The 57,671-nt window shown below is 68.0% G+C and carries 43 protein-coding genes and 1 tRNA gene (1 of these 44 running past the window's edge); 33 read left to right on the top strand and 11 right to left on the bottom strand.

Features of this window, described 5'->3' with window-relative positions:
• Positions 1 to 504, bottom strand: the 5' end (the start) of a protein-coding gene (locus QRN07_RS10825; RefSeq protein ID WP_285241017.1) for a 5-(carboxyamino)imidazole ribonucleotide synthase. 693 nt of this gene lie to the left of the window's left edge; the window shows 504 of its 1,197 coding nt (coding positions 1-504); it begins with the start codon at positions 502 to 504; the stop codon falls past the left edge of the window.
• 174 nt (positions 505 to 678) lie between these two features.
• Between QRN07_RS10825 and QRN07_RS10820 the strand changes: the two genes are divergently transcribed.
• Entirely contained in the window at positions 679 to 1,239 is a 561-nt protein-coding gene (locus QRN07_RS10820) for a GtrA family protein (RefSeq protein WP_050687898.1), read from the top strand.
• Between the two features lie 36 nt (positions 1,240 to 1,275).
• Here QRN07_RS10820 and QRN07_RS10815 read toward each other — a convergent pair whose 3' ends face one another.
• Positions 1,276 to 1,974 (bottom strand): TIGR03089 family protein, encoded by a 699-nt coding sequence (locus QRN07_RS10815; protein WP_050687897.1) that lies wholly within the window; start codon positions 1,972 to 1,974, stop codon positions 1,276 to 1,278.
• 378 nt (positions 1,975 to 2,352) lie between these two features.
• Here QRN07_RS10815 and QRN07_RS10810 point away from each other — a divergent pair, with 378 nt between their 5' ends.
• From QRN07_RS10810 to QRN07_RS10800, 3 genes are read left to right on the top strand one after another with little or no spacing between them, the layout of a single operon-like run.
• Positions 2,353 to 2,883: a WhiB family transcriptional regulator gene (locus QRN07_RS10810; RefSeq protein ID WP_082178404.1), complete on the top strand. Its 531-nt coding sequence runs from the start codon at positions 2,353 to 2,355 to the stop codon at positions 2,881 to 2,883.
• Between the two features lie 29 nt (positions 2,884 to 2,912).
• Positions 2,913 to 6,251, top strand: coding sequence for a glycosyltransferase family 2 protein (locus QRN07_RS10805; RefSeq protein WP_285241016.1), 3,339 nt, complete (start codon positions 2,913 to 2,915; stop codon positions 6,249 to 6,251).
• Positions 6,244 to 7,926: a DUF5719 family protein gene (locus QRN07_RS10800; RefSeq protein ID WP_285241015.1), complete on the top strand. Its 1,683-nt coding sequence runs from the start codon at positions 6,244 to 6,246 to the stop codon at positions 7,924 to 7,926. The genes QRN07_RS10805 and QRN07_RS10800 overlap by 8 nt, the downstream gene beginning before the upstream one ends.
• 26 nt (positions 7,927 to 7,952) lie before the next feature.
• On the opposite strand, the gene QRN07_RS10795 is transcribed toward QRN07_RS10800, so the two are convergent.
• Positions 7,953 to 8,465 carry a metallopeptidase family protein gene (locus QRN07_RS10795; RefSeq protein WP_056597960.1) on the bottom strand — a complete coding sequence of 171 codons (513 nt, stop codon included), beginning with the start codon at positions 8,463 to 8,465 and terminating at the stop codon, positions 7,953 to 7,955.
• 117 nt (positions 8,466 to 8,582) lie between these two features.
• Between QRN07_RS10795 and QRN07_RS10790 the strand changes: the two genes are divergently transcribed.
• The 4 genes from QRN07_RS10790 to QRN07_RS10775 all read left to right on the top strand — a co-directional run bounded on the left by QRN07_RS10790 (position 8,583) and on the right by QRN07_RS10775 (position 12,146).
• Positions 8,583 to 8,972 carry a DUF3499 domain-containing protein gene (locus QRN07_RS10790; RefSeq protein ID WP_050686218.1) on the top strand — a complete coding sequence of 130 codons (390 nt, stop codon included), beginning with the start codon at positions 8,583 to 8,585 and terminating at the stop codon, positions 8,970 to 8,972.
• A gap of 78 nt (positions 8,973 to 9,050) precedes the next feature.
• Positions 9,051 to 9,281, top strand: coding sequence for a Trm112 family protein (locus QRN07_RS10785; protein WP_050686220.1), 231 nt, complete (start codon positions 9,051 to 9,053; stop codon positions 9,279 to 9,281).
• 39 nt (positions 9,282 to 9,320) lie between these two features.
• Positions 9,321 to 10,799 (top strand): adenosylhomocysteinase, encoded by a 1,479-nt coding sequence (gene ahcY, locus QRN07_RS10780; protein WP_050686222.1) that lies wholly within the window; start codon positions 9,321 to 9,323, stop codon positions 10,797 to 10,799.
• Positions 10,800 to 10,907: 108 nt separating this feature from the next.
• A complete protein-coding gene (locus QRN07_RS10775) occupies positions 10,908 to 12,146 on the top strand; it encodes a L,D-transpeptidase (RefSeq protein WP_285241014.1) in 1,239 nt (412 codons plus the stop codon).
• 2 nt (positions 12,147 to 12,148) lie between these two features.
• Here QRN07_RS10775 and QRN07_RS10770 read toward each other — a convergent pair whose 3' ends face one another.
• Positions 12,149 to 12,949, bottom strand: a complete 801-nt coding sequence (locus tag QRN07_RS10770) for an RDD family protein (RefSeq protein ID WP_050686226.1) — start codon at positions 12,947 to 12,949, stop codon at positions 12,149 to 12,151.
• Positions 12,950 to 13,046: 97 nt separating this feature from the next.
• On the opposite strand from QRN07_RS10770, the gene QRN07_RS10765 reads away from it, so the two are divergent.
• Complete coding sequence (locus QRN07_RS10765) at positions 13,047 to 14,039, top strand: stage II sporulation protein M (RefSeq protein WP_200933633.1); 993 nt, start codon at positions 13,047 to 13,049, stop codon at positions 14,037 to 14,039.
• 123 nt (positions 14,040 to 14,162) lie between these two features.
• Positions 14,163 to 15,326, top strand: a complete 1,164-nt coding sequence (locus QRN07_RS10760) for a TIGR01906 family membrane protein (protein WP_285241013.1) — start codon at positions 14,163 to 14,165, stop codon at positions 15,324 to 15,326.
• Here QRN07_RS10760 and QRN07_RS10755 read toward each other — a convergent pair.
• Positions 15,317 to 17,146: an AMP-dependent synthetase/ligase gene (locus tag QRN07_RS10755; RefSeq protein ID WP_285241012.1), complete on the bottom strand. Its 1,830-nt coding sequence runs from the start codon at positions 17,144 to 17,146 to the stop codon at positions 15,317 to 15,319. The genes QRN07_RS10760 and QRN07_RS10755 overlap by 10 nt on opposite strands.
• Before the next feature lie 67 nt (positions 17,147 to 17,213).
• Complete coding sequence (locus QRN07_RS10750; RefSeq protein ID WP_285241011.1) at positions 17,214 to 18,911, bottom strand: dolichyl-phosphate-mannose--protein mannosyltransferase; 1,698 nt, start codon at positions 18,909 to 18,911, stop codon at positions 17,214 to 17,216.
• 46 nt (positions 18,912 to 18,957) lie between these two features.
• Between QRN07_RS10750 and rsmI the strand changes: the two genes are divergently transcribed.
• Both rsmI and QRN07_RS10740 read left to right on the top strand, forming a co-directional pair.
• The gene (gene rsmI / locus QRN07_RS10745; protein WP_050686239.1) at positions 18,958 to 19,833 is read left to right on the top strand and encodes a 16S rRNA (cytidine(1402)-2'-O)-methyltransferase; all 876 of its coding nucleotides are present in this window, start codon (positions 18,958 to 18,960) and stop codon (positions 19,831 to 19,833) included.
• Between the two features lie 194 nt (positions 19,834 to 20,027).
• Positions 20,028 to 21,527 (top strand): NAD-dependent succinate-semialdehyde dehydrogenase, encoded by a 1,500-nt coding sequence (locus QRN07_RS10740; RefSeq protein WP_050686242.1) that lies wholly within the window; start codon positions 20,028 to 20,030, stop codon positions 21,525 to 21,527.
• Positions 21,528 to 21,556: 29 nt separating this feature from the next.
• Here QRN07_RS10740 and QRN07_RS10735 read toward each other — a convergent pair whose 3' ends face one another.
• Genes QRN07_RS10735 through QRN07_RS10725 form a run of 3 tightly spaced genes read right to left on the bottom strand, consistent with a single transcriptional unit; the run spans position 21,557 to position 26,655 of the window.
• Positions 21,557 to 24,085, bottom strand: coding sequence for a transglutaminase TgpA family protein (locus tag QRN07_RS10735; protein WP_285241010.1), 2,529 nt, complete (start codon positions 24,083 to 24,085; stop codon positions 21,557 to 21,559).
• Positions 24,082 to 25,530 carry a DUF58 domain-containing protein gene (locus tag QRN07_RS10730; RefSeq protein WP_285241009.1) on the bottom strand — a complete coding sequence of 483 codons (1,449 nt, stop codon included), beginning with the start codon at positions 25,528 to 25,530 and terminating at the stop codon, positions 24,082 to 24,084. Before QRN07_RS10730 ends, QRN07_RS10735 begins: the two co-directional genes overlap by 4 nt.
• Before the next feature lie 12 nt (positions 25,531 to 25,542).
• The gene (locus QRN07_RS10725; RefSeq protein ID WP_050686247.1) at positions 25,543 to 26,655 is read right to left on the bottom strand and encodes an AAA family ATPase; all 1,113 of its coding nucleotides are present in this window, start codon (positions 26,653 to 26,655) and stop codon (positions 25,543 to 25,545) included.
• A 165-nt stretch (positions 26,656 to 26,820) separates the two neighbouring features.
• Here QRN07_RS10725 and QRN07_RS10720 point away from each other — a divergent pair, with 165 nt between their 5' ends.
• From QRN07_RS10720 to QRN07_RS10700, 5 genes are all read left to right on the top strand, one after another.
• Entirely contained in the window at positions 26,821 to 27,726 is a 906-nt protein-coding gene (locus tag QRN07_RS10720; RefSeq protein ID WP_056597983.1) for a TatD family hydrolase, read from the top strand.
• Positions 27,727 to 27,983: 257 nt separating this feature from the next.
• On the top strand, positions 27,984 to 29,186 hold the full coding sequence (locus QRN07_RS10715) for a resuscitation-promoting factor (RefSeq protein WP_197273580.1): 1,203 nt from the start codon (positions 27,984 to 27,986) through the stop codon (positions 29,184 to 29,186).
• Between the two features lie 110 nt (positions 29,187 to 29,296).
• Entirely contained in the window at positions 29,297 to 30,169 is an 873-nt protein-coding gene (gene rsmA / locus QRN07_RS10710; protein WP_285241008.1) for a 16S rRNA (adenine(1518)-N(6)/adenine(1519)-N(6))-dimethyltransferase RsmA, read from the top strand.
• Entirely contained in the window at positions 30,166 to 31,128 is a 963-nt protein-coding gene (locus tag QRN07_RS10705; protein ID WP_285241007.1) for a 4-(cytidine 5'-diphospho)-2-C-methyl-D-erythritol kinase, read from the top strand. The genes rsmA and QRN07_RS10705 overlap by 4 nt, the downstream gene beginning before the upstream one ends.
• 32 nt (positions 31,129 to 31,160) lie before the next feature.
• Positions 31,161 to 32,984 carry an ABC-F family ATP-binding cassette domain-containing protein gene (locus tag QRN07_RS10700; RefSeq protein ID WP_056597987.1) on the top strand — a complete coding sequence of 608 codons (1,824 nt, stop codon included), beginning with the start codon at positions 31,161 to 31,163 and terminating at the stop codon, positions 32,982 to 32,984.
• A 9-nt stretch (positions 32,985 to 32,993) separates the two neighbouring features.
• Here the strand turns inward: QRN07_RS10700 and QRN07_RS10695 are convergent, their stop codons facing one another.
• The gene (locus QRN07_RS10695) at positions 32,994 to 33,620 is read right to left on the bottom strand and encodes a TetR/AcrR family transcriptional regulator (RefSeq protein ID WP_050686254.1); all 627 of its coding nucleotides are present in this window, start codon (positions 33,618 to 33,620) and stop codon (positions 32,994 to 32,996) included.
• A 135-nt stretch (positions 33,621 to 33,755) separates the two neighbouring features.
• Between QRN07_RS10695 and QRN07_RS10690 the strand changes: the two genes are divergently transcribed.
• From QRN07_RS10690 to QRN07_RS10615, 16 genes are all read left to right on the top strand, one after another.
• A tRNA-Gln gene (locus QRN07_RS10690) sits at positions 33,756 to 33,827 on the top strand.
• 95 nt (positions 33,828 to 33,922) lie between these two features.
• Entirely contained in the window at positions 33,923 to 35,401 is a 1,479-nt protein-coding gene (glmU, locus tag QRN07_RS10685) for a bifunctional UDP-N-acetylglucosamine diphosphorylase/glucosamine-1-phosphate N-acetyltransferase GlmU (protein ID WP_050686255.1), read from the top strand.
• A 2-nt stretch (positions 35,402 to 35,403) separates the two neighbouring features.
• Entirely contained in the window at positions 35,404 to 36,384 is a 981-nt protein-coding gene (locus QRN07_RS10680) for a ribose-phosphate diphosphokinase (protein ID WP_050686256.1), read from the top strand.
• A 255-nt stretch (positions 36,385 to 36,639) separates the two neighbouring features.
• On the top strand, positions 36,640 to 37,230 hold the full coding sequence (locus QRN07_RS10675; protein WP_050686257.1) for a 50S ribosomal protein L25/general stress protein Ctc: 591 nt from the start codon (positions 36,640 to 36,642) through the stop codon (positions 37,228 to 37,230).
• Between the two features lie 85 nt (positions 37,231 to 37,315).
• The gene (pth, locus tag QRN07_RS10670; protein ID WP_050686258.1) at positions 37,316 to 37,906 is read left to right on the top strand and encodes an aminoacyl-tRNA hydrolase; all 591 of its coding nucleotides are present in this window, start codon (positions 37,316 to 37,318) and stop codon (positions 37,904 to 37,906) included.
• A 121-nt stretch (positions 37,907 to 38,027) separates the two neighbouring features.
• Entirely contained in the window at positions 38,028 to 40,763 is a 2,736-nt protein-coding gene (locus tag QRN07_RS10665) for a helix-turn-helix transcriptional regulator (protein WP_285241006.1), read from the top strand.
• A gap of 106 nt (positions 40,764 to 40,869) precedes the next feature.
• On the top strand, positions 40,870 to 43,404 hold the full coding sequence (locus tag QRN07_RS10660; protein ID WP_502934791.1) for a LuxR C-terminal-related transcriptional regulator: 2,535 nt from the start codon (positions 40,870 to 40,872) through the stop codon (positions 43,402 to 43,404).
• Positions 43,405 to 43,854: 450 nt separating this feature from the next.
• Positions 43,855 to 45,180: a SufS family cysteine desulfurase gene (locus QRN07_RS10655; RefSeq protein ID WP_050686260.1), complete on the top strand. Its 1,326-nt coding sequence runs from the start codon at positions 43,855 to 43,857 to the stop codon at positions 45,178 to 45,180.
• A 22-nt stretch (positions 45,181 to 45,202) separates the two neighbouring features.
• Positions 45,203 to 45,652 (top strand): Fe-S cluster assembly sulfur transfer protein SufU, encoded by a 450-nt coding sequence (gene sufU / locus QRN07_RS10650; RefSeq protein ID WP_050686261.1) that lies wholly within the window; start codon positions 45,203 to 45,205, stop codon positions 45,650 to 45,652.
• A 418-nt stretch (positions 45,653 to 46,070) separates the two neighbouring features.
• On the top strand, positions 46,071 to 46,526 hold the full coding sequence (locus tag QRN07_RS10645; RefSeq protein ID WP_050686262.1) for an FAD synthase family protein: 456 nt from the start codon (positions 46,071 to 46,073) through the stop codon (positions 46,524 to 46,526).
• Positions 46,527 to 46,546: 20 nt separating this feature from the next.
• Positions 46,547 to 47,698, top strand: coding sequence for a DUF1972 domain-containing protein (locus QRN07_RS10640; RefSeq protein WP_285241004.1), 1,152 nt, complete (start codon positions 46,547 to 46,549; stop codon positions 47,696 to 47,698).
• Positions 47,698 to 48,534, top strand: coding sequence for a CDP-alcohol phosphatidyltransferase family protein (locus tag QRN07_RS10635; protein ID WP_082178326.1), 837 nt, complete (start codon positions 47,698 to 47,700; stop codon positions 48,532 to 48,534). Before QRN07_RS10640 ends, QRN07_RS10635 begins: the two co-directional genes overlap by 1 nt.
• A gap of 3 nt (positions 48,535 to 48,537) precedes the next feature.
• A complete protein-coding gene (locus QRN07_RS10630) occupies positions 48,538 to 49,305 on the top strand; it encodes a hypothetical protein (protein WP_285241003.1) in 768 nt (255 codons plus the stop codon).
• Positions 49,302 to 50,237: a hypothetical protein gene (locus QRN07_RS10625; protein WP_056598000.1), complete on the top strand. Its 936-nt coding sequence runs from the start codon at positions 49,302 to 49,304 to the stop codon at positions 50,235 to 50,237. The genes QRN07_RS10630 and QRN07_RS10625 overlap by 4 nt, the downstream gene beginning before the upstream one ends.
• On the top strand, positions 50,227 to 53,802 hold the full coding sequence (locus QRN07_RS10620) for a PKD domain-containing protein (protein ID WP_285241002.1): 3,576 nt from the start codon (positions 50,227 to 50,229) through the stop codon (positions 53,800 to 53,802). The genes QRN07_RS10625 and QRN07_RS10620 overlap by 11 nt, the downstream gene beginning before the upstream one ends.
• Positions 53,803 to 54,039: 237 nt before the next feature.
• The gene (locus tag QRN07_RS10615) at positions 54,040 to 56,553 is read left to right on the top strand and encodes a PKD domain-containing protein (RefSeq protein WP_231686079.1); all 2,514 of its coding nucleotides are present in this window, start codon (positions 54,040 to 54,042) and stop codon (positions 56,551 to 56,553) included.
• Between the two features lie 96 nt (positions 56,554 to 56,649).
• Here the strand turns inward: QRN07_RS10615 and QRN07_RS10610 are convergent.
• Positions 56,650 to 57,671: right-handed parallel beta-helix repeat-containing protein (locus tag QRN07_RS10610; RefSeq protein WP_285241001.1), on the bottom strand; the 1,022-nt coding region annotated here is incomplete at its 5' end.

Genomic DNA, 57,671 nt, shown 5'->3' with positions numbered 1-57,671 from the left:
CTCAGCGGTTTCTGCGGCTTCCTCCGCGGACGCGACAATCCGAACACCCTTGCCGTCATACCCGCCGCGGGGCATCTTCAGCACCACGGGCCAGCCGCTGTCCTCCCCGAAGGCCACCAGGTCGGCGATGCCGTCCACTGAGGCCCACGCGGGGTTGGGCAGTTCCAGCCTCTCGATGGCACCACGCATCACCAGTTTGTCCTGGGCATGGACCAGGGCGTCCGGTCCGGGCTGGACGTTGACCCCGGCGTCCTGGAGGGCGCGCAGGTGCGCCGTGGGGACGTGCTCGTGGTCGAAGGTCAGCACGTCCACGCCTTCGGCAAAGCCGAGCAGGGCCTGGAGGTCCTTGTAGTCACCCACCGGTGAGGTCCGGACCGCCGGGACTGCCGAAACGTCCCCGCTTTCTGCCAGGACACGGAGTTCAAAGCCGAGTGCGGTTGCGGCTGGGGCCATCATTCGGGCCAGTTGGCCGCCGCCAACCACGCCTATTACTGGAAAAGTCACATGGGCAAGCCTACCGAAGACAGCCCGTGATCCCGGCTTCCCGGGCGCTCTACGCCGAAGATTTCCACCAATCTGCGCCGGGGAAGGCGGCGGCGGAGGGGCCGGAGGGGGTGTTTGGGGGCTAAAATAGTCGTTTGGCCGTGTGGCCCATAGTTCAGACGGCCATGGAGGGTCATGTTTAGCGCACTTGCAGATCGAATCCGGGGGCTCGCCTCACTCTTTTGGCGTGAAGTTGCCAAATTCGGGGCCGTGGGCGGTGTGGCGTTTGTCATTGACTCCGCCATTTTCATCTGGCTTTTCACGGGGCCCATGCACGGCAGCGAAGTCTGGGCCAAGGCCGTCGCCACGATCGTGGCCAGCATCTTCTCGTGGGTGGCCAACCGGTTCTGGACGTTCCGCCATCGTAAGCAGGCCAACGTGGTGCGCGAGGCCGTCCTGTTCGCCGTGATGAACTTCGTGGGCCTGCTGATCGCCTCCGGCTGCGTGTGGTTCGCCAAGTACGTCCTGGAACTGAACGACAAGCCCTCGCTCTTTATCGCGGGCAGCGTTGTGGGCCTTGTCCTGGGCACCATCTTCCGGTTCTTCGCCTACCGGTTCTGGGTCTTCAATGAGGAACTGGACCAGGAACCCGAGTTCTCGCACGACCATGACCTGATCGAACTCCACCACCAGCACCGCGGGCAGGCTCCGGCCGCCGATCAGGGCAGCACCCCGGGCGGACCGTCCCGGCCCTGATCCAGCCCGAATGCGCGCGGGCAGGGCCGCTGTGGCCTAGTTGCCGTGGATGCGTTCGGTAGCCAGCAGGTGGTCCGTCAGTTCAACCTCAGGTGCGGTCAGCACCACCGACCCGTCGTGCTGCCAGGCGCCCAGTGCGCCGGCAAGGGCGCCTTCCAGGCCATCCCCGGCGGCGAGGTGGATCCTTGCGCCGTCCTCGTGGGGGAGTGCGAAGCCCTCCAGCAGCCCAGCCTGGCTGTGGACCCCGCCCCCGCCGGCACGGATGGCGCAGGCCGCCGGGTCCGGCTCGGCATGGGCCATAAAGACGTCACCATGGGAGCGCACTTCGGCGGCGTAATCCACCCAGCCTGCCGGCAGCGTGCCCGGCCAGCGCATGGCCAGGGCAGGCAGGGCAACGGCGATTACGGCGTCATACCGGCCCTCGACCGGGTCGGTGGCCGCCGTGACCAGGAAATCGGCGTCCGCCCCGTCCAGGACCGTTTCCAGACCCACCTGCCAGGCTGCCAGGGCCCACACCATTGACTTCCAGTGCGCGGGCAGGTCAAGTTTCAGCCGCATCCCGGGAGCCGCGTCCAGTTCGTCCTGGAGCAGGTTGCTGGTCTTGGCCACCCAGTTGTCCAGGACCCTGCCGGAAAGTTCCACGCGTTCGCTGTCCGGGCCGTACCAGGTAAGCCGCGGCGCTGTGGCATTGCCGGAACGGAGGCTGGTCATCAGGTGGGACGCCGGAGTAGTCATGACTCCATCCTGCCACCGGGCAGCCCTCCGTGCGCCAGCAGGCCGGGACCATTCCGGTGCAGCAGGCCTGTGACTTGCCTCTCACCGGAGTGACGTCCATACCGGCGGGGCGTTGCCCGAAGGTGCCCGATTGCCGGGAAATCAGGGCCGCAGCTGCCGGGAACCGCGCTGACCTGCACGAGGGCCGTGCGACACGCCACGAAATGATCGGCGTGGCGTGCGCGCGTTGGGGGTTCGGAGTGATTATTATCCCGGCTCCGGCTTGACTCACCCAAGTTACACACGTGTAATTAGATATCTAAGGCAACTGCGTAAATACCGGCACACAACCGAGTGTCCACGTATCCAGGCAGTAGCCGCAACAGCAGGAGGGTCGCCGTGGGGCAAGCAGAGCGAATCCAGGAAGATGGCATTGTCGCCGGTCAGGCGACAGCCAAATACCGTGCACGGGGCGTGCCCGGCGATTGGTATGTGGATCCTGCAGATCCTGACGCCGCCGAACGCTACAACCGGAATTCCGGCGGCAGCCTTGACCAGCAGGCCACCGCGTTCCTGGCAGCCCATGAAGCCCTCTCCAGCGGCGCGGATCCCGAGGACGAACTCGACCCGCCCATGGAACTGGCCATTTCCGCCGCGACGCAGCCGGAATGGCTGGGCCTGCCGTTCCAGCAGGACTTCGACGACGAAGGGGAGCTGGGGTGGCAGACTGACGCCTTGTGCGCCCAGACGGATCCCGAGGCGTTTTTTCCGGAAAAAGGCGGCTCAACCCGGGACGCCAAAAAGGTTTGCGGTGCGTGCAACGTAAGGTCGCAGTGCCTTGAGTATGCGCTGGCCAACGATGAACGGTTTGGCATTTGGGGTGGCCTGTCCGAGCGCGAGCGCCGGCGGCTTAGGAAGCGGGCAGTCTAATTCTTCAGGACGTTTATGTCACTGCCGTTGTGGTCGCCCACAACGGCAGTGCCTATCTCCCCAGGACCCTCTCCGCCCTGGCGGAACAGACCCGGCCGGTTGACCGCGCCATCGGTGTGGATGCCGGCTCCCGCGACGAATCGCAGCAGCTCCTTGCCGGGGCCCTCGGCGCCGCGCACGTTGTGGCCCATGACCGGGTCAAGGGCGGTATGGGCGCTGCCGTGCAGGCCGGCCTTGCCGGGCTGTCGCCATGGCATGCCGCCGCCGAAAACGCACGCCCGGAGTGGATCTGGCTGCTCCATGACGACGCCGCGCCGGCGCCGGAGGCGCTGGCCGAGCTGCTCATGGCAGTGGAGCGGGCGCCGTCCGTGACCGTGGCCGGCTGTAAGCAGCTGGACTGGGACGCGGAACGCCACCTCATTGACGTGGGCCTTTCAACGAGCCGCTGGGCTGAACGGCTGACCCTGATTGACGCCGAGGAACTGGACCAGGGCCAGTACGACGGGCGAAGTGATACTTTCGCGGTGAATTCCGCCGGGATGCTGGTGCGCCGCGACGTCTGGGAGCAGCTGGGCGGCTTCGACCCGGCGCTTCCCGGCAGCGGCGACGACGTCGATTTCTGCTGGCGCAACCGCCTGGCCGGGCACCGCGTGGTGGTGGTGCCTTCGGCCAGGATGTTCCATGTGGCCCACCGGCCGCATGCCCTGGGCAACGCTGCCGCTGCCAGGAAAGCCCAGGTCCACCTGCGGCTCAAGCACGCACCGGCCTGGCTGGTCCCGGTCCACGCTGTTGGCGCCCTGCTGGGCAGCCTCTTCAAGTTCGTTCTCAGCATCCTGGTCAAAGATCCCGGGTACGGCCTGTCCCAGCTGGCCGCGACCTGCGCTGCCCTGGCCCGGCCCCGGGCCGTTGCCCGCGCCAGGGGGGCTGCGCGGAAAACCCGGAGGATCCGGCGTTCCGTGATCCGGAAGCTGCAGACCCCCCGCCGGGAGGTGTGGAGCCACCGGCGGTCCCTCATGGAGGCGCTGGGATCCGACAACACTCCGGCGGACGAGCTGGAACACGATCCGCTGGCCAACCAGCCCACCGGAGACGCCGCTGATGATTTTGCCGCCCTGGCCACCACCAAGCGAGGTTGGGTGGGCAACGGCGCCCTTGCTGCCGTTATTGTCGCCGCGGTCGCCGCCCTGCTTGGCCTCGCCGGCCTGTTCCGCGCCGACGCCGTATCCGGTGGTGCGCTGATCCCCGTCTCCGCCGGCCTGGGCGACATCTGGCACCATGCCTCCAGCTGGTGGGTGGGCCTCGGCGCCGGGCTGCCGGGCCGTGGCGACCCCTTCGGATACGTCCTGTGGGTCCTTGGCGTCATCGGCGGCGGCGACGCCAACGCCGCCCTGGCGTGGCTGTTGCTGCTCAGCACCCCGCTTTCCGGACTCACTGCCTGGTTCGCGGCCGGCGGCCTTACCGTCCGCCGCAGGCTCCGGCTGGCCGCCGCTTTGGCCTGGGCCGCTGCCCCGGCCCTGCAGGTGGCACTTAACCAGGGCCGCGCCGGTGCGTTGATCGCGCACCTGATGATTCCCCTGTTTGCCCTCGCGCTGCTCCGGGCCACAGGATCAGCGGTAGGCCACGGACGATTCACCATGCCCGCCCCCGGCGACCGCAGGACAGGAAACAAGCCACCCATCCGGCCCGGCATCAACGGCACCCCGTCCTGGACAGCTGCGGCCGCCGCCGGCCTGGCATTGGCCGTCATCGCGGCTTCGGCGCCGGCACTGCTGGTGCCTGCCGTGGCCGTGGTGGTGCTGTGCGGACTGTTGCTGGGCCGCCGCGGCCGGACCGTGTGGTGGGCCCTACTGCCCGCCGCTGCCCTGTTTATTCCGTTTGGCCTGTCCGTGCTGGACCGGCCCCGCGCCCTCCTCGCCGATCCAGGCCTGCCCCTGGCCTTCGAAGCCGCACCCCTGTGGCAGCAGCTCCTGGGCCAGCCCCTGCGGTTCGGCCTTGAAGGCGGCCTGGCCGGGCTTTCCGTCTTCGATGGCGGCACTGTTCCCTGGGCCCCGGTGCTCGCCGGCCTGGTTGCCGTCCCCATCCTGCTCCTCGCTGTTGTGGGGCTGTTCATCACAGGCCGCCGCGCCAAAACGGTCCGGTCACTGTGGTCAGCAGCCGCGATAGCCCTTGCCGGCGGCTGGCTCGCCGGCCAGGTGGCCACCGCGGCCGGCGCGGACACCCTGGTGGTGCCGTTTACCGGGCCCGCCGTCTCGGCAGCGGCCTTTGCCCTGCTGGGCGCCGGCCTGCTCGGCGCCGAGCAGCTCCTCTCGCTGGCCGACCGTGCCGCCGCCCACAATCCCCGTAAGCGGGCAGGGGTTCGGGTGGCCGTGGCCGCCGGCCTGGTCCTGGTCCTGGCCGGCCCCCTCGCCGGCATGGCCGCCTGGTCCGCCCAGAACCTGCTGGGCACGGATCCCGCCGCAGCGGCAGCGCCTGCGGCAGACGCCGAGGGCCAGCCGCTGGGCACCCCGCGGCTGGTGGTTCCCGCCACCCCGCGGACCTTGCCGGCCACTGCAATCGACCGGGGGACAGGTCCGGAACAAACCCGGACCCTCCTGATCAGCACCCGCGACGACGGCACCATCGATGCTGCGCTCCAGCGCGGCGCCGGCACCACGCTGGACAGCCTGTCAGCGATCGCTTCAGCACGGAACATCATCGGCGCGCCGGGCGCCGAAACCGTCCGCGACGACGACGGCGTGACCGCTTCGATCCGCCGGGTTGTGGCAACGCTCGTGGCGGGCCAGGGCGTGGACCCGCGCGCGGACCTGGAACAGCTGGGAGCCGGGTTTGTGGTGCTCCGCGCCGCCGATTCCGCCGCGCAGTTGACCGCGAGCCGCATGGACGCCGTGCCCGGACTCGTCGCGGTGGGCCAGACGGACATGGGCTGGCTGTGGCGCATCACGCCCCTCAACCAGCCCGCCAACCAGGCTGCCGAGGTTGCCCACAGGGTGAGGATTGTCGACGGCGGCGGGGCAGCGATTGCCATGGTGCCGTCCGCAGCCACCGACGTCGACGCCGCAATCCCTGCCGGGCCGGACGGCCGGCTGCTTGTCCTTGCTGAACGGGCCGATCCGCACTGGAGCGCGTGGCTGGACGGCCAAAAGCTGCCCACCGCCACCTCCGGCTGGTCGCAGGCCTTTGCCCTTCCCACCGCCGCCGGCCAACTGACTGTCCGTTACGAAAACCCCTGGGGGCCCTGGGCCGGAATAGCCCAGCTGACGGTGATCGGCCTGACCATCCTGCTGGCCATCCCACTGCCGGCGCCGCGGCCACGGACCGGCCTTTCACGTGGCGAGGGCTCTTTGCGTAAGGAACAACAGAATGCGTGAGAACACCACCCCCGCAGCGGGCCAGGCCACAGCACCGGCCAAGCCCTCAGCTCCGCAACCCCCCGCCCCGGCGGCCGGGACCCCGGCGGAGGCCCCCGTGCGTCCCGCCGGAAAACGGCGCAAAGCCGCGGCGGCAGGATTTGCCGCGTCCGCGCTGGTGCTGGCAGCCGCAGGGGCCGTGGTGGCCGCAGGGTCCCTGCTGGGCCCCGCGTCCAACCGCGACCTGGCGGCTGTGGCGGCCACCGTTCCCGCCGGCACCAGCATTGGCGTCTGCCCCGGGCCCGCCCGTCTGCTCGAGGGCACCCAAGCCGGCACCGACCCCCAGTTCAGCCCCGAATCCGCCACCGCGGCCACCACCGTCACGGGAGTGGTCCTGGGGTCAGCCGGCGTGCTTCCTGCCAGCCGGCTGTCCCGCCTCGACGGGGCCACCGCCGTCGAAATTGCCAAGGAGCCAGGCGCACCCGCCAAGGACAGCGCCCCCCAGGAAACCCTTGCGGGCATCGTCGCCGGCCGTGCCACGGACCAGGCCTCCGTGCTCCAGGCCGACCCCGTCGCAAACCAGAAGGCATCGGCGGCTGCTGCCCTGAAGTTCTCCGCCACTGACGGTGACCTTCGCGGCATGGCCGCCACCAACTGCCAGCAGCCAGCCAATGACCAGTGGCTGGCCGGAGCGCGGACCACCGTAGGGCGGACATCCGTCCTGGTGCTCTCCAACGCGTCCACCACGCCGGCCACTGTCAGCCTTGAACTCTTTGGTGCCTCGGGCCAGATCCAGGCCCCGGGCAGCCGCGGCCTCCTGGTGGCGCCGGGAACCACGCGTTCGGTCATCCTTGCCGGCCTGGCCCCATCCGAAGAACAGCTCAGCGTCCACGTCCGCAGCGCGGGCGGACCTGTGGCCGCCGTCATCCAGCAAAGTGTCCTCCGGGGACTTACCCCCGGCGGCGTCGATTTCATCGCACCCGGAACCGCACCGTCCACACGCCAGGTCATGACCGGCGTCGACATCCAGGCCCCCGCAGCAGTCACAGCGATGACCGGAAAATCCGGCTACGACGACGCCGGCCCCGCCCTTCAGCTCACAGTGCCCGGCCCTTCAGATGCCGTGGTGGAGATCAGCCTGTACGGGCGGGACGGCCAGAAGGCACTGCCCGACGGCGGCGTAGTCACCGCCAAGGCCGGCGCCGTCACCGAGGTGCCGCTGGCCGGCGTCCCGGCCGGCCAATACACGGTTGCTGCATCCTCGGATGTCTCCTTTGTGGCCGCGGCGCGGATGAGCCGGGGCGTCGACGCAGAGAAGGAATCAGACGTGGCCTGGGCGCCGTCAGGTGTCCGGCTCGGCAGCCAGCACGTCGTGCCCGTGCCGCTGGGCGGGGTCCGGCAACTGGTATTCGGGGCCCTCGACGCGCGCGCCAGCATCACCTACGCCGCTGTCACGTCGGACGGCAAGGTCCGGGCCCCGGCAACGGCGGACATTGCCGGCGGCACCACCGCGGCCATCACCATTCCGGAGAAGACCGACGGCGCCGACGTTGTGGGCTACGTTGTCTCCGCTTCCGGGGATGCCGCGTACGGGGCGTTGCTGCTGCAGCAGGATGGCCGGAACGACATTTCGTCGCTGGCCTTTATGCCGGCGGCAGCCGGCCAGGAAAGCGTTCCGGTGGCACTGGGCTACTGACCCAGGCTGCCGGGGGCCGGCGCGGCTCAGTAGCGGCGCCGGTACACCGGGTCCAGGGTTTCCGGTGCCACGCCCAGCATCTCCGCGGTGTACTCCACCACCACATCATGGACCAGGTCCTGGAGTTCATCGGAGCTCGCGGTGCCCTGCTCCACCACCCGCCGGTACACGGTGATCATGGGGCCGTCGTCGGCCGTGGCCGGCGCGGACGCGCCCATGGGCACGGGGGAAGCTGCGGCCGCCAACTGCTCAAGGTTGGGCGGAATCTCATCCACCCCGAAACGGACACCGTCCAGGGTTTTCCCCCAGATGTCGTGCAAACGCTGCGCAGATTCCATCACCATGTCATCAAAGCGGTCCGAGCGGGTGCGGTAGCCGGGGTGGGCGGGAAGCATCACCTCGCCGCGCAGGCCACGCCCGTGGCGGTTACGGCGGCGGGCAGTGAAGCCGCGGCCTGCTGATCCGGTGCCCGGATCCCTGTGGGCTTCCGGGTCAGCCAACCGGACCGTAAATGCTGATTCCTGGTTCGATGACTGCATACATTGACTGTAAACCCGGCACCTGGATTACGCGACAGGATCGCCGGAGCAGCCCGATGCGCGCGGCCGCGCGCCAATGCGCGGGTTCCGGCTGCCGGCCCGGTAGTCTGGGCTGTCGTGGGAGCTATCCGTCAGTGTTCAAGATCCGCCTGCCGCCAGTCAGCGGTGGCGACGCTGACCTACGTCTACGCGGATTCCACCGCGGTCCTCGGGCCCCTGGCCACCTACGCCGAACCCCACTGCTATGACCTGTGCAGCCAGCACGCCGACTCCCTGACCGTTCCCCGGGGCTGGGAAGTACTCCGTCTGGCCATGCCCACCACACCGCAGCAGCCAGGCCCCGACGACCTGCTCGCCCTGGCCGACGCCGTCCGCGAGGCGGCAGCCCAGCCTTCCCCGCAGCAGCGGCCTTCCGCCCAGCGTGGCCCCCACACGGCACTGGAAGCTCCGGCAGGAACCGAGGGAACCCGCAGGGGCCACCTGCGCGTCCTCCGGGAACCGTCCTGAGGCGCGGCGGGCGGTAGGCTGGACGCTGTACGTCAGTCCGCTACCGGCGCGAGCGCGCCCGCCAGGGAGCATGAACAAATGCCAAAGATCAGTCCCGAGCTGTTGTCAGTCCTGCGTTGCCCCGTGACCGGCTCACCCCTGGTCCAGGAGGGTGAGGAACTGGTGGCCACCAACGCCGGGGAAGCCGGCGCTGCGCCGCGCTACGCCATCCAGGACGGCATCCCGCTGCTCCTGCCGCCGGAACTGCTCGCAGCAGCCACCAGGGCCGGCTCGGACCAGCACGATCCCGCCGGCACCGCCGCGCCGTAGCGCGGAACCAGCACATCAGATCCAGAATTAAGGACCACTATGACTTTTGATTACAAGGTTGCCGACATTTCCCTGGCAGAGGCCGGACGGCACCAGATCCGCCTCGCAGAACACGAAATGCCGGGCCTGATGTCCCTGCGCGAGGAATTCGGTCCCACCCAGCCGCTCAAGGGCGCCCGGATCGCCGGTTCCCTCCACATGACCGTGCAGACGGCTGTGCTGATCGAGACCCTGACCGCCCTCGGCGCCGAAGTCCGCTGGGCCTCCTGCAACATCTTCTCCACCCAGGACGAGGCCGCCGCCGCCGTCGTTGTGGGCACGGGCACCGTGGACCAGCCCGCCGGCGTCCCGGTCTTCGCCTGGAAGGGTGAGTCGCTGGAGGAGTACTGGTGGACGGCAGAGCAGATCCTCACCTGGCCCGGTGCGGACACAAACCCGGACCTCGGACCCAACATGATCCTCGATGACGGCGGCGACGCCACCATGCTGGTGCACAAGGGCGTTGAGTTCGAAGCCGCAGGCGCTGTCCCCGCCGCGGACGCCAATGACTCCGACGAGCACGTCATCTTCCTGGACGTCATCCGCCGTTCCCTCGCCGCCGACCCGCAGAAGTGGGGCCGCATCGCCGGCACGATCAAGGGCGTCAGCGAGGAAACCACCACGGGCGTGCTGCGCCTCTACCAGCTCGCTGCGCAGGGCAAGCTCCTCTTCCCGGCCATCAACGTCAACGACTCGGTCACCAAGAGCAAGTTCGACAACAAATACGGCATCCGGCACTCCCTCCCGGACGGCATCAACCGCGCCACGGACGTGCTGATGGGCGGCAAGGTCGCCGTCGTCTGCGGCTACGGCGACGTGGGCAAGGGCGCGGCAGAGGCCCTCCGCGGCCAGGGTTCACGCGTGATCGTCACCGAGATTGACCCCATCTGTGCACTGCAGGCGGCAATGGACGGGTACCAGGTGGCAAAACTGGAGTCCGTCCTGGCCCTCGGTGACATCTTCATCACCACCACCGGCAACAAGGACGTCATCATGGCCGACCATATGGCGGGCATGAAAAACAAAGCCATCGTGGGCAACATCGGCCACTTCGACAATGAAATCGACATGGCCGGCCTGGCCCGGATCCCCGGCGTCAAAAAGGTCGAAATCAAGCCGCAGGTCCACGAATGGGTCCTTTCGGAAGGCACGGACTCCGAGCGGTCCATCATTGTCCTGTCCGAGGGCCGCCTGCTTAACCTCGGCAACGCCACGGGCCACCCGTCGTTCGTTATGAGCAACTCCTTCGCGAACCAGACCATCGCCCAGATCGAGCTGTGGACCAAGAAGGACCAGCCGGCCGACGAGCGCGAATACGAAAACCAGGTCTATGTCCTGCCCAAGATCCTGGACGAAAAGGTGGCCCGCCTCCACCTGGACGCCCTGGGCGTGGAGCTGACCGAACTGTCCAAGGACCAGGCCGAATACCTGGACATCGACGCCGCAGGCCCGTACAAGCCCGAGCACTACCGCTACTGACGGCCCGGGCACCGGCGGTCCCGCCGCCGGTGCCCGGCGAAGCCGTGCCACCAGGAACCCGGGTGCCCGCTGGCACCCGGGTTCCTTGCAACCACCTAGAATCGATGTATGGAGCCTGATACCAAGCCCCGCCGCAAGGGCAACGTCAAGAAGATTCTGGTGGTGGCCACCGTGTGCCTGCTCGCCGCCGCCGGCGGTGTGTTTGCTGCCGTAGCGCCGGGACTCGCCGGGACCCCGCTGGAGTCAGAGGCCGGCTCCGCAGCCCGGACGTCCCCCGGAATCGCCGCCCCCGTCATCACGCCCGTGAGCGTTGACGCGGCACCGGCCAACGGCGCCAAGCAGGTCAATCCGGCGGCCCCGGTGTCCCTCAAGGTTGACCACGGGACCATCGAACGGGTCTCCCTGACCAGCACCGGCGGCGAGGCGGTGGACGGCAGCATCGATCCGGCCGGCACCTCCTGGGCGGCAACCGGGGCGTTGAAGTTCAACACCGACTACAGCTACACGTACGTCCTCAAGGACAGCGCCGGCCGCGAAACGAGCACCACCCGGTCCTTCGCCACGGTTTCCAGCTCCCACGAGGCGGACGCCGCCATCTACCCGCTGGACGGCATGAAAGTCGGCGTCGGGCAACCCCTGCAGGTCACCTTCAGCGAACCCGTCCTGAACCGGGACGCCGTGGAAAAGGCCATCACCGTGACCAGCAGCGCCGGCCAGGTGGGCGCCTTCCACTGGTACAGCGACACCATGGTGCGGTACCGGGCCGAGACGTTCTGGGCTGCCAACTCCACCGTGTCCATGGACATGAAGCTATTCGGCGTCGACCTGGGCAACGGACAGATCGCCAATTTCAACAAAAAAATGAGCATCGCCATCGGTGACAAAAAAGTGGCCGTCGCGGATGCCACCGCGCACACGTTCACCTTGAGCGTGAACGACCAGCCGGTCAAGACCCTGCCGGTCAGCATGGGGGACAAGCGCTTCCCTTCGGCCCGCGGGTTCGGCGTCCTGATGGAGAAAAAACGATATGACCACTTCCGGGCGGCAAGCATCGGCCTCAAGCCAGGGGACCCCGCCTACTACGGCGAGGAGGACGTGGAGTACACCATCCGGCTCACCCTCAGCGGCGCGTACCTGCACCAGGCCCTGGATTCCGCCTTCCCCTTCATCGGGAACACCAACGTTTCGCACGGCTGCATCGGGTTCCTTCCCGACGGCGCCGCCTGGGTCTTTGAGAACCTCGGCACCGGTGACGTCGTCCAGATCATCAACACCGAAGGTGACTACGCCGCGAACGACGACGGTTTCGGCGACTGGAACATCCCGTGGGCCGAGTACGACAACTGACCTCAGCCGGTGAAGGGCAGCCGCTGCAGCCTTTCGCCCACGTCCGCGTTGCGCCGGCGCGACCGGGTCAGCCGGATGAGCTCGCGTTGACGGCGTTCGGCCACAACGGCTGACAGGTAGTCCTCCGGGCCCGTGCCCGGCGGCGGGGGCGGGGCAACATACGCGGCCAGTTCCGTGGCGATCGACGCTGCCAGGCCCGCCCGGGAGAGGGGCGCCATCCGGCCCGCCTGCCGCAGGAACTGGGCGGCGCGCCGGACGGTGGCATCAGGCAGCCGGCCGATATCCGCCGACTCCACCCAGGCCCGCAGCCAGGGCGGGACAAAGATCGGCACTGCCCGTTCCACCGGAACACGGCTGCGGACCGCGTACGTGCCCGCCATCAGGTCACCGAGGCGCCGGGACTTGTCGTTGAACAAGGACACGGCCAACGCCAGGCCGCCCAAAGTCAGGTAGATTTCCAGGAATCCCGTCAGGCCGCGGATGACTGCATGCCGGAACCGGATGGCTCCGCCGTCCTCGCGGACCACACGCAACCCGGTGGCCAGTTTTCCCAGCGAACTGCCCCGGCTCAGCGTTTCCACCGCCACCGGGACCACCACAAGGCAAAACACCACGCTGCACAGGACCAGGGCACGCTCAGCAGCCTCGTCCAGGTCCCCGCCGGCCGATGTCAGGCCGATCAGGATGGCCACCAGCAGCACACCGTGGCAGGCCACATCGATGAACAGGCCCAGGGCCCGGCCGCCAAAGGACGCGGGCCGCAGTTCCAGGACCACTGCCTCGCCGGTGATGATGGAGCTCACGGGGATGTTCCCTTCCGGGGGTGCGCGGTCCGGCGGGACGCCGGCCGGAACGTTGCGGACACTCAGAGTCTAGCGGCGGGAAGGTTAGGCTGGTCCCGTGGATATGGATGCCTTCTCGGCAGTGCACTCGGACAAGTGGTCGCGGCTGCATGGGCTGGCGCACAAACCCAGGTTGACCGGGCCCGAGGCTGATGAGCTCCTGGCCCTGTACCAGTCCACGTCCTCCCACCTGTCCCTCATCAGGTCGCTGGCGCCCGAGAGCGGGCTTTCCGCTTCCCTGTCCGCCACCCTGGCCCAGGCCCGGACGCGGTTTACCGGCGCCAGGAGCAACCCGATGGCCGACATTGCCAGGTTTTTTGTCGCTGCCCTGCCGGCGGCCCTGTACCGGATTTCCTGGCTGACCCTTGCCTGCGGCACCGCGTTCGTCCTGGTCGCCGCAGCCTTCGCCGTGTGGATCGGCACCAACCCGGACGTGCTGCGGGCGGTTGCCTCGGAAGCCGAGGCGGCGCAGTACGTCAACAACGACTTCATCGATTACTACTCCGAGAACCCGGCGGCGTCCTTCGCAGGCGCCGTATGGACCAACAACGCCTGGATCTCCGCCCAGGCCGTAGCCCTGGGCATCACCGGATTCTGGGTGCCCATGATCCTGTTCAGCAATGCGCAGTCGGTTGGGGTGGCGGCCGGGATGTTTGTTGCCGCCGGCAAGCCGGATGTGTTTTTCAGCTACATCCTGCCGCACGGAATGATGGAGCTCACTGCCGTGTTTGTGGCCTGTGCTGCGGGGCTCCGGATTTTCTGGGCCATGGTGTCCCCGGGCCGGCAGACCCGCGGCAGGGCCGTGGCCCGGGAAGGCCGGTCCCTGATCACGGTGGCGCTGGGTCTGGTGCTGGTGCTGTTCGTCTCGGGGCTGGTGGAGGGTTTTGTTACCCCCTCACCGCTGCCCGTCTGGGCGAAACTGGGCATCGGCGCCTCCGTGCTGGCGGCCTACTGGACCTATGTCCTGGTGTGGGGGCGGCGCGCCTTCCTGGCCGGGGAACGCGGTGACCTGCGCAGCGAGGACGCAGGCTATACGGAAATCGCTGCCTGAATCGTTGTAATCCGTGCGGGGTGGTTTCTCGCCCTGCCAACAGGGCGGACGGTAGGCTCGGGTGCAGAAACAGGCGCCAGCGGACCCCAGCGCGGCGCGGAAACCGACGGAAGAGACGCTGCTGTGAAAGACGAAACACCGGCCCGCGCCAAAAGCGCCGATCCTCAGCAGGAACCCCACCTGGACACCTCAGGCGACACCGACGAGCCCGCGTTCTCCTGGCTTTCCCCGGCCGAACCCACCGGCAACAAGAAGCCGGCCACGGGCACTCCGGCCACGGGCACTCCGGCCGCGGGCCCTTCGGCTGCAGCCAAGCCAGGTCAGACCACAACCGGTACCGCGGCTGCGGGAACAGCGGCTGCAACCGCCGTCGGCGCCACACCCGTCACACCCAGCCAGCCGGACAGCAGGGCCGGCCGGAAAGCCGCTGCTGCCGCCGTCGAGCCCTCCGGCGCTGATCCGTCGGCGCGCGGCACCTCTCCGGTGTTCAAGGAACCCCTGCCCACCTCGGCACTCCAGGTCCGGCCGCCGGACGAGGAAGTGGAACGCCGCAACGCCCAGCGCGAAAGTGCCGCCAACGCGAAGCCGGTCCTGCCGCGCGTGATGCAGGTGCTGCTGGCCGTGTTCTACCCCCTGACGCTCCTGATCCTCGCTGTCCGCGCCGTCACCAGCCCGCTGTTCCTCTGGGTGGAGTACAACCGGCCCGGCTTCCCGGGCGACGGGTACGGGTTCAGCACCGACGACAGGATGACCTACGGTTCCTACGCCGTGGACTACCTGAGCAACTGGTCCGGCCCCCGCTACCTGGGTGACCTGATGCACCGCAGCGGCGACAAATTGTTCAAGGACGGCGAAGTCAGCCACATGGCCGACGTCAAGGTGGTGATCCTGTCCACGTTCGGCGCGGGCGTGCTGCTGCTGGTGCTGGCCCTGATCGCCATCCTCTACCTGCGTAAACGCAGCCACGGCGGTGTCCGGCGCGCGCTTTTCGCCGGTTCCCTCGCCACGCTGGCCCTGATCCTGGGGCTGGGCACGCTGGCCGCACTGGGCTGGCAGCAGTTCTTCACCGAGTTCCACCGGATCTTCTTCGCGGCCGGCACCTGGACGTTCAGCCTGGACGACACCCTGATCCGCCTCTTCCCGGGGCAGTTCTGGATCGACGCCGGCATTGTGATCGGTGCGTTGGTCCTGGTGGCAGCAGTCGTGACCCTTGTCTTGACGTGGCCCACCCGCCGGCGCCGCGGCCTGGCACCCAACGAGTCAGCGGCCACTGCCAATCAGGCGTAAAGCCGCGCCACCTCAGCCGCGAAACCACTGACGACGGCGGCCCGCTTCAGTTTCAGGGACGGCGTCAGGTGGCCCGATTCGACGGTGAAATCGGCGTCCAGGAGCGCGAACGAGCGGATGGACTCGGCCGTGGACACCAGGTGGTTTGCCTGGTCCACCGCCTCCTGCACTGCCGCCCGGATGGCCGGGTCCGTGCAGGCCCGGGCCACAGTCAACGGCGGCAGCCCTCGCTCCGAGCACCAATTGGCCAGCCCTTCGGGGTCAAGCGTCACCAGGGCCGCCACAAAAGGCTTTCCGTCGCCCACCACCACCGCATGGGCTACCAGCGGATGCGCGCGCACCTTTTCCTCCAGGGGACCGGGGGCCACGTTTTTACCACCGGCCGTGACCAGGAGGTCCTTCTTGCGGCCCGTGATGGTCAGGAATCCGTCGTCGTCCAGCCCGCCCAGGTCGCCGGTCCGGAAAAAGCCGTCCACAAAGGCGTCCGCATTGGCCTGCGGGTTGGCGTGGTAGCCCCGGAAAACGCCAATGCCCTTGACCAGGATCTCGCCGTCCGCCGCCACCCGGATGGTGGTCCCTGGGATGGGGATGCCCACCGTGCCCACCCGCGTCATGCCGGGCGTGTTCGCGGTGCAGGGCGCCGTGGTTTCGGTCAGCCCGTACCCCTCAAGGACCGGAATTCCGGCGCCGCGGAAAAAGTGGGCATCGTCGGGGGCCAGGGCGCTGGCGCCGGAGACCGTAAAGGCCACCTGCCCACCCAGGGCGGCGCGGAGCTTCGGGTACACCAGCCTGTCGAAGAGCCGGTGCCTGGCGCGGCACAGCAGGCCCGGCCCGGTCCCTTGGCCCCGGCCCTGCCTGTCCAGTTCGCGGGAATAGTCGATCGCGGTGGCTGCCGCGGCACCAAACAGGCGGGCCTTGCCACCCACGGCAGCTTTGTGGGTGGCGCCGGCCCGGACCTTTTCGAAGATGCGGGGGACCACCAGCAGGAAGGTGGGGCGGAAGGTTTCCAGGTCCGCCAAAAGTTGGGCAGCTCCCGGCGTGTGGCCCAGGGTGGCGCCGGCACTGAGGCACACCACCTGCACGGCACGGGCCAGGACATGGGCCAGCGGAAGGAACATCAGGGTCCGTGCCTGGTCCTGCAGCAGCACCTCGGGGAGGAACGCCACAATGTTCCTGGCCACCAGGGCGAAGTTACCGTGCGTAATCTCACAGCCCTTTGGCTTGCCCGTGGTCCCCGACGTGTAGACCAGCGACGCCAGGTCGGCCAGGCCCGCCCTGGTGCGGTGCCGCTCCAGCTCAGTGTCGGCCACGCCCGCCCCCGCAGCGGCGAGGCTGGCCAGGTTGGGGGCATCGCCGTCGTAATCCATCCGGACCACCCCCACCAGGCGGTCCCGCAGCCGGTCCGAACCGGCCAGGACCCCGCCCACCAGGTCCGCCAGGGCGCTGGTGCCGGCGAACACACGGCGGACTCCGGCGTCCTCGAGGATCCACTCGACCTGGCCCGGTGCGGAGGTTTCATAGATGGGGACGGTCACGCCGCCGGCGAACCAGATGGCGAAGTCAACAACTGTCCACTCATAGGAGGTGGCGGACATCACCGCCACGGCATCGCCGGTCTCCAGGCCGCCGGCCACCAGGCCCTTGGCCAGCGCCCGGACTTCCTGGAGGAACGCCCGGGCCGGCACGTCCACCCAGCCGTTGGGGCCCTTCCGGCGGTACAGCGCGTGCGCCGGGTTGGCCGCATGCCGCTCCAGCAGCAGGTCCGTGACGTTGCTGCCGGCGTCAAGCTCAACCAGCAGAGCTGTGCTTGCTTCCCTCACAGCCGGCCTCCGTTCCGCTGCCACCGCCCCGGCAGGGGCGCCGATGGGTCGTTCCTGCCATCCTGCCCTAGATCCAGGACGGCATCCACATGCGGACCTTCCACGCGTCGTAGGGGATGGTCTCCGCCGCCCACACCGGGTAGAAGAAGGCGGAAAGCAACACCGCAGCCGCAAGGAATACCACCACCACATACAGCCCTGAACGGCGGCGCCACGGCGGGTCGGCGGGCCTGCCCAGGACCAGTCCCAGGCAGTAGACCAGGGCCAGGACCAGAAACGGCTCGAAGGAGACCGCATAGAAGTAGAACATGGTCCGCTCGGGGTACATGAACCACGGCAGGTACCCCGCGGCCATGCCTGCCAGCACCGCGCCGGCGCGCCAGTCCCGCCGCCCGGCCCACCAGAAAAGGAGCACCACCAGGGAGGCCGCGGCCGTCCACCAGATCAGCGGATTGCCAACGGAGAGGATGGCTGAGGTGCACTTGGCCACATCGCACGCCCCGGTGCCCTGCGGCGGGGATTCGTAGAAGAACGATGTGGGCCGGCCCATCACCAGCCAGCTCCAGGCGCTTGCCTCATACGGGTGTTCCGAGCCCAGCCCCTGATGGAACTTGTACGCCTCAAGATGGTAGTGGGCCAGGGACCGGAGGGGGCCCGGCAGCCAGCCCCATTCCGTGGACGGGTTTGCCTGGGCCCAGTTACGGAAGTAGGCGTCCCGGGAGGCGAACCAGCCGGCCCACGTGGCGGTGTAGACAGCGCCGGCCACGGGCACCATGCTGAGGAACGCCGGCAGGCCGTCCTTGATGATTCCGGCGCTGATCCAGCCGCGGATGCCCGCCACCCGACGGGCGCTGAGGTCCCACAGGACCGTCAGCAGACCGAACCCGGCCAGGAAAAACAGCCCGGACCATTTGGTGCCCACGGCCAGGCCCAGGCAGACACCGGCTGCGATGCGCCACCAGCGGATCCCCAGCCAGGGTCCGGACAGCAGCACGGCCGACGCAGGCAGTCCACCCTGCGCCGTCGCCGCCGTGCCCAGCCGGGCAGCGAGCCGGCGCCGGCCATCGTCACGGTCCATCAGCAGGGCACCGAAGGCCGCCAGGACCCAAAACATCAAGAAGATGTCCAGCAGCGATGTCCGGGACATCACCAGGTGGTGGCCGTCAACGGCCAGGAGCAGCCCTGCCGCGCCTGCCAGCGGCAGGGACCGGAACAGCTTGAGGGCGACCAGGGAAATCAGCAGCACCGAGAGGGTGCCTGTCAGGGCGGCCGCAAACCGCCACCCGAACGGATTTTCGGGCCCGAAAAGCCACATGCCGGCAGCGATCATCCATTTGCCCACCGGCGGGTGGACCACGTATTCGGGGGTGTCCAGCAGGATGGCCGGGTTGCCGGCGTTGAACGAATCGTTGGCCTTGTCCGGCCAGCTGCGCTCATAGCCGCTCACCAGGTAGGAGTAGGCGTCCTTGACGTAATAGGTCTCGTCGAAAACCAGCTTGTGCGGCTCGCCAAGACGGACAAAGCGGAGCGCCCCGGCCACCACGGTGGTGAGGGCCGGGACCAGGACAAACCACAGCCGCAGAGACAGCGGATAGTCGCGCCACCTGCCGGCGCTGCCCAGCAGCCGGGCCTGCAGCGCTTCGGCTGTGAACGCCGCGGCGGGCCGGGCCACCCACGGCCGGCGGGCTTGGTGTCCGGGAGAGGCGGCCGGTGCGGCGTCGCCGGCTCCTGCCGGCCGGGTGGAGGTCTGCGTCACGGGCCCCATGCTACCTTTTGCAGCTGGCAGTCCGGCGCGGCAGTAGGCTTGGGGCGTGGAACCTAACCCCAGCACCCGCCCGGATTCCGGCACGCCAACCGTGGGACGCATCGTGCTTGCGGCCACCCCGATCGGAAACACCGGTGATGCCTCGGCCCGGTTGGTGGAGCTCCTGGGCACGGCTGACATCGTGGCTGCCGAAGACACCCGCCGCCTGCACCGGCTGGTCCAGGGCCTTGGCGTTACCGTGACCGGCCGCGTCATCAGCTACCACGAGCATAATGAGGCGGCCAAAACCGGGGAACTGCTGGACCAGGTCCGGGCGGGAAGCACCCTGTTGATGGTTACCGACGCCGGCATGCCCGCCGTGTCCGATCCGGGCTTCCGCCTGGTTGCGGGAGCGGTTGCCGCCGGACTCACGGTCACCGCCGCGCCGGGACCCTCCGCAGTGCTGACCGCGCTGGCCTTGTCCGGCCTGCCCACCGACAGGTTCTGCTTCGAGGGTTTCCTGCCCCGGAAGGCCGGCGAACGGGCGTCCCGGCTGGCGGACCTCGCCGCGGAACGCCGCACCATGGTGTTCTTCGAGGCCCCGCACCGGCTGGAGGTTATGCTCCGGGCCCTTCGCGAACGGTTCGGCCCCGACCGGCCCATCGCCGTCTGCCGTGAACTGACCAAAACCTACGAGGAAGTCATCCGGGGAACGCTGGGCGAGCTCCTGCTGTGGGCGGAGGGCAATGAGGTCCGCGGCGAGATCGCTGTGGTGCTCGGCGGTGCCCCGGAGCAGGCAGCCGGAACACCGGAGGATCATGTTGCCGCCGTCAACGAGCTGATGGCCCAGGGTATCCGGCTCAAGGAGGCCGTGGCGGCAGTCGCCGAAGACGTCAGGGTCAGCAAGCGGGAACTTTATTCGGCAGTCCTGGCCGCCCGCTGAGCCCGGTCCCCCTGCCGCTGCGGCGCGGCCGGCCGGTTGTGCAGGTGCACAGCCGGATCGGCATTTGGCAGTGCGTGCAGGCGTAGACCGGGACGAAACCGCGGCAGTAGGGTGACTGTTAATCAGCCCAATGAGCCCGGTCACTTCCGGCCGCGCCCGTGGGTTGCAACAACCCTACTGACGAGGGAGTCATCGTGACTGTCACTGCACTGCCGGCCGTAACCGCCGAGCGCGAAAGCAGCCTTCTGGCCTCGGTTCCCACCGGCCTGCTGATCAACGGCGAGTGGCGTGCCGCCGCTTCGGGCAAAACGTTCGACGTCGAGGATCCGGCAACGGGGAAGGTGCTGCTGAGCCTCGCCGACGCCGGCGCCGAAGACGGTGCCGCCGCCCTGGACGCTGCCGCCGCGGCACAGGAATCGTGGGCCAAGGTCCCGCCGCGCGAACGCGGCGAGATTCTGCGCCGGGCCTTCGACCTGGTGACCGAACGCGCAGAAGACTTCGCCCTGCTGATGACCCTGGAAATGGGCAAGCCGCTGGCCGAAGCCCGCGGTGAGGTCACCTACGGCGCCGAGTTCCTGCGCTGGTTCTCCGAAGAGGCAGTGCGCGCCTTTGGCCGCTACTCCGTTTCCCCGGACGGCAAGTCCCGGCTGCTGGTCACCAAAAAGCCGGTGGGCCCCTGCCTGCTGATCACGCCTTGGAACTTCCCGCTGGCCATGGCCACCCGCAAGATCGCCCCGGCCGTGGCCGCCGGCTGCACCATGGTCCTGAAGTCGGCGAACCTCACCCCGCTGACTTCCCAGCTGTTCGCCGCCGTCATGATGGAAGCCGGGCTGCCGGCCGGCGTCCTGAACGTCATCCCCACCTCCACCGCCGGGGCCACCACCGGTCCGCTGATCAAGGACTCCCGCCTGCGGAAGCTGTCCTTCACCGGTTCTACAGAGGTGGGCCGCCGGCTGCTGTCCGATGCCTCCGAAACTGTCCTGCGGACCTCCATGGAGCTCGGCGGCAACGCCCCGTTCCTGGTCTTCGAAGACGCCGACATCGACGCTGCCGTAGCAGGGGCCATGCTGGCCAAGCTGCGGAACATGGGTGAGGCCTGCACGGCCGCCAACCGCTTCATTGTCCACGAATCCGTCGCCGCGGAATTCGCGGAAAAGTTCGCCGCCAAGATGAAGGACATGACCACGGCCCGGGGCACCGAACCCGAATCGAAGGTTGGCCCGCTGATCGACGCCAAGAGCCGCGACAAAGTCCACGAGCTGGTCTCGGACGCCGTCGCCGCCGGCGCCACCGCAGTCCTGGGCGGCAGCCCGGTGGAGGGCCCCGGCTACTTCTACCAGCCCACCATCCTGTCCGGCGTCACCGAAGGTACCCGGATCCTGGCCGAGGAAATCTTCGGACCCGTCGCACCGATCATCACTTTCAGCACCGAGGATGATGCTGTCCGGCTGGCCAACAACACCGAATACGGGCTGGTGGCCTACGTCTTCACCAAGGACCTCAACCGCGGCATCCGGATGGGTGAACGGCTTGAAACCGGCATGCTGGGCCTGAACGCCGGCGTTATTTCCAACGCAGCGGCACCCTTCGGCGGCGTCAAGCAGTCCGGCCTTGGCCGCGAAGGCGGCCTCGAAGGCATCGAGGAGTACCTCTACACGCAGTACATCGGCATCGCAGACCCCTACGCCGGCTAACCCGGGTAGCCCGGCAAAGTCTTGCCGGGCTACCGCAGGCCGCCGCGTGCTCCCCGCCAGGAGCGTGCGGCGGCCTGTGCTGTTCCCCGGACACCCCGGCCCACGGCCCTGAAGGGTGCGCCGGTGAGGAATCCGAGCCGCCGCATCACCGACGGCGGGACCCAGGTGGCGATGAAACGGCGCGGACCGCCGGCGTTGGCCCGGAGGGCCGCCTGGAGCGCGTCGATGTGGTCCCGTGGGCTGGCCGGGTTCGCCGGCCCGGCAGGATGCGGATTGGCAGGCTCCGGATTGGCAGCCTCTGGATTTGTGGCCTCCTGATTGGCCGGGCCCAAACCTGCAGCCTCCGGCGGGCCGTACTGGTTCCGCTCGTAACCGGTGGTCAGAGCGGCAGCAGCCAGGTGCGCCGCGCGGTCCATCCCGTCCGGTTCGCCCAGCAGGGAACGGCGGAGCCGTGCGGAGTACGCACGCGGGGTCTCACTGGGCCCGGGCGGCAGGCCGTAGTCCGTGCCAAGGTCCGCCAGCTCGGCCCAGGCCAGGGGAGCAGCGGCAGTTGCGTTGCGGGGCCGGAGCCGGCGGGCCCGGATTCCGGTCCGCAGCAGGAACGGCGAGGCCAGCAGCAGGCAGCCGGCCAGGACACCACCGGCGCCCAGCAGCCAAGGCAGCAGGCGGGGACCGGCGTCGGCCGTTCCGTTGTCCTGCGGGACCGGAGCCGCGGAAACGCTGGGGGCCGGGGAAGGGACCTGGCCCGGTTCGGGCAGGAGGTCATCGTTGTTGTCCAGCGAATCGGCCGTCCCCGGCGCCGACGCCTCGGTGGCGTAGGTGGGAACGACGCCCCGGGACGGGGTGGGCTCAAACGGGACCCAGCCCAGGCCCTGGAAGTACAGCTCGGGCCAGGCGTGCGCGTCGCGGCCATCCACCTCGTATTCGGACAGCGGGCCCTGCCCTGCCACGGGCACCGTTTCACCGGTCAGCCGGCCGGGCGCGTAGCCCACGGCGATACGGCTGGGGATGCCCTGGAGCCGGGCCATCACCGCCATGGCGGAGGCGTAGTGGACGCAGTATCCGCTCTTCTGCTCCAGGAAGTCCGCCAGCACCGAGAGCCCGTTGCCGTCGTAGCCGCCCTGAACAGGGGACTGGAGGGAATAAGTGAAATCCGCGGACCGCAAATATTTCTGGATGGCCATCGCCTTTTGGTACTGCGTTCCGGCAGCGCCGGCCACGGTCTCGGCGGTGCTGCGGACACTGGCGGGGACATTCCCCGGAACTCTGGTGAAGGTGTCGGAAATGTCCTGCGCGGGACCCGTGGACCGGGCCAGGAGCGCCGGGGTCAGGGCAGGAGCGGACGAGGTGACGATGTAGTCCTGACGCCGGGATGTGGTGTCGGTGCCCTTGATGCTGAGCGTTGCCGGGTCCCACGTCCACTGGCCGTTCAGGCCCCGCACCGTCTCGGGGGCATAAGGCGCCGGCAGGTAGTTGCTGCTGAGTGAGCCGGTGTCGATGGCTGTCACCTGGCGTTGCTGCGCATCGGCCAGGACCTGGTAGCCGGGATCAATCGGGCCGGCCAGCCGTATCCGGGACTCATTCCGGTCATCCGGGCCCCAGGAATCGCCGTCAAAATTTTCCACGGTGACCGTGCGGAGATACAGCGGGGACGTGGCGTTGGTGGCATAGGTGATGCGTCCGGTGCCGTCAGGGGTCCGCAGGCTGTTGCCCAGCGTAATCATGGGGTTCAGGCCGGTGGAGGTGCCCCACGGGTTGAGCCTTGAGCCCTGCGGGAACGTACCCTGGTTGAAACCGGGAATGGCGGCCGGAACCAGCAGGGCAGCCACCAGCGCCACCGAGCCGGTGAGGGCAGCACGGCGCAGATGTCCCGTGCTGCCGGCGGCTTCTGTCTGCGTTCCAAATCCGGGTGCAAACCACTGGCTGCAACCCAAAATCAGCAGGTACCCGGCCACGGTGGCAACAAACCCCCAGAAACCAACGCTTTGCGGCTTGATCATGGCAGGGACCACCAGCAGCGCCAGCAGGGCAGCGCCCGTGGCTGCAGGCATGCCCAGCGGCACCGCGAGGGCATCCACCAGGATCACCGTGAGGCCCAGGACGGCGCACACAACCATCACAATGCCCGCATTGGGCGCCACCGGCGCCGTTTCCGACAGCACTGTTTCGCTGGCGCGCCTGATCAGCCGGTCGAGTTCGCCGAAGGTGGCGCCGCCGGGAATGACACCGAGGATGCTGGAACTGCGGAAGAACGTGAGCGTCAGGATGCCGCCGAGGGCCAGGAACCCGCCGAACGTCACCAGCAACGGCTGGGCGCGCAGCCCGCGGAGCGCTGCCAGCGTGAAGCTGACCACGAGGACCGTGGTCAGGACGGGAAGATACCAGTTCCAGCCACGGAGCACACCGTTAAGGGACAGCGCGGCGCCGCAGACAGCCAGCGCAACGGCTGCTGCCATGGCCCACGGAAAAAGGCCCACCCGGGCGCGGCGGGGTGCGGCGCCCGCCCCGTTGTCCTGCTGCTGGCCCTGTCCCGGGGTCCGCGGTGGCGCCAGCGTCATCTGGCCACCCCCGCCCCGCGCCGGACCTCAGCCGCAGGGGTGGCGGCAACGGCGTCGTCCCCGTCGAAGCCTGCCCACGCCGAAGCAACCGGGACGGCGGGGGCCACAGCTACAGCACGCCAGCCACCCTGGCGGAGGACCTCGAGAACGTCTGCCTGGTCGCCAGGCTTCTCGGCCACCACCAGGGCGAACGCGTTGGTGCCGTATCCGGCGGCCGGAGCAAGGGCAAGGGCTTCCTCTGCGGAGATCCGGCCCAGCACGGCGATCAGCGGCCCGCGCATCCGGTGGGCGGAAAGCTTGTCCATCAACTGGTCATCAAACGGGGCCGGACCTGCGTCCTGGCCGCCCCGGGGGTCAGTGCGGTTCGCGAAGTCCCACAAAGAGCCATCACGGGCGTGGCCGGAGCCGGACAGGGCGATGGCGGCGAGGCTTTCGGCGATCGACTGCAGACCGGCGCTGCCGGTGAACTCCTCGGCAACGGGATCCGGCGCGGACGGTGAGTGCAGGAACGCCGGCTCGCCCCTGGGGTCCAGCAGGCGCAGCACATAGTTGCGTTCGGTGAGGTGCGCGGCGATGGACATCGCCGCCACCACCGCCCACTCGAAGGTGTCGCTGGTAGGCATAGACTGCCCGCCCCTGGCCTGCTGCCGGGCCTGCTTAGCTGCGGGGGACGGCCCGGTACTGCCGGCGAAAGCGCCGAACCGGTGGTCGAGGATCAAGGTGGCCTCCGGTGTCGTGACCGATTCCTCCTGTCGCACCATCAACGCCCCGTGCCGGGCCGTGGCAGCCCAATGGACCCTGCGCATGGGGTCGCCGTGCCGGTATTCGCGGGTCATAACGTCATCGTCGCTGGGGTTGGCCCGGATCCGGGTGGCCGTGATGCCGTCGTTACCGCGCGCCCCGGCCAGTCCTGTCAGGGGCAGCACCACGGCGGCCGGCGTGACCGTGAGGATGTCGCCGTCGTCAATGGCCTGCCGGTGCGTGGACAGGCCGAAGGGGTCCGAGAACTCGGCCATGACCGGACCTATCCGGAACTGGCCGCGTTGGGCCGAGCGGAGGTGGTATTCGTACCGGCTGGTGCCGCCGGCAGCTGACCGGGCGGGGAACCGGAACATGGGGGACTCACCGAACCGGGAAGGCAGCCGTTCCTCCATGGTGGCCCGGCCGCTGCCGGGATCCTTCCGCGCCACCGCCAGCCGGACGGTGGCGGGCGCAGAGGTTTCCACAGGGGACGGATGAAACTCGCGGTAGACCTGGAACCTGGGCTTGACCAGCCGGATCCCTGCCAGCGAGATAAAAGGCAGGACCAGCAACAGGATGCCCAGGGTCAGCAGGTCCCGGCGGCCCATAACGAAGGCCGCTCCAAGGGCCACCCCGCCCGCTGCCAGCATGCCCCAGCCCCGGGGGGTCAGGAGATGTCGGGGAAACCGGTCCAGCAGCGCCATCTGAGCCGCCGCCTAGCGGTTCCTGCCCAGGCCGGAGGCTGGGGCACTCCGGGCCGGCCGCGTCCCGGGCTGTCCCGCGGAAGCATGCGTGACAGGGAGCCGCTGCAGGATGCCCTGCAGCACGGTATGCGCCGTTTCGCCGGCACCGGCAGCCTTCCTGTCCAAGAGGATACGGTGGGCCAGCACAGCTTCCGCCACCTGCAGCACATCGTCCGGGAGGACAAAGCCGCGCCCGTCAAGCGCTGCCGTGGCCTTCGCCGCCCGGAGCAGCTGCAGCATGGACCGGGGGCTGGCGCCCAGCCGGAGCAGCGGGCTTTCCCGGGTGGCCCGGCCCACGGACACGGTGTACTCCTTGACGGCCTGGGACACGTAGACGTCCTGCACGGTGGTAATCATGGCGGCGACCTCGGCGGTGGTGACCACCGGCGTGACCTTGGCCAGGGGAGAGGCGGACTGATGGGTTTCCAGCATCTGGATTTCCGCGTCCATGTCCGGATAGCCCATGGAGATCCGGGCCATAAAGCGGTCACGCTGGGCCTCGGGAAGAGGGTAGGTGCCCTCCATCTCGATGGGATTCTGCGTGGCCACCACCATAAAGGGCTCGTCGAGCTTGTAGGAGTGCCCGTCCACGGTGACCTGGTGCTCCTCCATGCATTCCAGGAGCGCCGACTGGGTCTTGGCGGAGGCCCTGTTGATTTCGTCGCCGATCACGATGTTGGCGAAGACTGCCCCGGGCCGGAACTCAAACAACCGGGATGACTGGTTGTAGATGGAGACACCGGTGACGTCAGAGGGCAGCAGGTCCGGGGTGAACTGGATCCGGTTGACGCTGCAGTCGATGCTCCTGGCCAGCGTTTTGGCCAGGAGGGTCTTCCCCACTCCGGGGACATCCTCGACCAGCAGGTGGCCCTGGGCCAGCAGCACCGTCAGGGCAAGCCGGGCGGCGTCCGATTTGCCGTCGATCACTGTATTGACCGTCGTGAGGATGCGCTGCGCGGCAGCGTGGAACGCCGCGTCGTCCAGCGCCGCAGGCCGGTGCCCGTTCAGGGCGCTGACAGAGCCCGCCAGGCCCGCCGGATTGCGGTTCGCAGCGGTTCCATCGGCAGTGCGTCGGTGGGATTCCATCGGCAACCTTTCAGCCCAGGGGTTCGCCCGGACGGGACAGCAAGCCTGCCTTCGCCCGTCGGTGGGCGTTCGCATCTGTTCGTCCCAGACTACTAACACAACTGCCGCGGTAGACAGAGAGTTCCGACAAAAAATACCTGCCGTTCCGGCCGCTAGGCTGGGACGATGTGCACTCCGCAGACCCCCGCCGCCTACCTGGACCCCGCCGCAGGGACGGCAGCCGAAGCCCAGGGCTCCACAAAACGCGGGTTTCCGCCCGCTCCCGAGCCGCTGCCGGTGCCGGTGATGGACAACCACACGCACCTGGACTTTCCGGACGGGCCGGCTCCGGTGGGGGTGCGGGCAGCCATGGACGCAGCCGCGGCCGTGGGCGTGCAGGGCGCCGTCCAGGTGGGCTGCGACCTGGAATCGTCGCGGTTCACGGTGCAGGCGGTGGAACTGGACCGCCGGCTGCTTGGCGCAGTGGCGCTGCATCCCAACGACGCCCCGCTGTACGCCGGCCGCGGCGAACTCGAAAGTGCGCTCGCGGAAATCGAGCAACTGGCAGCCCATCCCAGGATCCGCGCCATCGGCGAGACCGGACTGGACTTCTACCGTACCGAGGGCGCGGGGCTGGCCGCCCAGCGGCACTCGTTCCGGCGGCACATCGACATTGCCAAGCGCCTGGACCTCACCCTGCAGATCCACGACCGGGATGCCCACAACGACGTGGTGCAGGTACTGGAAGAGGAAGGCGCCCCGGAGCGCGTGGTCTTCCATTGCTTCTCCGGCGATGCGGACCTGGCCAGGATCTGCAACCGGAAAGGCTGGTACATGTCCTTCGCCGGCACTCTGACCTTCAAAAACGCGGACAACCTGCGTGCAGCGCTCGCGGTGGCTGATCCCGGCCTTGTCATGGTGGAAACGGATGCCCCGTTCCTCACTCCGCATCCACACCGGGGGCGCCCCAACGCGAGCTACATGGTGCCTTACACGGTCCGGGCGATGGCCGGTTTGACAGGAACCGACCTGGCCCGGCTCTGCACCGAGATCAGCGAAAATACCGTGCGGGCCTACGGATCCTGGACCTAGGAAGGGCCTGTCCAGCATCCATTCAGGAATACCAGGTATGCAGATTTGTTGGCTGGTTTATAACGCTACGGTTACAGTGGAAAGATATTAGCCGGGGTCGGGGAAGGCCACCGGGTAAATCATTTTTCCTTCCATGACTGGCTGCGCGGGCTTCCGCCCGCGCCAATCGGGCCTGGAATGTGGCGGCGCGACGGTGCCCGGACTGCCTGTATTCCAGGTGGTTCCGGGCATTTTATTGCGTTTTTCCCCGTGCCCGGATGGACCGAGAGTTACGGGCAATCGTGGTCAAGTACTTCACATCAGACGGCAAGTTGAGCGTCGTCAAGGTTGGTGCACAGGTTCTGGTGCTGTGCGCGCTGGTTGCGGGGCTCGTAGCCTTCGTTGGAAATAACAAAACGGTCACGCTGAATGTTGACGGAAAAGTCAGTTCGGTGCAGACCTTCGGCGGCACTGTGGGCCAGGTGGTCAAGGGCGCCGACTTCGACCTCAAGTCCACTGACCGGATCTCCCCCGACGTCGACTCGTCGGTCCGCAACGGTACCGTCATCAACGTGAACCAGGCCAAGGAAGTCAAGGTCAGCCTGGACGGTTCCGAGCAGACGGTCAACACCACCGCGCAGGACGTGGCCGGCCTCGTGACCGAACTCGGCGTCGCCAGCGCCTCCTCGGTGTCAGCCCCCAAGGACGCCCAGCTGGCACTCGCAGGCTCATACGTGTCCATCTCCACGCCGAAGAGCGTCAGCATCGTCGCGGACGGTAAAGCCTCCGCCACCACCACCACTGCCGCAACCGTGGGCACCGTCCTGGACGACGCCGGCCTGACCCTTGGTGAGAACGACCGCACCTCCCAGCCGGCCAACGCCCCCGTGGTCAACAACATGGTGATCAAGGTTTCCCGCGTTGACACCAGCCAGACCGCCGTCACCAGCGAAGAGATTCCCTTCGAGTCCGTCACAGCCGAGGACGCCAACGTCCTGGTGGGCGAGAAGACCGTGACCCAGGCCGGAGTGGCCGGCAAGAACGAAAAGACCTTCAAACTGGTCCTGGTGGACGGCCGCGAAGCGTCCCGCACCCTGGCTTCCGAGACTGTGGCCGTCCAGCCCGTCACGGAGCAGATCACCGTGGGTACCAAGCCTAAGCCGGTGCCCCAGGCAGCGCCTGCACCCGCAGCTGCTGCGGGCGGCAGCAACACCGGAGCCGCAGCTCCCGGCATGATGAACGAAGGTATGTGGGACCGGATCGCCCAGTGTGAATCCACCGGCAACTGGAGCATCAACTCGGGCAACGGCTACTACGGCGGCCTCCAGTTCGACGTCCGGACCTGGATCGGCTCCGGCGGCGGCGCCTACGCCCCTAACGCCAGCCTGGCCACCAAGGCCCAGCAGATCGACATCGCCAACCGCGTCTATGCGCAGCGCGGCCTCCAGCCATGGGGCTGCGGCTGGGCCGCCGGCGGATAGCCAGGCACCCCCGCCAGCAGGCGAACAGCAGCCGGCCCCGGTACCCACCGGGGCCGGCTGCTGCCGTTAACGGGGCAGGTCCGCGGCGCCGCCCGGGATAGGATACTCAGGTGACTGAACCGATCCCCGCCGCGCCCGCACCCCTGTTCGGTGCCACCGACATCCGCAGGCTGGCGGAGGAAATCGGGATCAGGCCCACCAAAACCCTGGGCCAGAACTTCGTCATCGATGGCAATACGATCCGCCGGATCGTGACAGCTGCCGGCGTGGGCCCGGAGGAAACGGTCCTGGAAGTCGGGCCCGGGCTCGGGTCGCTGACCCTGGGCCTCCTCGACGCCGCCGCGGCCGTGGTCGCCGTCGAAATCGATCCCGTCCTGGCAGCCAAACTTCCCGAAACGGTGGCGCAGTGGCGTCCCGCCGCGGCCGGCTCCTTCCATCTGGTCCACGCCGACGCCATGAAGGTGACGGAACTGCCCGTCCAGCCCACCGCGCTGGTGGCAAACCTGCCCTACAACGTTGCCGTCCCCGTGGTGCTGCACCTGCTCCAGCATTTCCCCAGCCTGCAGCACGGGCTGGTTATGGTCCAGGATGAGGTGGCGGACCGGCTGGCTGCGGGCCCCGGGTCCAAAACCTACGGCGTGCCGTCCGTCAAGGCCGCCTGGTACAGCCGGATGCGCAAGGCCGGCGTGATCGGCATGAACGTCTTCTGGCCGGCACCCAAGATCCACTCAGGGCTGGTCGCCTTCACCCGGCACGAGCCGCCCGCCACCACTGCCACCCGCGAACAGGTCTTCGCCGTCGTCGATGCTGCCTTCGCCCAGCGCCGCAAGACCCTCCGGGCTGCCCTGGCCGGCTGGGCCGGCGGCGCGCCCGAAGCCGAACGCTGCCTGGTGGCTGCCGGCGTGGACCCCACAGCAAGGGGCGAGGTCATCGACGTCGCCGCGTTCGCAAGGATCGCGGAAGCCAAGGCGGCCCGGTCATGAACGCCCTCCCCGGGCGGTTCCCGGCCCGCACCGTGAGGGTCAAGGCGCCCGGGAAAATCAACGTATCCCTCAACGTCGGTCCGCTCCGGGACGACGGCTACCACTCGGTGGCCAGCGTCTACCTGGCGGTGTCCCTCTACGAGGAAGTGGCCGCCACCAGCACCGAAAGCCCCGGGATCACCGTCAGCCTCAGCCCGGAAAGCTCCCTGGACCTGGACGCCGTTGACATTCCGCTCGACGCCGGCAACCTCGCCTACCGGGCGGCCGCCATCATGGCGGACGTTTCCGAACATGCCACCGGCGTGCACCTGGAGATTACCAAACGGGTCCCCGTGGCCGGTGGCATGGGCGGTGGCTCCGCAGACGCCGCCGCGACCCTCCTTGCCTGCGATGCGCTGTGGAACAGCGGACTCTCCCGCGAGGAACTCGCGCACCTCGCGGGCGAACTCGGCGCGGACGTACCGTTCTCGCTCCTGGGCGGCACTGCCGTGGGCCTTGGCCTCGGCGACCAGCTCTCACCCGCGCTGGCCAAGGCCCAGACACACTGGGTCCTGGTGGCCGCCGACTACGGCCTGGCCACCCCTGACGTCTACCGCACCCTGGACCGGCTGCGCGCCGACGAGGGCATCGTGGCCGCCGAGCCCACCGGCGTCGACCCGGGAATCCTCACCGCCCTGCGGGGAGGGGACGCCGACGCCCTGAGCCGGGTCCTCATCAACGACCTGCAACGCGCCGCGATCGACCTGGCCCCGGCCCTGCGCGATACGCTGGGACTCGGCGAATCGCACGGAGCGATCGCCGGCCTTGTGTCCGGTTCGGGCCCCACCGTGGCACTGCTCGCCGATGACCCCCTCGCGGCGGAAGCGCTGGCCACGGATCTTCGACGCTACGGCCACGCGGCCCTTGCAGTGCACGGCCCCGTCCCCGGGGCCCGCATCATTTCCGACACCCTTTTGTAGATCTTCAGCCCCGCAGCAGAAAGCAGTTCCCTTTGGCACACCTTCTTGGCGGCGAGAACCTGAGTGTTTCGTTCGCAACCCGTACCGTCCTGGACGGCATCACCATCGGCCTCGAGGAAGGGGACCGGATCGGCATGGTGGGCCGCAACGGCGACGGGAAGTCCACCCTGATGCGCCTGCTGGCCGGCAGGTCCACCCCGGACTCCGGCCGCGTCACCAAACGCAGCGAGGTCAACGTGGGCTACCTTGACCAGAGCGACGTGCTGGACGGTGACCTCACCGTGGGCGCTGCCATCGTGGGGGACCAGGCGGACTACGAGTGGGCCCGGAACCCGCAGATCCGCGAAATCATGGGGGGCCTGGTCTCGGACGTGGACTGGCACGCCAACGTCCACGCCCTCTCCGGTGGCCAGAAGCGGCGGGTGGCCCTGGCCAAGCTGCTGATCGAGGACCACGACGTCATCATGCTCGACGAGCCCACCAACCACCTGGACGTGGAGGGCGTCGCCTGGCTTTCCCGACACCTCAAAACCCGGTGGCGGGCCAACCAGGGCGCGTTCCTGGTGGTCACCCACGACCGCTGGTTCCTCGACGAAGTCTGCAACAAGACCTGGGAAGTCCACGACGGGATCATCGACCCGTTCGACGGCGGCTACGCGGCCTACGTGCTGGCCCGCGCAGAGCGTGACCGAAGCGCCTCCGTTGTGGAGAGCAAGCGCCAGCAGCTGGTCAAAAAGGAGCTGGCCTGGCTGCGGCGCGGCGCCCCCGCCCGGACCGCCAAGCCCAAGTTCCGGATCGAGGCCGCCAACGCCCTGATCGCCGACGTCCCCGAACCCCGCGATTCCATGGCGCTGAGCAAGATGGCCACCGCCCGCCAGGGCAAGGACGTGCTGGACCTCGAACACGTGTCCCTGGACCTCCTGGACGGCGGCGGAGCCAAACTCTTCGACAACATCACCCTCCGGCTCGCCCCCGGCGAACGCCTGGGACTGGTGGGCGTCAACGGTGCCGGCAAAACCACGCTGCTCAAACTGCTCAACGGCGAAATCCAGCCCACTTCGGGCAACGTCAAGCGTGGCAAAACGGTGGTCAGCGCCGTCCTGACCCAGGAAGTCAAGGAGCTCGACGACGTCTCCGACCTGCGCGTCATCGAGGTCATTGAGCGGGAAAAGCGCTCCTTCGACGTGGGCGGCAAGGAATTCACCGCCGGCCAGCTGGTGGAACAGCTTGGCTTCACCAACCAGAAGCAGTGGACCCAGGTCAAGGACCTTTCCGGCGGCGAGCGGCGCCGGCTGCAGCTCCTGCGGCTCCTGGTGGGCGAACCGAACGTCCTGATGCTTGATGAACCCACCAATGACCTCGACACCGACACCCTTGCCGCCGTCGAGGACGTCCTGGACGGCTGGCCGGGAACGCTGGTGGTGGTCAGCCACGACCGCTACCTGCTCGAACGCGTCACCGACCACCAGATGGCGCTCCTGGGTGACGGGAAGATCCGCGCGTTGCCGCGCGGGGTGGACCAGTACCTGGAACTGCGCGAATCGGCACTCGCCGGCTCCACCGTGACCGGCGGCGGCAACCCCGTGACCGGTGCGTCCGGGTCCGCCGCGCCTGCCGCCCCGGGCCGCTCGGAAGCCGAGAAGCGGGATGCCCGGAAAGCCAAAAACCGGATCGAACGGCAGCTGGGCAAGCTGGAGCAGCAGGAAAAGAAGATCCACGACGAAATGGTCAAGGCCACTGCGGCGAACGACTTCGACGCGATGGGCGACTTGAACAGGAAGCTCAAGGACCTTGCCGGGGACCGCGAGGGCATTGAACTTGAATGGCTCGAAGCGCTGGAGGTCCTGGGGGAGTAGGCCCGGCGCCTACCCTTCGCTGCGGAGCTCCGGGTCCTTCTGCAGGCCGGTCAGGCCGTTCCAGGCAAGGTTCACCAGGTGCGCGGCGACGGTGTGTTTGTCCGGCTGGCGGCTGTCCTGCCACCACTGGCCGGTCATCGCCACCATGCCCACCAGCATCTGCGCGTACATGGCGCCGTCCCGGCCGCTGAAGCCGCGGCGGGAAAACTCGTCGGACAGGATGTGCTCCACCCGGGCCGTGACGTGGGAGAGCAGGGTGGAGAACGCGCCTTCGGGCTGGGACGGAGGCGCGTCCCGCATCAGGATCCGGAAGCCGTCGGTCCGGTCCTCGATGTACGTCAGCAGGGCCAGGGCGGCGCGTTCCACCAGGACGCGGGGCTTGGCTTCCTGGGTGAGGGCGTCGTTGATGGCTGCCAGCAGGATCCGGAACTCGAAGTCCACCACCTGCGTGTACAGGCCTTCCTTGGAGCCGAAGTGCTCGTAGATCACCGGTTTGGACACGCCCGCGCACGCAGCGATTTCCTCGATGGTGGTGCCGTCCAGTCCACGGGCGGCGAAGAGCCCACGCCCGACGCCGATCAGCTGGGTCCGGCGCTGCAGGCCGGTCATTCGCGTCCGGGGCGGGTTGTTGCTCACATTTCCATCATGCACCACCGCCCGGCACCGGGATTCCAGTCTTCCCCGCGGCACCCGCGCCGGGCCGTGTCGCGCACCGCCCCCGACCCATGGCAAAATAGGGACTTGTGCCCGGGCCTTGCGCCTACGGCATGGTCCGCCCTGGTGTAATGGCAGCACCCCGGCCTTTGGAGCCGTGGAGTATAGGTTCGAATCCTATGGGCGGAACTGCTTGACGAGATCGTTCAGCAGGATGGCCTTCGGGCGCCGCGCCGCCTGGTCGGCCGGCCCCCGGGCCAGCAACCAACGAGGAGAGCCCGTACGTGACTTCTGAGAATGCCGGCCCAGCCGCCGTGATCGTTCTGGCGGCAGGCGCCGGCACCCGGATGAAATCCCGTACCCCGAAGATCCTGCACGAAATCGGCGGCCTGTCCATGGTTGGGCACGCCCTCAACGCTGCACGCAGCATCAGCCCGCGCCGGCTCGCTGTGGTGGTCCGCCACGAGCGTGACCTGGTGGCCGGCCACCTCACCGGGCTGGACCCGGAAGCGCTGATCGTGGACCAGGACGAGGTCCCCGGAACCGGCCGCGCCGTGGAAGCCGCCGTGCAGGCGCTGGACGGACAGCAGCGCCTGGCCGGCACCGTGGTTGTGACCTACGGCGACGTCCCGCTCCTGACCGGATCCCTGCTCGCCGAACTGGTGGCCACGCACGAACGCGACGGCAACGCCGTCACGGTGCTGACCGCGGTCCTGGCCGACGCCGCCGGCTACGGCCGGATCCTGCGCGCCGCCGACGGGACCGTCACCGGGATCCGGGAGCACAAGGACGCGTCAGCGGACGAGCTTTTGATCCGTGAGGTCAATTCCGGCATCTACGCCTTCGACGCCGCCGTGCTCCGCGACGCGCTGGGCCACGTGACCACCAACAACGCCCAGGGTGAAAAATACCTGACCGACGTGCTGGGTCTGGCCCGTGAAGCCGGCGGCAGGGTCGCCGCGGTGGCCACCACCGACCGCTGGCAGGTTGAAGGCGCCAACGACCGCGTCCAGCTGTCGGCGCTCGGCGCTGAACTGAACCGCCGCACCGTCGAAGCCTGGATGCGGGCCGGGGTCACTGTTGTTGACCCGGCGACCACCTGGATCGACCCGTCCGTAACGCTCGACGAGGACGTCCGGATCCTGCCCAACACCCAGCTGCACGGCCGCACCCACGTGGCGCGCGACGCCGTCGTGGGCCCCGACACCACCCTGACGGACGTCACCATCGGCGAGGGCGCCACGGTGACCCGCACCCACGGTTCCGGTGCCGTGATCGGCGCGGGCGCCGCCGTCGGGCCCTTCACCTATGTGCGGCCCGGTACCGTCCTTGGCGAGACCGGCAAAATCGGTGCCTTCTACGAAACCAAAAACGTGACGATCGGGCGCGGCTCCAAACTGTCGCACCTCGGCTACGCGGGCGACGCCGAAATCGGCGAGGACACCAACATCGGCTGCGGCAACATCACCGCCAATTACGACGGCGAAAAGAAGCACCGCACGGTGATCGGCTCGGGCGTCCGGACAGGTTCCAACACCGTCTTTGTTGCCCCCGTCACGGTAGGCGACGGCGCGTACAGCGGCGCCGGCGCCGTGATCCGCAAGGACGTCCCCGCCGGCGCGCTGGTACTCAGCGTCGCTGCGCAGCGCAACGCCGAAGGCTGGGTGCCCGCCAACCGGCCTGGAACGCGCTCCGCCGAACTGGCCCAGGCGGCCACCCCAGATACCTCCACCACCCCGGCATCTACAGAAGAGGGCAAGTAATAATGAGCGAAATTACGGCGCACGGCGAGAAGAAGCTGGTGCTCGCCACCGGGCGGGCCCACCCGGAGCTGGCGCGGGAAATCGCCCAGGAGCTTGGCACCGAACTGCTACCCATCGACGCCTACGACTTCGCCAACGGCGAGATCTACGTCCGGGCAGGTGAGAGCGTCCGCGGCACCGACGCGTTTGTCATCCAGGCCCACCCGGCCCCGCTGAACAACCACCTGATGGAACAGCTGATCATGATCGATTCGCTGAAGCGGGCCTCGGCCAAGCGGATCACCGTGGTGTCCCCGTTCTACCCCTACGCCCGGCAGGACAAAAAGGGCCGCGGCCGCGAGCCGATCTCCGCCCGCCTGGTGGCTGACCTCTACAAGACCGCCGGCGCAGACCGCATCATGAGCGTTGACCTGCACACCTCCCAGATCCAGGGCTTCTTCGACGGCCCCGTGGACCACCTGATGGCCATCCCGCTGCTGGCGGACTACATCCGGACCCGCGTGAACGAGGACAACATCACCGTTGTCTCCCCGGACACCGGCCGCGTCCGCGTCGCCGAACAGTGGGCGGAACGCCTGGGCGGCGCGCCGCTGGCGTTTGTGCACAAGAGCCGTGACCTGACGGTCCCCAACCAGGCCGTGTCCAAAACCGTGGTGGGCCAGATCGAAGGCCGCACCTGCGTCCTGATCGATGACATGATCGACACCGGCGGAACCATCTCGGGGGCCGTGCAGGTCCTGAAGAACGCAGGGGCCAAGGACGTCATCATCGCCGCCACCCACGCCGTGTTCTCCGAGCCCGCCGCCCGGCGCCTGTCCGAGTCCGGCGCCCGGGAAGTGGTGGTCACCAACACCCTCCCGCTGCACGCCTCCCAGCGGTTCCCGCAACTGACGGTGCTGTCCATCGCACCGTTGATCGCCCGCGCCATCCGCGAAGTGTTCGACGACGGCTCGGTCACCAGCCTCTTCGACGGCAACGCCTAGCAGCGCCGCCCACGGGCCCGCCCGGCAGGATCTGCCGGGCGGGCCCGGCCCGTTTTCAGGAATGGGCCCCCGCGCTGGTAAGCTTGCCAGCGATACCTTGGCGAGGGAGAGCAACCGGGAAGCCGGCTGATGGTCTCCGTAATCGACTGGGTCTGTTCCACCTCTTCTCCTGCAGGCCTTCCGGCCGCCTGGCGTTGAAGGTCGCACCAGACCTCCGCCCTTGCTGAACACCGTTTAGGATTCAAGGAGATTTCCATGTCTGAGCAGAAACTCGCAGCAGAACTGCGCACCGAATTCGGCAAGGGCTACGCCCGCCGCGCCCGGATGGCCAACCTCATCCCCGCCGTTATCTACGGCCACGGCGCAGAGCCGATCCACATCACCCTGCCGGCCAAGGCCACCACCCTGGCCGTTCGCACGGCCAACGCCCTGCTGGCCCTGGACATCAACGGCGAAGGCCACCTGGCCCTGGTCAAGGATGTCCAGCGCGACCCGATCAAGCAGATCATCGAGCACATCGACCTCCTGACCGTCCGCCAGGGCGAAAAGGTCACCGTTGACGTGGCTGTGCACCTCGAAGGCGAAACCGCTCCGGGTACCGTCCACAACCTCGAACTGACGGTTGTCTCCCTCGAAGCTGAAGCAACCCACCTGCCCACCTCCGTTGTGGTCAACATCGAAGGCCGCGAAGCAGGCCAGCACATCCACGCTTCGGACCTGGACCTGCCCAAGGGTTCGGTCCTGCTGACCGATGCCGAAGCTCTCGTTGTCAACATCTCCGAGGCCATCGAGATCGAAGAAGACGAAGCCGAAGACGCCGCTGCAGCTCCGGCAGCAGCCGAGTAACAACCGGTATGTCCCGCCTGTGGCCGGATCCCCCCTGGGGGTCCGGCCACAGGTATTTACCCGCAGCCCGACCTAGGATGATCCCATGACCGATACCTGGCTGATCGCCGGCCTTGGCAACCCCGGAACCCAGTACCAGGCCAACCGGCACAACGTTGGCCAGATGGTGCTTGATGAGCTCGCCGGCCGCATGGGTGCAAACTTCAAAAGCTCCAAAATGCGGGCCCAGGTGCTCGAAGGGCGGCTCGGCATCGGCGGTCCGCGCGTGGTGCTCGCAAAACCGCTCTGCTACATGAACGTCTCCGGCGGCCCGGTGGCGGCCCTGGCCGGCTTCTACGGGATCAACCCGGACCACGTCGTGGCAGTCCACGACGAAATCGACATCCCTTTTAATACGGTGAAACTGAAGACCGGCGGCGGGGAGGGCGGGCACAACGGCCTCCGCGACATCTCCAGGGCACTGGCCACCAAGGACTACCTCCGGGTCCGGGTGGGCGTGGGCCGGCCACCGGGACGCATGGACACCGCCGACTTTGTGCTGCGGGACTTCGGTACCGCCGAGAAAAAGGAACTGCCGTTCCTCCTGGACGAAGCGGCGGATGCGGTGGACGCCCTGGTCCGGGACGGGCTGATGGCCGCGCAGCAGAAATTCCACCCGGCGAAGCCTGCAAGCTAGCAACACGCGAACTTATTCCGCGTACCACCTGTTTCCTTGTCTCAGCGACGGGGTACTGTACTTCCTATGCGGGGGAGCAATGGAGCTACATCCCGTTACCGCTGGATGTAGGGGATAGTGCATGTCAATCGAGCCACTGAGCTGGGGACGTGGGTCAACGCCGAACGGGGCCGGGCTGCGCAGCCAGGCTCCTGCCATGCCCGGGATCCAACAGTGGTCCGCTCCCGCCCGCGGCGCCAACCTCGATTCCGTCCGTACCGCCCTGACCAGTGAAGACTCCCTGGGCGTGGTCATCACCGGCAGCCGTGGTGTGGGCAAGTCCTCCCTGGCCCGCGCCGCCGTCAATGACCTTGGCCCCGACGTGTGGTCCCTCCAGCTCCGCAGCGCCCCTGCCGGTTCCAGTGCCCCCTACGGCTGCCTGTCCTTCCTGCTGGCCCGCCTGCCCCAGGCCTACATGGGTTCGCCCACCGCGATCCTGCGCGGCATCACATCCCTGATCCGCAGCGACGCTGCCGGGCGGCCGTGCATCATCACCCTCGATACTTCCGGCGGTATCGATGACATGAGCGCCGGCGTGCTGCTGAACGTCCTGCTGACCGGCACTGCGAAGATCGTTGCCGTGGCGCCCCGGACCAGTGACCTGCCGGATGATTTCCACTGGCTGCTGGCTGACAGGCGGATCACCGAAGTACGGCTGGACAACCTCAATGAGCTCCAGACCCGCCAGGTGCTGCTGTCGCTGCTGGGGCACCGGGTCTCCGCGTCCCTGGTCGCCACGTACCACAACATGGTGGGCGGAAACCCGTTGCTGCTCAAGGCGCTGGTCACCGAGCAGCAACACTCCGGCAACCTGGTCCTCTCCGATGAAGTCTGGACCCTCCGGGACAAGGTGGTGCTGGACGGCGCAGCCAGCCTGGACGACATTGTCCGCTCGCGATGGTCCCGGGAAACCGCTGAAACCCGCGAAGTCATCGAAATGCTGTCCTGCGCCCGCAGTGTGGAGCTGTCCCGCCTGACGGCCATCTTCAGCGCCGACGTGGTGGCGGACATGGAGGATGAAGGCCTCCTCGAAATCGAGGGATCCGACCACCGCTGGGTGACACTCCGCGAGAAGTACATCGGGGACGTGGTACGGACCTGGCTGAGCATCGCCCGTCGCCGCGAGCTCCGCAGCATGCTCCTGGGCGGTGCGGAACCTGATCCCGCCGGCATGAGCACGGAGGAGCTGCTGGCCTTCGCCGCCTGGACGCATGAGTGCGAGGCGGACCTCAGCCCGGGCCTGGCCTTCGCGGCGGCAGCAGCAGCTGTCCAGCTCTTTGACCCGCGCACCGCCCTGGCGTACGCCGATATGCTGCCACGCAGCCACCCGCTGTGGGTTCCGGCGCAGCGCCAAAAAGCGGCCGCCTACCTGCAGCTGGACCTCCCGCTCCAGTCCCTGGCCACCCTTGAAGGCATCTCCGCTGCGGAGCTGGACGCCCTCGGCGCCACGGAATACGCCGAGGTCATCGCCGCAACGTCCCAGGTGATGCTCTGGATCCCGGAGAAGACCCGGGCCGTCCCGGGCCTCCTGGTGCAGGCCCGTGACCGGCTGGCCGCCGCCGGAAACGCTGCCGCCTGGCCTGACCCGGTCGCCGTGGCGGTCAACCGCATCGCCCTGAGCGACTTCGAATACCAGGCGTTTGTGGGCAACTACGCTGCGATCATTCCCGCCCTGGAGCACGCCGCGGACCCCGCCCGGAACCCGGACACCGGCTTCCGGATGAACGCCGCCATCATCCTGATGACAGCCCGGGCGCTGACCGGGCGGGAGATGGAAGCGCTCAGCCTGATGCGGCAGCTGGGCGGCCAGCTCACCGACGCCTCCCACGTTGTTGGCATCCGCGAGCGGTATACCCGCGATGCCTACCTGGTGCTGCTGCTGGCCGGGCAGTGGCGGCGCTGCATCGACTTCCTGGGTCCCCAAAGCACCGAGGAGCCCAACCGCATCTCGCAGCAGGATTCCGCCCACGAACTGGCGGTCGGCGTTGCCTACGCTTTCTCCGGACGCGGAACCGAAGCCCTCGAACCGCTGATCTCCGCTGTGGCACAGCTGGAGATCCATCCCACCCAGAGCGGGCTCCGCTGCGCGTATTCCGCCACGGCACTGGCCTACGCCCAGATCGGCAACCCTGCTGCTGCCAGGAAATACCTCGCCAAACTTCATCGCGTGCCGGGCACGGCGGACTTCGCCACCGAATGCGTGATTACCTTCTGCACCCTGGTGGCCGGACGCTGGCTGGGCGATCCGGACGCCGCCGGCGCCCTCAAACTTGCGGCCGAGGCAAACCTTGCCGACGAGCGCTTCACCGTGGCCGGCCTGTATCTGCTGGCGGCCACCGTCAACGGCAGCGACCCCGAGTTCCGGCTCCTCGAGGACATCGCGGCGCACCGCCAGGGGCCGCTGGCCGAAGTGTCCCGGCTTATCGCCATCGGCAGCCGCACCAAGGACGCAAAAACCCTGCTGGCCGGCGGCGAAATCGCTGCCACCCTGGAACTGGAGGCCGTCGAGGCCAGGTGCATGGCCCTCGCCGTCGATTTTGCCCGCCAGGACGGGGATGCCGCGTCCGCCCGGACAGCCCAGGCCCGGCTGGACATCCTGGCTGCCACCGTCACCAACCTGCCCATCGTGCCCAGCAGCGGCAGCCCGTTGCTGACCAGCAGGGAACGCCAAATTGCCCGCCTGGCCGGGCGAGGCGCTTCCAACCGCGACATCGCCCTTGAAATGGGCGTGTCAGTCCGAACCGTCGAAGGCCACCTGTACCAGGTCTTCACCAAGCTCGGCGTAACTTCCAGAGGTGATCTGACTGGACTTGTCTAACGGCTCCAAAACCGCAGGCCCGCACCGCGCCCTACCGGGCCGGCGCGAACCGCTCGACCGGATCACGGCGGTCATCCGCAACCGTGCCAGCCAGGCGGTCTACGTTATGGCGGGTCCGGGCCTCGGTAAAACATCGCTGACGGACGGGATCGTTGAGCGTTTGTCGGATGAACTCAATGTTCTACAGATGCACGGCAGTTCCGCGCTTTCCAATGTTCCGTTCGGAGTCCTGACCCCTTACACCGCCGATCTCACGGCGGAGGAATCGATTTCCCCGGTGGCAGTGCTGCGGTCCATGTGGACGTACTTCGAGAAACTGAAAACCGTCAACGGAGCGCCGGTCCTCCTGGTGGTGGACGACGCACACTACCTGGACGAGGGCTCAGCCGGCGTGGTGGCGGACCTGATCTCGGCCGGCTGGGCCACCGTGGTGGCCGCCGCCAGGCCACGGCCCGGGCTGCCGCGGCCCCTGGACCAGCTCTGGTACGACGGCCTCGCCGAGCGGGTGGACCTGCGCCTGCTCAACAGGGAGCAGATCGAGGAAGTGCTGGCGCATGTACTGGACGGCACCGTCCCGGCAGCCACTGTGGATGCGGTCTGGAGCGCATCCGGCGGAAACCCCCGCATCCTGGATGCGCTCCTGCACGATGCAGCCGAGGCCGGGGTGCTGTCCAAACGGAACGGGATCTGGATCCTGCTGGGCCCACTGCCCTCCGACGGGGACCGAATCGGCTCAGTGGTGGCCAAGGAGCACCTCCGCCGCCCGCAGGACGAGCAGGAAGCCCTGAAACTGGTCGCCCTGGCCGGTCCCGTGAGCCGCAAGGCCATCGAGGACATCAGCGGAGCCGCCGTGGTCCGCTCGCTCCTGGAGCAGCAGGTGGTGGTGGAACACCCGTCGATTCCGGCCGAACTGTCCCTGTGGAACGTGCTCCTGGCCCAAACCATCAGGAACACCATCTCGGTGTCCAGGAGCCTGCAGCTGCTCGAAAAAACCCGGCCGCACCTGCCCGATACCTTGCTGCACGGCGAAGGCCGGACCCGTTCCGTGGAGTGGGCCCTGGAGTGCGGGCTGCGGATCCCTGACGCCGCGCTGATCGAGGCCTCACGGGAAGCCCTGGACCGGTTCCGCAATACCAGCGCCCGCATGATCGCCTCAAAGGTCCAGGACCCGGCGCTGATCCCGCTGGCACAGGCCATCCAGGCGCGGGCACTCTTCAACGACGGGTACTACCTGGAAGCGGCATCCCTGCTGGACGGCTGCTGGGAGGCCCTGCTCAACCACGCCGATGGCCCTGCCGTGCTGCTGCTGCGTGCCTTCGCCCACCAGGCCAACGGCCAGTCCCTCGCGGGCCTAGCCGAGGAGGTGATGGCGGTTACCGGTGTGGCAGGGACGCCGCAGTGGCCGCTGACCCTGATGGCCCTGCTTCGCAGCGGTGGTGAGCTGGACGCCGCCGGGCTCGCCGCGGAAGTGGGTACCGCAGCAGGCAGCGCTGTTGACGGTGCCACCGGCCTGCCCCTGCATGCCATGGGCGGGGCGTTGCTGGCCCACGCCCTGACCGCCGCGGGCCGGGCCGATGAAGGGGTGGAAGCCGCCCTGATGGCGGCGTCCGAGCTTCCCGCGATTGAAGGCAGCCTGTTTTTCTTCCCGGAACTGGTCCTGGGCCGGCTGGTCAGCGCCTACCTGGCCATGGGCGAATGGGAAACCGCGGAACGCGAGCTGAACAACTACGCCTCGGCGCACTCACCCGGGCACGCCGTGTTCAACGGCAGCCTGCAGATCCTGCGCGGCTACTCGCTGCTGCGGCAGGGCAGGATGGAACGCGCCTACCAGGTGCTGCTGCCCGCCGTCGAGGCCCTCCGGCTCAACGACCCGCTGCAGCTTTTCCGGTTCGGCGCGTCCCTCGGCTTCTATGTGGCCGCACGCCTCGGCGATACCGCCCAGGCGCAGCGGCTGGAGCGGGACTGCCGCGACGCCGTGGCAGGGGCCCCGGCCCACGACCTTCTGGCAGCCGCCCACTGCGCCGCTGCAGCGGAGTACCTGGCCAGGGACGGGAAGGGCCTCGCGTCCCTCCACACACTGGTCACGGCCGCCGAGGCCGCCGGCAGGACCGGCACGCTCCTTGAACTGCTCGCCATGTGCTGGGAACTGGGCGACCCTTCCGTCATCCCGATGGTGCAGAACGTGGCCCGCACCGTTGACGGAAGGTGGGCCGGCGCCATGCTGACCCTGGCTGCCGGCTGGGAAGTGGGCGACGGCGATGCCCTGATGGACACCGCAGCCGCCCTGGAGGAAGCCGGCTTCGTCAACCTGGCCCGTGAGGCATACGCCAGGGCCAGTACGCTCCTGGAACAGGCCGGGGAGCGGCGCCGGTCCCGGCAGGCCGTGGCCCAGCGGGAAAAATGCGACCACGAACTGGGCGAGCGGTTCCGGGAAGGCCGGTTTATCGCCGCCGCCCCGGCCGTCCATCTGACCCGCCGCGAACAGGACATTGTTGGCCTGGCCGTCCAGGGGTACACGGACCGGGAAATCGCCCAGAAGCTGATGGTGTCCGTCCGCACCGTGGAGGGCCACCTCTACCGGACCTACGTCAAGCTCGGCGTCCGCAGCCGCGAAGAGCTCGAGTCCGCCCTGCCCAAGTAGTACAGCACCCGGGTGTGCCCGGCACGGGCGCATCCGGGTTTTTCCGGCCGGACCCGGCATGTCCGTGTGCCTGTGGCGGGCCTGCAGTCCGCGGCTCCGGCGGACCCAGTACCGACCCGTTTCAAAGTCGAGTACAAGCTACTCGTGTACGCGTCCGGGCTCCGACGCTTTACTTAAGCAGGCAAGGAAAGCAGCGGGGAAACCGCCGCCGGACAGCCCGCATACCAGGTCTCCCGAAAGTTCCGGCTCCCCACCAAGGGGGCCGGCTCCAGACGGGGCCGGCGACGTCAGAGTCTTCTGAGACCGAGACTCTCCCCCCAGCCGTCGCCGGCCCTTCTTTCCGCAGGCTGAAGCCCGGAGAAACTGTGGCGGCCGTCCCCCCGGGGCGGCCGCCACAGCTGCGTTGTGGGACAATTGAGAGTCAACAGTTGGCATCTCAAGGAGTTCGTTTTGGCCGTAGTAACAACGCCAGCCACCCTGGAACGTGCCCTGCCGGCCATGGACGACGCCGAGGTGCTGCGGATCCGCAACGACTTCCCCGTGCTGAACCAGACGGTCAACGGGCAGCAGCTGGTCTACCTTGATTCCGGGGCCACGTCGCAGAACCCGCTCAGCGTGATCGAAGCCGAGCAGGAGTTTTACGAACAGCGCAACGCCGCCGTGCACCGCGGCGCCCACCACCTCGCCGTCGAGGCCACGGAGGCCTTCGAGGACGCACGCCAGACTCTCGCCGACTTTGTGGGCGCCGGCTACGAGGAAACCATCTGGACCTCCAACGCCACGGAGGGCCTGAACCTGATCAGCTATGCCCTCTCCAACGCGACGCTGTGGGCAGCCCAGGGCCGGGGTGATGCCAGGCTGAAGGACCTGGCCCTGAAACCGGGTGATGAGATTGTGGTCACCGAGATGGAGCACCACGCCAACCTGATCCCCTGGCAGGAGCTGGCGTTCCGCACCGGCGCTGTCCTGCGCTTCATCCCCATCGACGACACCGGCAGCCTCCGCCTGGACCAGGCCCGGGACATTGTTGGTCCCCGCACAAAAGTGCTGGCCTTCACCCACGCGTCCAACGTCCTGGGCACCATCAACCCGGTCCGGGAACTCGTGGCGCTGGGCCGCAGCGCGGGGGCTCTGGTGGTCCTGGACGCCTGCCAGTCGGCTCCGCACCTGGCCCTGGACGTCAAGGCGCTGGACGTTGACTTCGCTGTCTTCTCCGGCCACAAAATGCTGGCGCCCACCGGGATCGGCGTCCTGTACGGCAAGCAGGAGATCCTGGACATCCTGCCGCCTTTCCTTACCGGCGGTTCGATGATCACCACCGTCACCATGGAGCGTGCCGAGTACCTGCCGGCGCCGCAACGCTTCGAAGCCGGCACGCAGCGCATCTCCCAGGCCGTAGCCCTGGCTGCGGCGGCCAACTACCTTACGGAAACGGGCCTGGACCGGATCCACCGTTGGGAAGGTGAGCTGGGCCAGCGTATGGTCACCGGACTCGAATCCATCGCCGGCATCCGGGTGCTCGGCCCCGCCGCCGGCAAGGAGCGGATCGGGCTGGCCGCGTTCGACGTCGAGGGTGTCCATGCCCACGACGTGGGGCAGTTCCTGGACTCCCGGGGGATCGCCGTCCGGGTGGGCCATCATTGCGCCCAGCCGCTGCACCGCCGCTTGGGGCTGACCGCCACCACGCGGGCCAGCGCCTACCTCTACAACACCACCGACGACGTCGACCGGTTCCTGGATGCTGTGTCCGGCGTGCGGGCCTACTTCCGCGCCTAGTCCCGTAACCCCAGGAGTACCCATGAGCCTTGACCAGCTGTACCAGCAGATCATTCTGGACCACGCCAAAACGCGCCACGGCAGCGGGCTGGCCGGCACAGCGGCCCCCGAAGGCGCGGCTACCGGCCAGTCGCACCAGCTCAATCCCGTCTGCGGCGACGAAGTCACCCTGCGGCTTGCCGTCGCTGACGGGAAAGTGGCCCAGGTTTCCTGGGACGGTGCGGGCTGCTCCATCTCCATGGCCTCGGCGTCCGTGCTCAGCGAAATGGCCGAAGGCATGACGGTGGCCGAACTGCATGGGGTCATCGACAGCTTCCGGGACGTCCTGCGCTCCCGCGGCAAAGTCCCTGCCGACCCGGCGCTGCTGGGCGATGCTGCAGCCTTCGAGGGCGTGGCCAGGTATGCGGCGCGCGTGAAATGCGCCATGATCTCCTGGGTCGCGGCCGAGGACGCCCTCAACCAGGCCTCCTGACCTGCCGGCAGCCGCCCGCCGCGGACTGCCTCCACCCACCGGACTGTGCGGATGACCGCAGTTCCGGCCCCACCCGCTGTCCCGGCTGCACCACCAGTACCCGCTACCTGCCTGATGAGTACATGCAGGTAGCAGTACCCTGCCAAGACAGGTAGCAAGTACCGGTGCACCCGTACTGCCAAGCCGCTTGACTGGTCCTCACCTCAGGAAATACCTACCTAGAGAAGGTCTCAGGATGAGTCAGGCCAGTCAATTTTCCGCACCCAAAAACCGGCAGGGTTCCTGCGTGGGCCGCGTTGCCGGCCTTCCTTCCCACCGCCGGCGCCGTTCCGGCCAGCCTTTCGCCCCGCCCCCACCAGCATTGGGCCGCACGATGTCCGTGGCCCTGCAGGCCGGCTGACCGGGGAGGCACAGAGTCATGGGTCTTCGAATCGGTTATGCCCCGGGCGCGTTCGACCTTTTCCACATCGGTCACCTGAATATCCTCAAACACGCCAAATCGCAGTGTGACTACCTGATTGCGGGCGTCGTCTCGGACGAGAAGCTGGAGCTCACCAAGGGCAGGGCGCCTGTGGTTCCGCTCGCTGAACGGCTCGAAATCGTCCGCAACATCACCTATGTGGACATGGTCTACGCCGAGTCCGCACCGGAGAAGCTCCAGGTCTGGGACGAACTGCGGTTCACCGTCTTTTTCAAGGGCGACGACTGGCGCGGCACGCCTGCCGGAATGCACCTTGAACACGTCTTTTCGGAGGTGGGGGTGGAAGTGGTCTATTTCCCCTACACCGTCCAGACCTCCAGCTCGGTCCTGCGGACCGCTCTTGAACTCATCAACCGTCCGGCAGCAGCGGACAGAATCCAGGGGGTGCAGTGATGAATGGACTAAGGATAGCGATGGTGGGTACCCGCGGGGTTCCGGCCAGGTACGGCGGCTTTGAAACGGCCATCGAGGAGATCGGCCAGCGTCTTTGCGCCCGCGGACACCAGGTTACGGTCTACTGCCGTGACACCGGAGCAGGTCCCCGGCCGGATTCCACTTACCTGGGAATGGACCTGGTGTTCCTGCCGGCCATGCACAAAAGGTCACTGGAAACGCTCAGCCACACGGGCCTGTCCGTGATGCACCTGATGGCACACCGGCCGGACGCTGCGATTGTCTTCAACGCCGCGAACGCCCCCTACCTGCCCCTGATCCGGGCGGCCGGCGTTCCGGTGGCCACCCACGTGGACGGCCTGGAATGGAAGCGGGCCAAGTGGGGCGGGTCCGGCAAACGCTACTACCGCCGGGCCGAAGCCATGGCCGTACGCTGGTCCGACGCCCTGATCGCCGACGCCGTGGGTATCCAGACGTATTACCGGGAACGGTTCGACGCCGATACCTACTACCTGCCGTACGGTGCCCCGATCCTGGCCGGCACCAAATCCGACAAGCTCGCAGGGCTGGGCCTGCAGCCCCGCGGCTATCATCTGGTGGTGGCCCGCTTCGAGCCCGAAAACCACGTCCACATGGTGGTGGACGGCTACGTCCGCAGCAAAGCCAAGGAGCCGCTGATTGTGGTGGGCTCGGCACCTTACTCCGATGCCTACACCCGCCAGGTGCACAGCCTGGCCGACGACCGGGTCAGGTTTGTTGGCGGCGTCTGGGACCAGGACCTCCTGGACCAGCTGTACGCAAACTCCCTGGTGTACTGGCACGGACACAGCGTGGGCGGCACCAACCCGTCCCTGCTGCGGGCCATCGGGTCGGGGGCCGCCACCAACGCATTCGATGTGGACTTCAACCGTGAAGTGCTCTCGACGGCGGGCAGGTACTTCGCCGACCCTGCAGGCGTGGCCGCGCTCGCGGAGGAAGCCGAAAGCGGGCTGCCCGGCCTGCGGGAACGCGGTGTCCTGGGACAGCGCCTGGCCCGCCGGTTCGACTGGGACCTGGTCACCGACGGCTACGAAGGCCTGTGCGCTGACCTGGTGGCTGCCACAGCGCCGGCGCCACGCCGGGCCCGGCGCGTGCAGCGGGGCACCCAACAGACCACTGTGGGGGCCGAGTAATGCCGGGCCAGCACGCCAAAGCCGCGGAAGCCCGGGAACTGCTGCCCTACGCCGGCTTCCGGGACGCCGTGGACAGGCTGTCCGGCGCGCAGAAGGCGGCTGCCCGCAGCGCGCCGGCCTACTCCCGTTTCGTCAACCGCAGGATGGGCCGCTACCTTGCGGCTGCAGCCTTCGGCGCCAGGCTGACCCCCAACATGGTCACCGGCATCAGCGCGCTTTTCACCTTTTCCGGCATCGCCCTGCTGATTTCCTTCCCGCCGTCATGGGGGCTGGGGATCCTGGTGTCACTGGCCCTGGTGCTGGGCTATGCCCTGGACTCCGCGGACGGGCAACTCGCCCGGCTTACCGGAGCCGGTTCGCCGGCGGGGGAGTGGCTTGACCACATCGTGGATGCCCTCAAAACCTCCACCCTTCCGCTCGCCCTGCTGGTGGGCCTCTACCGGTTCGCGGCGGTGGACCCGGTGTGGCTCCTGGTGCCCCTCGGCTCGGCGGTGGTCTCGGCAGTGGTGTTTTTCAGCATGATCCTGACCGAGCAGCTGCGTCGGCAGGCCGGGGTGGTTCCGGGCCAGCACGAAGGGGCCCCGCCGTCCTGGCTTCGCGCCGTGCTGGTGGTCCCCATGGACTACGGGGTCCTGTGCCTCAGCTTTATGCTTTACGGCGCCACCCCGGTGTTCCTGGCCGTCTACACGGCGATCTTCGCCGCCACCACAGCGTTCCTGGCACTGTCCTCCGTGAAGTGGTTCCGGGAACTTACCGCCGTCCACGGAGCGCAGCCACGCCTGGGCCGGGACCGTCGTCCCGCCATCGGAACCACCATGTCGGATGCAGGAGCGTAACTGATGGAAACCACCCCTGATAACCCCGCGGGACCCCTCGCCGGCCGACGGCGCCTGATCATCGTGGCCGTGGTGCTGGCGCTGCTGCTGATTGCCGGCACCGTGTGGGCAACCACCCGGCCGGGTGTGTCGCCCACCGCGGCGCAGGCCACGGAGGCTGCCTCGGCTGCTCCCGATACGTCGGGTCCGGATCCGTCCGCCGCCGCGGCGGACCCCGATCCATCCGCCGCCCCGGCGTCCGCCGATCCGTCGGCGCCCCCTGCCCCGGTTCCCGCAGCGGAACCGCCCCAGGCCCCGGCTCCGGAAGCGGCTCCCGCTGTGGAAACTCCACCGGCCGGGAGCGACGAGGAACTTGCTGCCGTGGAACAACCCGTTGCTCCTGCCGTGCCCCTGGTGGGCACCGCAGTGGTGAAGACCGGGGTTTCCGCTGCGATCACAGACGTTGAGGCGGTCAACGGCGAAGCCACAGGCATCGGCGAAGTTGCAGGCCCGGCGCTCCGTTTCAAGATCACCGTCAAGAACGACACCGCAGCGGAAATTTCGCTGGACCCGGCGGTCATCAACGTCAGCTACGGGGCCGACAACTCCCCGGCGAGCAGCCTCAGCGGCCCGGGCCCGGAGCCGTTCCCCGCCACCGTGGCCCCTGGCGCCAGCGCCACCGGCATCTTTGTCTTCGGTGTCCCGAAGGACAGCCGCGGCAGCGTAAAGATCTTCTTCAACCTCGACGCCGGAACGCCCATCGCCGCCTTCGAAGGCCAGGCCCCCGCATGACCCCGGCCCTCATGGTTGCGGGGCCGGTGACGCAGGCACGCGCCACGGCCCGTCGGCTGCGCAAGGCGGCCAAACGCGTCCGCGCCCATGCTGGCGTGGTGGCGCTCCGCTGCCGCAACCGCCTGGTGGCGGAGTCCGTCACCGGAACGGCCGACGTCGTGGTTTCCATGACCACCCACGGCGCGCGCCTGCAGACGGTGGATATCGCCCTGGAATCCATTGCCCGCGGCTCCGTTCGGCCGCGCCGCCTGATCCTCTGGCTGGACGACCCGGCGCTGATGGTCCGGCTGACCCCGCAGCTCCGGCGGCTGCAGCAACGCGGCCTGGAGGTGCGCCTTACCTCAAACTACGGACCGCACACGAAGTACTACCCTTACGTCCTCTCGACGGAAGAGTTCGAGTGTCCGTTGGCCACCGCCGACGATGACATCGTCTACCCGGCCGGGTGGCTTGCCGCGCTGGTGGCAAGCCACCGCGACCACCCGGACACGGTGGGCGGGCACTGGGTGAGCGTGGTGGGCGTTGACAGCGGCAGCATCACCGGGTATTCGGGCTGGGCGCGGCGCCACGACACCGACGCCGGCATCGACAATTTCGCCCTGGGGGTCTCCGGGGTGATCTACCCGCCGCTCATGCTGGCTGCCCTCCGGCGGGGCGGGGACGCCTTCCTGGACCTGTGCCCCGGCGCCGATGACATTTGGCTGCACTGGACCGCACTGCGGGCCGGAATCCGGACCCGACAGGTAAGCGCCGTGCCCAGGCATTTCCCGATGATCCCGGGAAGTCAAAGCACCGCACTCAGCCTCAACAACGTGGGCAACGACCGCAACGATCACTGGATCCGGGGCCTCTACTCGGACTCGGATGTGCTGGCCCTCAGCAGCCCCGGAACTGCAGCAACCCTCAAGGATGGAGAAAGCAATGCGTTCTAAGCATCAAGCCGGGGTGGAAAGCCCCGGCCTTACGGCAAGCCAGGAGGGGCCCCCGCCGCACCGCGGCCCACGGTCCCTCCTGGTGATGGTCCTCAGTGCGGCAATGGCGCTGTCACTGGGCGTCGTCTGGGGTGCAGCTCCGGCGACAGCCGACAGTGCCCCGGCCCCTGATGTCCCCTTGACCGTCACCGCGGACAGGCTGCCCACCGCCCAGCACAACGGCGTGGGCTGGACCCAGCTGGTCATCGGCAACAAGGTGTACGTCGGCGGCGAGTTCACCATGGCCCGGCCTGCCGGCGCCGCACCCGGCACCCAGGAAGTGGTCCGTAACAACATCCTGGCCTACGACATCAGGACCGGTGTGCTGGACCCCACGTTCCACCCGAGCATGAACGGCGAAGTCACGTCCCTGGCCGCCTCACCGGACGGCAGCCGGTTGTACGTGGGTGGTTCCTTCACGGCCATCGACGGCGCCACCGTCTGGCGCGTCGCCGCCCTGAACCCGACAACGGGCAGCATCAACACCTCGTTCCTGCCGCGCATGTCCGCTTCCGTAAGGGCCATTGTGGCTACGGACACCACCGTCTACATGGGCGGACTCTTCAACGGCGTAGGCACCGTCACCCGTGACCGGCTGGCTGCCGCCGCCGCCTCGAACGGCGCGCTGCTGCCGTGGAACCCGGTGGCCGTGGGCGGCCGCGTCAACGCCCTGGCACTCTCTCCGGACAAGGCCAGCATGGTGGTGGGCGGCGCCTTCACCACCCTGAACGGATCCGCCAACCCCGGGTACGGCTTGGGCAAGGTGGACACCAACCTGGGCGCTTCTCAGCCCTTCCAGATCAACAACATTGTCCGTAACGGCAGCACGGGCGGCTCCATCACGGCGCTGGCTACCGACGGCACCAACGTATACGGCAGCGGCTACACCTTTGGCCGGGCCAGCACCCTTGAAGGCATTTTCTCCGTGAAATGGGCGGACAGTTCCACCGAGTGGATCGAGGACTGCCATGGTGATAGTTACTCCGTATTCCCCATCGGCGACGTGGTGTACCAGGCCGGGCATCCGCACTATTGCGGAAACGTTGGCGGGTTCCCGCAGGCTGAACCGTGGGAGTTCCAACGCGCCCTGGCGTTCAGCAAGAAGGCCACCGGTGTCCTGACCCAGGAAACCCACGGCTACACCAACTTTGGCGGCAACCCGGCGCCGTCGCAGCTGAACTGGTTCCCCTACATGAGTGACGGGACCTTCACCGGACAGAACCAGGGCCCCTGGTCCGTGTCCGGCAACGCGGACTACGTGGTCTACTCAGGCGAGTTCACCAACGTCAACAGCCAGGCCCAACAGGGTATGGTCCGTTTCGCCAAGAGCACCACGGCGCCGAACCTCCGCGGACCGAAGGTGACCGGGGCAAACTTCGCCCCGACGCTTTCAACCCCGGCGCCTGGCCAGGTCAGGGTCCGCTGGCAGGCGAACTGGGACCAGGACAACGAGAACCTGGTCTATGAGGTTCGACGGGACAATGTGGTAATTGCCACCCTGAACCAGGCTTCACGGTTCTGGAACCGGCCCGGCATGACGTTCCTGGACACCAACCGGGTCGCGGGACGGAGCTACGCGTACCGCATTTATGCCAGGGACGCCTTCAACAACCAGGCAGTCAGCGACATCGTCAGGATCACCGCGACGGACACCGTGGCAGCCCCGGGCGCCTACTCGCAGACGGTACTTTCCGATGCGCCGGCCAACTACTGGCCGCTGGGGGACGCCGCCGGAACCACCGGCGTGGACCTTGCCGGCAAGGACGACCTGGTCCTGCGCCCCGGGGTGACCCTTGGAGCTGACGGTGCCGTGGGCGCCGACGGCGGGACAGCGGCAACCTTCAACGGCACCGCCGACAGCGTGGCCGCCAGGATGCCGATCGCCATGCGGCCGCAGACGTTCAGCACTGAGGCCTGGTTCAAGACCGGGTCCACCACGGGCGGCGGCATCATCAGCTACGGCAACTCACCCACCGGCGTTTCCACCGATTTCGACCGGACCGTGTACATGTCCAATACCGGCAGGCTGTTCTTCGGGGTCCGCCCCAACGGCGCGACCCGGCAGACCATCAACTCGACGGCGAGCTTCAACGACAACCAGTGGCACCATGTGGTGGCTACCCTGGGCAGCAACGGCATGCAGCTGTTTGTCGACGGCGTCCTGGTGGGAAGCCGGGCGGACGTTACCTCTGCCTGGCAGTTCGATGGCTTCTGGCGGCTGGGCGGCGACAACCTCGGCAGTTGGAGCAACCGGCCCACCAGCCGCAACATCAACGGCCAGATCGACGACGTCGCCATCTACCCGGCAGTGCTTCCGCTGTCCCGGATCCAGGCCCACTACGTGGCCTCGGGCCGGACAGTATCTGCTCCGCCGGCCGCCCCGGTGGCGCGGTTCGCAGCTGCCGTGGACGGGCTGAAAGCGTCGGTTGACGGGACGGCCTCCTCGGACGCCAACGGCCCCATCGCCGGCTACGCCTGGGACTTCGGCGACGGCGGAACGGGTACCGGCGTCAAGGCCGACCACACCTACGCCGCCGGCGGCACCTTCAACGTCACGCTGACCGTTACTGACAACACGGGCCAGACCAACGCGGTGACCAACCCGGTCACCGTAACCGCCCCGCCGCCCAACCAGGTACCTGTGGCCGGCTTCACGTCCACTGCCACCAACCTCGCGGCGGCCTTCAATGCCGGCACGTCCGCCGACCCTGACGGCACCATCGCCGCCTACGCCTGGGACTTCGGCGACACCACCAGCGACACCGGCGCCACTCCGTCACACACCTACGCAGCGGCGGGCACGTACAACGTGACGCTGACGGTGACGGATGATGACGGCGCAACCGGCTCCCTCACCAAGGCAGTCACCGTCCAGGCGCCACCGGCCAACACCGTTCTGGCTGCTGACGATTTCGGCCGCACCACCGCCTCAGGCTGGGGCGCCGCCAACACCGGCGGGGCCTGGTCCGTGGCAGGCACTGCCGCTGCCTATACGGTTGGAAACGGCGTCGGCAACCTGATCCTGGCGACCGGCGGGGTAACCCGCACGGCGATCCTGGGCGGGGTATCCGCCGCCGCCACCGACGTGCAGGTCAAGGCGTCGCTGGACAAGATCGGCAACGGCGGCGGAACGTTCGTCAGCGTGATCGGCCGCCGGGTGGGGTCCGACGATTACCGGGTCAAGGTCAAGGTTCCGGCCACCGGTGCAGGCACGCTGTACCTCACCCGGATTGTGGGCGGGGCCGAAACCGTTATCTCCACGGCACCGCTGACCGGCCTGACCCTGGCCCCCGGCGACGCCATCCGGATCCGGATGCAGGTGACGGGCACGGGCACCAGCACGCTCCAGGCCAAGGTGTGGCGCGATACTGCTGCCGAACCTGCAGCCTGGCTGCTGACCAGCACCGACACCACCGCAGCACTGCAGGCACCCGGAACAACGGGGCTGGTGGGCTATTTGTCCGGCTCCGCCACCAACGTGCCCATAACTGTGCGGTTCGATGACTATTCGGTGAAGGTGCCCTAAGAGTAGCCTTATCGCACCACCGGCTCGTGCACAGGCTGCGCCGCAGGGACTTTTGTCCCCGCCGGCGCAGCCTGTGCGCCAACGGTGCTCTTCCGCACTGACAGGGAACCCTGCGGAAGGAATGCGACCGGGCTTGCGCCCGGAGCATCACCCAAAGCGACTCAGCGCTTTGCCACAGACTCGGTCTGCACGTGGAAAAGGGCTGATATGTTCAGGAAAAGACCAGCTTTCCGGCTGGTGGCGTTGTTCAGTACTCTGTTTCTCTTCGGTGGGGGCTTTGCGGCACCGGCGCTGGCGGACTCCGCTCCCATCGATCCCAATGATCCTAAAACCCCGGTGACCGTCACCGCTGACAGCCTCCCCACGGTCCAGCACGACGGCGTGGCATGGCAGGCCGTCACTGTGGGGACCACTGTTTATGTTGCCGGCAAATTCAACAACGCCCGGCCCAGCGGCGCCGCTGCCGGCACACAACTCGTGCCCCGGCGTAATATCCTGGCCTTTGACTTGGCCACCGGCGCACTCAAAACCTCCTTCACCGCATCCTTGAACGGCCAGGCCCTGGCCATTGCGGCGTCGCCGGACGGCAGCAGGATCTACGTTGGCGGCGATTTCACCACTGTGAACGGCGTCACCCGGAACCGGATAGCCGCCTTGAATCCCGATACCGGCGCCCCCCTGTCGGGCTTCGCCCCCTCCGTTGGGGGCTCCGTACGGGCCATCGTGGCTGACGGCAGCAAGGTCTGGTTTGGGGGCCTTTTCGGCAGCGTTGGCTCCTCATCGCGGAACCGGCTGGCGGCAGTCAACGCGGGCAATGGAGCCCTCCTGCCCTGGGCGCCCAACGCGGCCAACGGAAAAGTCAACGCGCTGGCGCTCTCTCCCGACGGAAGCAAAGTGGTGGTGGGCGGCGCCTTCACCACCCTGAACGGCTCCAACCGTCCCGGCTACGGCCTGGGCATGGTGGATGCGGTGTCCGGCGCGAACCTGGCCACCCCCATCAATGACGTGGTCCGCAACGGAGGTACTGACTCGGCCGTCCTGTCGCTCTCCAGCGATGGGACATCGTTCTACGGCACGGGCTACATCTTTGGCACCGGCGGCAACCTGGAAGGCGCGTTTGCCGCCAACTGGTCGGACGCACGGGTCAAATGGGTGGAGGACTGCCACGGCGACTCCTACGGCGCGTTCGCCACGGACACGGCTGTCTACGTTGCAGGCCACCCGCACTACTGCGGAAACCTGGGTGGTTACCCCGAAACCACACCACGGACCTGGCACCGGGCTGTTGCCTTCGGCAAAGAGGCCACCGGAACCCTGACCAAGGACATCTACGGCTATCCATCCTTCACCGGGCAGCCGGCTCCCGCCATGCTTAACTGGTTCCCTGATATGGACACGGGGACGGCCAGCGGCCAAAGCCAGGGCCCATGGGCGGTCACGGGAAACAACTCCTACGTGGTGATGGTGGGGGAGTTCAAAAATGTGAACCAGCGGGCGCAGCAGGGCCTGTCCCGTTTCGCCGTTAGGTCCATTGCACCCAACGACCAGGCCCCCCGGGTGTCCGGAGCAAGTTTTGTTCCCAGCCTCAGCAGCCCCGGTGCCGGTCAGGTCCGGGTCCAGTGGCAGGCCAACTGGGACCGGGACAACTCGAACCTGACGTACACCGTGCTCCGCGACGGCGACACCACGCCGGTGTATACGGCCTCGCAGCTGTCCACGTTCTGGCAGCGGCCCACCATGTCGTTCACCGATTCCGGGCTGACGGGCGGGCAGCATAGCTACCGGATTTCCGTGCGGGATCCTTTGGGCAACACGCTCACGGGAAACGCGGCAAGCATCACTGTTGCCGGCGCAACCAACGGGCCGCCCACGGCCAGCTTCACCAGCAGCACCGATGGGCTGACCGCAGCGGTGAACGGTTCAGCGTCTGTTGATCCTGGCGGCAGCATCGCAGGGTATGCCTGGCAGTTCGGTGACGGCGGCACGGAATCCGGCGTCTCGGCGCAGCACACGTACGCGGCCGCAGGAACCTACACGGTCACCCTGGTTGTCACCGATAACTCGGGCAACACCGATTCCGTTTCTGCTCCCGTCACGGTCAGTGCCGGGGGCGACCCCGACGGCCCGCTGGCCAACGATGCCTTTGGCAGGACCGTCACCGGAGGGTGGGGGAGCGCCGACCTTGGCGGGGGCTGGTCCACCAGCGGCGGGTCAACACCGTTCGCCGTCTCCGGCGGGGCCGGGCGGATCACGTTGGAACCCGGGCGGGGCCCCTCCGCCTATCTTGGCGCCGTGACGGCCACGGACACGGACGTGCAGGCGACGTTGTCCTTCGACAAGGTACCCAACGGCGGCGGCGCCTACGCAGGCCTGGTGGGCCGGCGGGTGGGCACCGCCGAATACCGCGCCAGGATCAAGCTCGACGCTGCCGGTGTGGTGACCCTGCGCCTGATCCGGCTCTCCGGCGGCGTGGAAACCACATTGGTCACCGCCAACACCGGACTGTCGGCCGGTGCCGGAAACCAGCTGCAGCTGCGGTTCCAGGTCACGGGAACGGGGCCAAGCCAGCTGCGGGCCAAAGTGTGGTCCAGCGGCTCCACGGAACCGGCAGGCTGGGGAGCCAGCACCACTGATACAACAGCGGGACTGCAGGCCGCCGGCAGCACAGGTGTCACCGTCTACACCTCCAGTGCCGTCACCAACTTGCCCGTCCGGGTCCTGTTTGACGATTTCAGCGTCAGGAGGCCATGACCGGCAGGCATAAAGGAAGGGGAGGAGCGCCACCAGCGCACTCCTCCCCTTCCTGTTGGCCCGTGCCGCAGAGCGGGCCGGGCAGCTATTGAGCTATCAGCCGTTGTAGAGAATGCCGGTGGTTTTGCCCTCGGTGAGGAAGGCCAGGTTGTCTTCCCAGCGGTTGGTGGACAGGCCGCTGACGGTGCTTGCCGACCGCTGGATGATCCGGATCGGGTAGGTGCCGTTGGCGTACTGGTACTGGTTGCGGCCCAGGTAGTTATTGCGGACCGTCACCGTGATGTTGGAGTACTTGCCGTTGTCGATGTTGATCGACGTCTGGCCGTCATCCACCCAGTTGCTCTCCACCACTACGTTGGCCAGCTTGGCTACGTTCTGCTGGAGCATGATGGCAATGCCGCCGTGCGTGCCGCGGGGGCTCGGGCCCGAACCTGCACCGGTAACGATGCTGGCCACCACGGTGTTGCCGGCGAGCAGGATGTTCTCGCCGCCCTGGACCTGGATGCCGTCGTTGTGCGTCCCATCGGAGTGCACGGTGTCCTGGTCGAAGAACGTCAGGGAATGGATGTAGTTGCCCTTGGCGGTCACGTTGGCCGTGGCCGGGCCGCCGGGACGGTTGAAGATCCCCAGTCCGTCGTTGGTCCGCTGGATGTGGTTGCGCAGGGCCGTGTAATCGTGGCCCACGATGCCGTCACGGTTGAACGAGGGACGGTCCGGGTTGATGGTGTTGTTCTGCACCAGCAGGTTGGACACGGCAGCGCTGTTGGCGTCGATGATGCCGGTGGCGTTGGCGGGGTGGTTCTTGCCGCCATGCAGCCTGCTGTTCTTGATGACCACGTTCTTTGCCCGGACCTTGATGTCGCCGTAGATCTCAAGGCCGTCCAGGACGGTGCCGTCCACGGAGATGACCAGGTCGGCGCCGCTGGTGTTGTACGGCTTCAAAGTGGTTCCGGCCGGAACGCCGGTGTTGGCGGCCGATGGCTTGGCCGAGGTGGTGGTGGCTGCGGCCACGGACTGGACGGTTTCGACCGGAGCCGGTGCTGCCTCGACGGGGGCCGGAGCCTCGACCGGAGCCGGTGCTGCCTCGACGGGGGCCGGAGCCTCGACCGGAGCCGGTG

Source organism: Pseudarthrobacter sp. MEB009 (assembly GCF_030208875.1).
GTDB lineage: Bacteria > Actinomycetota > Actinomycetes > Actinomycetales > Micrococcaceae > Arthrobacter.
This window is presented reverse-complemented; position numbering and strand designations above follow the sequence as displayed.

Bases quoted from the DNA above. Each gene is read 5' to 3' on its own strand.
- QRN07_RS10820 (WP_050687898.1), top strand. From the start codon at position 679: ATGTTTAGCGCACTTGCAGATCGAATCCGGGGGCTCGCCTCACTCTTT.
- QRN07_RS10815 (WP_050687897.1), bottom strand. From the start codon at position 1,974: ATGACTACTCCGGCGTCCCACCTGATGACCAGCCTCCGTTCCGGCAAT.
- QRN07_RS10800 (WP_285241015.1), top strand. From the start codon at position 6,244: ATGCGTGAGAACACCACCCCCGCAGCGGGCCAGGCCACAGCACCGGCC.
- QRN07_RS10795 (WP_056597960.1), bottom strand. From the start codon at position 8,465: ATGCAGTCATCGAACCAGGAATCAGCATTTACGGTCCGGTTGGCTGAC.
- QRN07_RS10785 (WP_050686220.1), top strand. From the start codon at position 9,051: ATGCCAAAGATCAGTCCCGAGCTGTTGTCAGTCCTGCGTTGCCCCGTG.
- ahcY (WP_050686222.1), top strand. From the start codon at position 9,321: ATGACTTTTGATTACAAGGTTGCCGACATTTCCCTGGCAGAGGCCGGA.
- QRN07_RS10775 (WP_285241014.1), top strand. From the start codon at position 10,908: ATGGAGCCTGATACCAAGCCCCGCCGCAAGGGCAACGTCAAGAAGATT.
- QRN07_RS10750 (WP_285241011.1), bottom strand. From the start codon at position 18,911: ATGGGGCCCGTGACGCAGACCTCCACCCGGCCGGCAGGAGCCGGCGAC.
- QRN07_RS10735 (WP_285241010.1), bottom strand. From the start codon at position 24,085: ATGACGCTGGCGCCACCGCGGACCCCGGGACAGGGCCAGCAGCAGGAC.
- QRN07_RS10730 (WP_285241009.1), bottom strand. From the start codon at position 25,530: ATGGCGCTGCTGGACCGGTTTCCCCGACATCTCCTGACCCCCCGGGGC.
- QRN07_RS10725 (WP_050686247.1), bottom strand. From the start codon at position 26,655: ATGGAATCCCACCGACGCACTGCCGATGGAACCGCTGCGAACCGCAAT.
- QRN07_RS10720 (WP_056597983.1), top strand. From the start codon at position 26,821: ATGTGCACTCCGCAGACCCCCGCCGCCTACCTGGACCCCGCCGCAGGG.
- QRN07_RS10715 (WP_197273580.1), top strand. From the start codon at position 27,984: ATGGACCGAGAGTTACGGGCAATCGTGGTCAAGTACTTCACATCAGAC.
- QRN07_RS10705 (WP_285241007.1), top strand. From the start codon at position 30,166: ATGAACGCCCTCCCCGGGCGGTTCCCGGCCCGCACCGTGAGGGTCAAG.
- QRN07_RS10680 (WP_050686256.1), top strand. From the start codon at position 35,404: ATGAGCGAAATTACGGCGCACGGCGAGAAGAAGCTGGTGCTCGCCACC.
- QRN07_RS10675 (WP_050686257.1), top strand. From the start codon at position 36,640: ATGTCTGAGCAGAAACTCGCAGCAGAACTGCGCACCGAATTCGGCAAG.
- pth (WP_050686258.1), top strand. From the start codon at position 37,316: ATGACCGATACCTGGCTGATCGCCGGCCTTGGCAACCCCGGAACCCAG.
- QRN07_RS10665 (WP_285241006.1), top strand. From the start codon at position 38,028: ATGTCAATCGAGCCACTGAGCTGGGGACGTGGGTCAACGCCGAACGGG.
- QRN07_RS10660 (WP_502934791.1), top strand. From the start codon at position 40,870: ATGGCGGGTCCGGGCCTCGGTAAAACATCGCTGACGGACGGGATCGTT.
- sufU (WP_050686261.1), top strand. From the start codon at position 45,203: ATGAGCCTTGACCAGCTGTACCAGCAGATCATTCTGGACCACGCCAAA.
- QRN07_RS10645 (WP_050686262.1), top strand. From the start codon at position 46,071: ATGGGTCTTCGAATCGGTTATGCCCCGGGCGCGTTCGACCTTTTCCAC.
- QRN07_RS10640 (WP_285241004.1), top strand. From the start codon at position 46,547: ATGGTGGGTACCCGCGGGGTTCCGGCCAGGTACGGCGGCTTTGAAACG.
- QRN07_RS10635 (WP_082178326.1), top strand. From the start codon at position 47,698: ATGCCGGGCCAGCACGCCAAAGCCGCGGAAGCCCGGGAACTGCTGCCC.
- QRN07_RS10630 (WP_285241003.1), top strand. From the start codon at position 48,538: ATGGAAACCACCCCTGATAACCCCGCGGGACCCCTCGCCGGCCGACGG.
- QRN07_RS10625 (WP_056598000.1), top strand. From the start codon at position 49,302: ATGACCCCGGCCCTCATGGTTGCGGGGCCGGTGACGCAGGCACGCGCC.
- QRN07_RS10620 (WP_285241002.1), top strand. From the start codon at position 50,227: ATGCGTTCTAAGCATCAAGCCGGGGTGGAAAGCCCCGGCCTTACGGCA.